Origin of the sequence: Microbacterium sp. ZKA21, from assembly GCF_050434165.1 — a bacterium.
GTDB lineage: Bacteria > Actinomycetota > Actinomycetes > Actinomycetales > Microbacteriaceae > Microbacterium.
On sequence record NZ_JBNPVV010000001.1, the window covers coordinates 110,868 to 166,903 of the forward strand.

Genomic DNA, 56,036 nt, shown 5'->3' on the forward strand with positions numbered 1-56,036 from the left:
CCGATGCTCCAGGCTGGCGTATCCCTTGTTGCGATCCCACTGATAGGCCGGATGCTCGTCGTGCAGCTGTGCCATCAGGGCATCGCGCGCGACCTTCGCGATCACCGAGGCCACGGAGACCGACGCGCAGTCCCGATCGGCCTTGATCACCGGCTGAACCCGAAGACGGGATGGGTGCACGGCCGAGACGTAGTCGTGGTTGCCGTCGAGGATCACGAGCGCACGGTCTGTCCGAACGCCCTGCTCCGAGATCGCCGACACCGCGCGTGAGGCGGCGAGACCGAGCGCACGCATGATGCCGACCTCATCGACTTCCGCCGCGCTCGCCCAGCCCAGCGCGGATGCCGGCACCCAGGCCGCTGCGCGCTGAGCGACGTCGGGGCGTCGTCGCTCGGTGATGAGCTTCGAGTCCCGCAGTCCGTCGGGGATCCGGCGACGTGCACCCGCGGCATCCATCACCGCGGCCCCGACCGTGACGGGACCGGCAAGCGCACCGCGCCCGACCTCGTCGAGGGCGATGACGAGCTCGTGCTCCTTGAGCAGTGCGCGCTCCAACCGCAGCGAGGGGGCGACGACGGTCATCATTGCGGGTCCGGTACCCCGTTGAAGACGTCGTAGTGACCGTCGATCAGGCCGATCCGGTCCAACGGCCACGTCGTCAGGAACGCCTTGCCGACGACGTTGTCGAGCGGGACGAACCCGCCGCTGGGCAGATCCTGGTGGGCTCTCGCGTCCTGCGACCGATCGCGGTTGTCGCCGAGCAGCCACAGCTGGCCCTCGGGCACGGTGACATCGAACGGCTCCTCCGACGCCAGCGTGTCCCCCTCCGGGAGATTCAGGTACGAGAGCTCGTCGATCGGCGCGCCGTTCACCGAGACCTGACCGAGTGCGTTGCAGCAGACGACATGGTCGCCCGGCAGGCCGATGAGGCGCTTCACCAGGTGATCCTGCGAGTCCGATGCCGAGACGCCCACGAACGTCAGGATGCCGTCGACGAACGCGATCAGGGGCGGCTGCGCGGGCTCTTGGGCGGCCGGCGGGAGCCACCCGCCCGGGTCCTTGAAGACGACGACGTCGCCGCGCTCGTACCCGGTCCAGCGCGGCGTGAGTTCGTCGACCAGGATGCGGTCGTTCACGAGCAGCGTCCGCTCCATGGACCCGGAGGGGATGTAGAACGAACGGACGACGAAGGTCTTCACAAGGAAGGACACGAGCGCCGCGATCACCACGATGATGAGGACGTCGCGCAGGAAGATCAGGAAGCCACGCCGCCGCTTCGGTTCCGGGGCCGGGGTGGACTCAGTCGTCATCGCATTCCTTCACGAGCTTCACGCCGGACATCGGTACGGCCTAACAAGCGTCGCACACCCTGGCCGAAAGAAAGCACCCCGGGACACGAGTGTCCCGGGGTGCTTCTCGAGGAGCGTGCGACTCAGTTGTCGCGCTTCTCCTTGATCTTCGCCTTCTTGCCGCGCAGGTTGCGCAGGTAGTAGAGCTTCGCGCGACGCACGTCACCGCGGGTGACGACCTCGATGTGGTCGATCACCGGCGAGTGCACCGGGAAGGTGCGCTCGACGCCCACCTGGAAGCTGATCTTGCGGACCGTGAAGGTCTCGCGGACGCCGTCGCCCTGGCGGCCGATGACGACGCCCTTGAAGACCTGGACGCGGGAGCGGGTGCCCTCGGTGATGTTCACGTGCACGTTGATCGTGTCACCGGGGAAGAACTCGGGGATGTCCGAGCGAAGCGAAGCCGCATCGACGGCGTCGAGGATCTGCATGATCGTCTACTCTCTGCATCCGCCACAGGTCGGGTGCAAGCTGGAAGGAATACGTTAGGTGTGTGCTGAACGGAACGCAGTGCGTCCGCGGGCTCCCCTGAGGCAGAGCCGATCACGGCACAAGGAACCATTCTGCCACGAATGTCCTGCGCCGCCAAAACGCGCTTCAGCGCTCGGAGTCCGGCTTCTCCCGGATGATGAACACCTCGGGGTCCGCAGGTTGCACGTCGGCGGCGTCCTCGGCGACGGGAGTGCGCCAGGATGTCGTGACCACCCGGATCCCGCCCGAGTCGCGGGCCTCGCGCCAGAGCTGCCACAGCGTCAGCCAGATCAGGCCGATACCGACGATGATCGCCAGTGTGAGCGCTGGTGCGAACCAGGACGGATAGAAGCCGACCGCGATCGTCAGCGCGTGCCACAGGGTGAAGCCGGCGACATCCCACCAGGACACCGCGCGGCTGAGGCGCACCGAGGGCCGTGATCGCACGAGCAGCGTCAGGATCAGCTGGCCGACGAAGACGGAGGGGATGCCGATGAAGAGGAACAGGAACGCCCAGCCCCCGCCGGAGAACATGCCCCAACCGATCAGCAGCCACAGCGGCAGCACGAACGCAGCAGGGATCAACCACCGGAAGAACGCCTCGCGCAACCACATGATGCGATCGTACGTCCGCCCGTGCCCGCCAGGCATGGTGTTCGCTGAGAGCGGGTGGAGCCCGGGCCCTCCCCGATCCGGGAGAATGGAGAGGACGAGAGGAACACCATGATCGAATTGCGCACTCCGGCCGAGATCGACGAGATGCGGGCCGCTGGGCGATTCGTCGCCGAGACCCTCGCCACGCTGCGTGACGACACGAAGATCGGCACGAACCTGCTGGACATCGACCGGCGCGCGCACGACATGATCCGCAAGGTCGGGGCCGAATCCTGCTACATCGACTACGCGCCCTCGTTCGGTCGCGGTCCGTTCGGCAAGGTCATCTGCACCTCCGTCAACGACGCCGTCCTGCACGGACTCCCCCACGACTACGTCCTGCGCGACGGCGACCTGGTGACGCTCGACTTCGCCGTCGCCGTCGACGGCTGGGTCGCGGATTCGGCGGTGTCCTTCGTGGTCGGGACCGCGCGCGAAGAGGATCTCCGCCTGATCGACACCACCGAGCGAGCGCTGGACGCCGCCATCGCCGCTTCGACCGTCGGCCATCGCATCGGCGACATCTCGGCATCGATCGCCGAGATCGCCTACGCCGAGGGCTACAGCATCAACACCGACTTCGGCGGCCACGGCGTCGGGCGCACGATGCACGGCGACCCGCACGTCGCCAACGACGGCCGTGCCGGGCGCGGCTTCCCGCTGCGCGCCGGCCTCGTGCTCGCGATCGAGCCGTGGTTCCTCGCCACGACCGACGAGCTCATCACCGATGCCGACGGCTGGACGCTGCGCAGCGCCGACGGCTCCCGCGGCGCGCACTCCGAGCACACGATCGCCATCACGGACGACGGACCGATCATCCTGACGGATCGTTCGTTCCTCGGCGTCGACTGAGCGGATCGCTCAGGCGTCCGGCAGCACGGCGCGCTCCCAGTCGGCGACGGGACCGGCGACGACCGTGAACAGCGGATGCGGCTCAGGCACGACCACGTCGACCCATTGAGCGCGGATCTCGGGGCTGCGGATGGCGAGCTTGGCCATCAGGTGCGACCATTCCCGCGCGAGTTGTCCATCGGTGACCTCGAGCGGCTGCGTGACCGCGCCGACGCGGACGATGCGCGTGCGATCGAATCGATAACCCCGGTCATCCGCCTCAGAAGCCACATCCTGCAGATAGCGCCCGATGTACGCGAGGGGGTCGGCGCTCGCACGGAACCTCGACAGCTGCGGATGCCGTGTGTAGCCGCGGGTCGTCCCGTTCAGCACCGCCTGCGCGAGCAGCGCCTCGCGCCAGCAGGCGGTCAGCCCCTGACGATCGAGATACCTCGGATGCAGAGACCAGATCCTCACGCGCCGATGCTATCGGAGAGTCTCCCGCGGTTCGGGAACGATGTGCCATTCTGGGCACATGATTCCGCGTGATCGTCATGTGCCGCAGCGGGCATATCTTGCCCGTCACGGCCAGACGACCTGGAATCTCGAGGGCCGACTGCAGGGCCAGCTCGACTCGCCGCTCACCTCCGACGGCATCGCTCAGGCGAAGGCCGCGGCCGAGAAGCTGGCCGGGTCGGGAATACGAACCGTGTGCACCAGCCCGCTGGGGCGGGCCGTCGCCACGTCGGTGATCATCGCGGAGCGTCTGGGTGCCTCGGTCGTGGAGATCGCGGATCTTGCGGAGGTCGATCACGGCGAGATGGCCGGCATGACCTGGGCCGAGATCGAGGCGGTCTTCCCCGGCGCACGCGCCGAGCGCGCCGAGAACCGCTACGGCTGGGCGTTCCCCGGAGGCGAGAGCTACGCACAGGCACGGCTGCGCGCGCGCCGTGCACTGAGCGAATGCGGCTGGTCTGCGGACGGGACGCCGTTGCTCGTCTCGCACGAGATGATCGGCCGGATGCTGCGGGCCGAGCTGCGCGGGCTCGACGCCGCTCAGGCGCTGTCGCTGCGGCATCCGCACGGTCTCGTGTTCGAGATCGACGGCCGGACCGAGCGCGTGGTCTGATTCCGCTCAGGCGGAGGCGTCGCCGAGGAGATCCGGACGACGCGTGCGCGTCCGCTCGAGCTGCTGCTCGCGCCGCCACGCCGCGATGGCGCCGTGGTTTCCGCTGAGCAGGATCGGGGGAACGTCGCGATCGCGCCAGGACGCCGGCTTCGTGTACGACGGATACTCCAGCAGTCCGTCCTCGTGCGATTCCTCGACGAGGCTCTCGGGGTTTCCGACCACGCCGGGGATCAGCCGGCCGATCGCCTCGATCATCGCCATCACGGCGACTTCTCCCCCGTTCAGCACGTAGTCGCCGAGGCTGACCAGACGGACCTCGCCGAGGTCAGCCGCGTACTCGAAGACGCGCTCGTCGATGCCCTCGTAACGCCCGCAGCCGAAGACGAGGTGCTCGCGAGTCGCGAGATCGCGCGCCGTGGCCTGCGTGAAGACCTCGCCGGCCGGCGAGGGGAAGATGATGGTCGGCCGGGCGTCGGATGCCGAGGCGCCGGTCAGTTCGTCGAGCGCGAGCCCCCACGGCTCCGGCTTCATGACCATGCCCGCGCCGCCCCCGTACGGGGTGTCGTCGACGGTGCGGTGCCGATCGCCGGTCCAGTCGCGGAGGTCCCGGATGCGGAGATCGATGATCCCGGCATCCTGCGCCTTGCCGAGCAGCGACAGCGTCAGCCCGTCGAAGTACGACGGGAAGATCGAGACGACGTCGAAGCGGTGTGCTGAGCCTGTCGAAGTGCGCACGTGATCAGGATAGGCGGGTCAGGATGCTTCGGTGGGCGGCTGCTCGTCGGCATCCGCCTCGGGAAGCTCTTCGAAGAGCCCGGCAGGAGGCGTGACGATCACGCGACCGGCCTCGATGTCGACGGTCGGGACGATCGCCGAGACGAACGGGACCATGATCTCGGTGTCGGCGTCCGCGCCGGTGGGACGCACGATGAGGAGGTCCTGGGCCGGGAGGTGCTCGATGCGCACGACGCGGCCGACGACCTGGTCATCGCGCACGACGTCCAGACCGGTGAGCTGGTGATCGTACCAGGCGTCGTCCTCGGGTTCCGCGTCGTCCTGGTCGATCCACAGGATGGCGCGCACGAGACCTTCAGCCGCCGTGCGGTCCTCGATGTCGTCGAAGAAGACGACCGAGTTGCCGTTCATCACCCGATACTCGCGGACGGTGATGGTCTTGCCGTGCCACGGAGATGCCTCGGGCACCTGCAACGTGAACTCTGCCCCCGTGACGAAGCGCGCCTCGGGATTGTCGGTGTACAGCTCGAGCTTGAGGGCGCCCTTGAGCCCGTGCGCCTTGACCAGACGGCCGACACGCAGCTGATTGCGTCCCTGGGCCTTGTCGTTCGTCGCCACGTCAGTCGTCCGCGACGTCGACGCGAACGCGACGCCCGTCGGCGAGGGCGGAGATCAGGGTGCGCAGTGCCTTGGCGGTGCGACCGCCGCGCCCGATCACGCGTCCACGGTCATCGGGATGCACACGCACCTCGAGCAGATCGCCTCGCGGCGACGTGGATTCGGTGATGCGGACGTCGTCCGGGTGATCGACGATCCCCTTGACGACGTGTTCGAGCGCGGCGGCCAGCACGGCGGATTATTCGGCGTCGGCGGCGGGGGCCTCAGCGGCCTCCGCGTCGGCAGCGGCGGGAGCCTCCTCAGCGGGGGCCTCCTTCTTCTCCGCCTTCGGCTTGACGACCGACTTCTTGGACGCGTCGACCTCGAACGCGGCCTTGGGCTCGGCGACCTTGAGGGTGGACTTCGCGTCCTTGTCGCCCTTGAAGGTTCCCCAGTCACCCGTGATCTTCAGCAGCGCGGTGACCTGCTCGGTCGGCTGCGCGCCGACGGAGAGCCAGTACTGCGCACGCTCGGAGTCGATCTCGATGAACGAGGGCTCCTCGGTGGGGTGGTACTTGCCGATCTCCTCGATGACACGACCATCGCGCTTGGTGCGCGAGTCGGCGACGACGATGCGGTAGTACGGCGCGCGGATCTTGCCCAGGCGCTTGAGACGAATCTTGACAGCCACGATTCTCCTGAATTGTGTGAAGGAAGTTTGAACCGATCGCCTGGAGAGTGGGGTGCACACCCGGCGGAAGCTCTGCGGGAGGACGTTCTCGCTGGATAGAGGGTCGAGCGAGCCGTCCGACCTTCTATTCTGCCAGATCCGCCCGCCAGGCGCGAAACGTGATGTGACTCCGCGCGTCGATCGGCCGGGGCGGCCGTGTCAGACTGTGCTCGTGACCGTCGCTTTCGCCGAATCCGCTCGCTCCACGGTGGGGCTGGAGTGGGAGATCATGCTCGCCGATCCGGACTCCGGCGACCTCGTCGGGCGTGCGCCCGAACTGCTCTCCGCGCTCGAGGAGGAGAGCGAGAGCGAACGGCACACGGTCACGGGCGAGCTGCTGACCAACACGATCGAGGTGACCAGCGGCATCGGCACCTCGGTGGCGCACGCGGTCGACGACATCGCGGCCGCGATCGCCGCAGTGCGCGCCGCCACGGACCCTGCGGGGGTCGAGCTGCTCTCGGCGGGCAGTCACCCGTTCGCGCAGTGGTACGACCAGCAGGTCACCGACAAGACCCGGTACCACACGCTCATCGAGCGCACCCAGTGGTGGGGGCGCAACATGATGATCTGGGGCATCCACGTGCACATCGGGGTCGAGGACCGCGACAAGGTGTTCCCGATCATCGGCGCGCTGACCGGGTATCTCCCCCATCTGCAGGCGCTGGCCGCGTCGAGTCCGTTCTGGGCGGGAGAGCGCACCGGGTACGCGTCGAACAGGGCCCTGGTGTTCCAGCAGCTGCCGACAGCCGGACTCCCCTGGGCGCTGCACAGCTGGACGGAGTTCGAGAGCTATCTGGACGACATGGTGCGCACCGGTGTCATGGCGGATGCGACCGAGGTGCGCTGGGACATCCGGCCGGCACCGCGCTGGGGCACGATCGAGGTGCGCGCCTGCGACGGCCTGTCGACGCTCGCCGAACTCGCATCGGTGGCGGCTGTCGTCCAGGTGCTCGTGGAGCACTTCTCCCGGCTGCTGGATGCCGGCGAGCGACTGCCGATCATGCCGGCGTGGTTCCACCGCGAGAACAAGTGGCGCGCAGCCCGTTACGGCCTCGACACCGAGTTGATCGTCGACGCGGACGGCACGCAGGTTCCGGTGCGCGAGCACGTCTCGGCTCTCCTCGCGGATCTCGCTCCGGTCGCCGTCGATCTCGGGTGCGCTGCAGAGTTCGCTCGAGCGGGATCGATCCTCACCGGTGGTGCGAGCTACGAACGTCAGATCGCGGTCGCCGAGGCATCCGATGGTGATCTGCGCGACGTCGTCCGCCACCTGATCCGCGAGTTCCGTTCCGGCCCGGAGTCGTCGATCGCCTGACGCCTGCCGGATCTCAGGCGTCGACCCAGTCGAACGTGCGGGTGACGGCCTTGCGCCAGTGCGCGAGACGGTCCGCGCGATCGACCTCGTCGATGCCCGGCTCGAAGCGGGCATCCTCATGCCACATCGCACGCAGCTCGTCGAGGTCTTTCCAGACGCCGACGGCGAGCCCGGCCGCGTAGGCCGCGCCGAGCGCGGTGGTCTCGATGATCGCCGGACGGACGACGGGGATGCCGAGCACATCCGCCTGGAACTGCAGCAGCGTGGCGTTAGCCGCCATGCCGCCGTCCACGCGCATCTCCGACAGCGCCATGCCGGTATCGGCCGCCACGGCATCCACGACCTCGCGCGTCTGGAACGCGACCGCCTCCAGCGCCGCCCGTGCGATATGCCCCTTGTTCGCGAAGCGGGTGAGGCCGAGGATCGCCCCGCGGGCATCCGGGCGCCAGTACGGGGCGAACAGCCCGGAGAAGGCCGGGACGATGTAGACGCCGCCGTTGTCCTCGACGGTGAGCGCGAGCTCTTCGACCTCGGGCGATCGCGAGATGATCCCGAGATTGTCCCGCAGCCACTGCACGAGCGAACCGGTGACCGCGATCGAGCCCTCGAGCGCGTATCGCGGTGCCGCATCGCCGAGACGGTAGGCGACCGTGGTGATCAGTCCGTTGTCGCTGGCGATGATCTCCTCGCCCGTGCCGACGATGAGGAAGTTCCCGGTGCCGTAGGTGTTCTTCGACTCCCCTGCCTCGAACGCGACCTGCCCGAACGTCGCCGCCTGCTGGTCGCCGAGGATCGCCGCGATCGGCACGCCGTCGAGGGCTGTGCCCACCGCAGTTCCGTACACCTCCGATGACGATCGGATCTCCGGCAGCATCGCTCGTGGCACATCGAACGCGCTCAGCAGCTCGTCATCCCAGTCGAGCGTGCGCAGATCCATCAGGAGGGTGCGGCTCGCGTTCGTCGCATCGGTGGCGTGCACGCCGCCGTCGACGCCGCCCGTGAGATTCCACAGCAGCCAGGTGTCCGGGGTGCCGAACAGCAGGTCGCCCGCCTCGGCGCGCTCGCGCGCGCCCTCGACGTTGTCGAGGATCCAGCTGATCTTGGATGCCGAGAAGTAGGTCGCCAGCGGCAGACCGGTCTTCTCGGCGAATCGGCGCACCCCGCCGTCCGCGGCGAGATCATCGATGAAGCGCTGCGTGCGGGTGTCCTGCCACACGATGGCGTTGCACACCGGCTCGCCCGTGCGGCGGTCCCATACGACCACCGTCTCGCGCTGGTTGGTGATGCCGATCCCGGCGACGTCCTCGGCCGACAGCTTCGCGCGCTGAAGAGCGGTCTCGATCACGGCCTGTGCGTTGCGCCAGATCTCGGTCGGGTCGTGCTCGACCCGGCCGGCCTCCGGCAGGATCTGCTCGTGCTCGAGCTGGCCGCTGGAGACGATCTCGCCTCGGGCGTCGAAGACGATGGCCCGCGTACTGGTTGTGCCCTGATCGATGGCGACGATGTGCATGTCGGTCGTGTTCCCCCGCGTCGTGACGGCGATGTCCGTATCGACGACAGCCTAGGAGATGCCTGCGCGTCCCGACGCCCGCCGTGCACGAACGTGCATCAGCGATCGATGAGGTGCTCCGCCAGATGCTCGTCCAGCACCAGATCGGTCACGAGGCCCGTGGCGATCGCTCCGCGCAGACTCGCGAGCTTCTGCGCACCGGAGACGACGCAGATCCGTCGCGCGACGCGACCCAGTACGCCGAACGCTGGCCCTGTCGCGCGAGCGTTGAGCTCGATGTCCTCCCACGTGCCGTCCTGCCGGTAGAAGACGGTCGCGATATCCCCGACCACGTTCTCCTCGCGAAGGCTTCGATAGTCGTCCCGGCTGAGGTATCCGCCGATGTACACGCGGCTGGGCACCTCCGCGAACGGCGAGCCCAGCCCGAACAGCGCCACGTCGGCACGGGCCTGCAGGTCGAGCACCCGTCGCATGCTCCGCTCGCGCCACATCGCCTCCTTCGTCAGCGGGTCGTCGAAGAACGCGGGAACCGGGAACTGCTGGATGCCGGAGCCGAACGCCTGCCCGAAGCGCTGCAGGATCTCACTGGCGTAGTCGACGCCGGTCGTGAACGTGTTGCCGGCGCCGTTGAGCTGCACGACGGTGGTGTTGTGCGTCTCCTTGCGCGGAAGGCGGCGGCTGATCGCGTCCAGCGTCGACCCCCACCCGATGCCGAGCGTCATGTTCGAGTCGAAGTAGAGCGGCAGCAGTCGGGCAGCGCTCATGGCGACGCGTTCGAACCGCTCCACGTCGGAGAGGTTCCTCGGGGTCGGAACGACATGCGCGGCGATGCCGAATCGCGCACGGATCTCCTCTTCGAGCAGCAGCTCCTGCCCCTGCGGCTGATGAATCTGGATCTCGACCAGCCCGGTCTCCCTCGCGTGGCTGAGCAGTCGAGAGATCGAGGACCGGGAAGTGCCGAGTTCGCGGGCGATGGCATCCATCGTCATGTCCTGCAGGTAGTACATCTGCGCGGCCCGCAGGGCGGAAGCGGCACGTGGATCCCCGATACCCGTCGCGTTCATATCGTCCTCCTGCACGTATGTGCACTCCGCTTGCGCAGGCGTGCCGATGCGCCAAGGATATAGCGTGAAGGTCTGGGAGGGCACACGATGAGCGAGACGGTTCGAGAGCGCGACGAGGTCGCGGCGGCACGGGAGAACGGCCGCACGAGCGTGCTCATCATCGGCGCCGGAATCAATGGCATCTCCACGTTCCGGGATCTCGCGATGCAGGGCGTCGACGTGCTGCTCGTCGAGCGCGACGACTTCGCGGGTGGCGCCACCGCAGCGTCCAGTCACATGATCCATGGCGGCATCCGCTATCTCGAGAACGGCGAGTTCCGACTCGTCAAGGAATCCGTGCAGGAGCGCAACGGACTTCTGAAGACCGCTCCGCACTACGTCAAGCCGCTCGAGACCACGATTCCGATCTACTCCACGTTCTCCGGCATCCTCGCCGCTCCCCTCCGCTTCCTGACGCACAAGCAGGGCAGGCCCACCGAGCGGGGCGCCTTCCTCATCAAGGCGGGGCTCACCCTCTACGACACGTTCTCCCGCGACGGCGGATCCGTGCCGCGGCACCGCTTCCACGGGCGGCGCAAGTCGCTCGCCGCGCTGCCGCAGCTCGACCCGGACATCAAGTACACCGCCACGTACTACGACGCCTCGGTGCACGACCCCGAGCGCCTCGCGCTGGACGTCCTCCGCGACGGCGAGGCCGCGCACGCCGGTGCGCGTGCGCTGAACTACGTGGAGGCGGTCGGCCTCGATGTCGACGGTGTCCTGCTGCGCGACCGCGAGACCGGGAGCGAATTCCGGATCGCCGCCGATGTCGTCGTGAACGCATCGGGTCCGTGGACCGATCTGACCAATCAGGCGCTCGGCACCGCGACGACGTTCATGGGCGGCACGAAGGGATCGCATATCGTTCTCGACCACCCGGAGCTGCTGGCCGCGACAGGCGGACGTGAGATCTTCTTCGAGCACGAGGACGGACGCATCGTCCTCATCTATCCCCTGAAGGATCGCGTCCTCGTCGGCACCACCGACATCGAAGCCAACCCGCGTGAGCCCGCGCGCTGCACGGAGGAAGAGGTCGACTACTTCTTCGCCCTGATCGCCCATGTGTTTCCCACGATCGCGGTCGATCGTTCGCAGATCGTGTACCGGTACTCCGGCATCCGCCCGCTTCCGCACCACGACGACGAAGCACCAGGGTTCGTCTCCCGCGACTACCGGATCGAGCGGCGACAGGATGCCGGGATGCCGGCGGTGCTCAGTCTCGTCGGCGGCAAGTGGACGACGTTCCGGGCCCTCGGCGAGACCCTGGCCGATCGCGTGCTGGCCGAGCTCGGTCGCGATCGGGTGATCGGCACGAGAGGGGTGCGGATCGGCGGCGGCAACGGCTACCCCCGGACGCCGCGGCGCCGGATCGAATGGCTGCGGCAGAACGTCGGCGACAGTGCCAGGGGCCGGGTCCTGTTCGCGCGCTACGGGACCCGCGCCGCCGAGGTCGCCGACTTCCTCGCGGTCGAGAACGATGAGCCGCTGCTGGGCGACGCGCTGTCGACGCGGGAGCTGGCCTGGATGGTCGGGCACGAGAAGGTGCGCCACGTCGGCGACGTCGTCTTCCGTCGCACGAGCCTCGCGTTCACCGGCGACGCGGATGCCGAGGCGATCCGCGTGATCGCCGACGCTCTCGCACCGCTGCTGGAGTGGGACTCGGTGCGCACGGATGCCGAGGTCGATGAGACGCTCGCGACGCTGCGCGAGGCGCACGGCGTCGACGCGGAGACCGCGTCGGCCCTGTGACCTCGAGGGCTCAGCTCTTGCCGAACAGCTTCTGGATCTCGGCGAGATCGGCTTCGCTCGGAGCGGCCTGACCGCCGCCGAGCCCGAAGCCGGAACCGGTGGGCTGACCGATCGGAGCGCCGGCGTTCTCGGCCGCGCGCTTCGCCGGGTTCCCTGACCGCGACGGCCCCTTGGACTTGCCGCCCTTCTTGCCGCGCTTCGCCGATGCGCCGGTGCGGCCCATGCCCGGCATCGGTCCCATGCCCGGGATCTGCGGCGTGCCGCCGCGGGCGACCGTCTTCATCATCTTCGCTGCCTGCTCGAAGCGCTGCACGAGCTGGTTGACGTCGGTGACGGTCATGCCCGAACCGCGCGCGATGCGCAGGCGGCGCGAACCGTTGAGGACCTTCGGATTGCGACGCTCCCCCGGTGTCATCGAACGGATGATGGCCTCGGTGCGGTCGATCTCGCGCTCGTCGAAGTCGTCCAGCTGCTGCTTCATCTGACCCATGCCCGGGAGCATCCCGAGCATCTTCTTCATCGAGCCCATCTTCTTCATCTGCTGAAGCTGCTCGAGGAAGTCCTCGAGCGTGAAGGCCTCGTTCGCGAGCTTCTCGGCGACCTTCATCGCCTCTTCCTCGTCGAACGCCTGCTGCGCCTGCTCGATGAGGGTCAGGACGTCGCCGAGGTCGAGGATGCGGCTCGCCATGCGGTCGGGGTGGAAGGCCTCGAGATCGTCGAGTCCTTCTCCGGTCGACGCGAAGATGATCGGGCGCCCGGTGACCGAGGCCACAGACAGAGCGGCACCGCCACGGGCATCGCCGTCGAGCTTGGACAGCACGACGCCGGTGAAATCGACGCCCTCCTGGAACGCCTTGGCCGTGTTCACGGCATCCTGACCGATCATCGCGTCGATGACGAACAGGACCTCGTCGGGGTTCGTGGCCTTGCGGATGTCCGCCGCCTGCTTCATCAGTTCGGCGTCGACGCCGAGGCGTCCGGCGGTGTCGATGATGACCACGTCGTGCAGCTGACGCCGGGCGTACTCGACGCCGTCGCGCGAGACCTTCACCGGGTCGCCGACGCCGTTGCCCGGCTCGGGGGCGTAGATCGTGGCGCCGGCCTGCTCTGCGACGACCTGCAGCTGGTTCACGGCGTTCGGTCGCTGGAGGTCGGCTGCGACGAGGAGCGGGGTGTGCCCGTCCTTCTCGAGCATCTTCGCGAGCTTGCCCGCGAAGGTGGTCTTGCCCGAACCCTGGAGCCCCGCCAGCATGATCACGGTGGGCGGCGTCTTGGCGAACTCGAGTCGTCGCTGCTCGCCGCCGAGGATGCCGACGAGCTCCTCGTTGACGATCTGCACGACCTGCTGCGCCGGGTTCAGGGCCTTGTTGACCTCGTCGCCGAGCGCGCGCTCACGGACCTTCGCGGTGAATTCCTTGACGACGACGAGGGCGACGTCGGCATCCAGCAGGGCGCGACGGATCTCGCGGACTGTGCCGTCGACATCGGCGGCTGTCAGCTTTCCCTTCGTGCGCAGGTTGCGGAAGGTCTCGGTGAGCCGATCGGAGAGCGTGCCAAAGGTAGCCATGGTGCTCTCGATTCTACGCGAGCGGAGCGTCCACGCTCAGCGCGGCCCGCAGGTGCTCCTTCGCTCGCTGGTAACGGCCTCGGGCAGTGGATGTCGGGATGCCGAGCAGCTCTGCGGCATCCGTCAGACTCAGCCGGTCCCAGTGCACGAGTCGGACGAGTTCGGCGAGGTCCGGTTCGAGGCGATCGATCGCGTCGCGGACTTCGGATCCGGCGTCCGCGGCCGGTGCGGCGAGGTCCCGGCCCGCGTGACCTCGGATGCGGTCGGCCAGCGCCCAACGGCGACGCTCGCCGCGGGCATGGTTCTGCAGCGTGCCGCGGGCGATCCCGAACAGCCACATCCTCGCGCGTTCTGCGTCGTCCGGCAGCTTCCGCACGTGGCGCCAGGCGGCGACCATCGTCTCGCCGAGCAGATCAGGGGCGTCGTCGGCGTTCGTTCGGCGTGCGAGGTAGGTGAGCAGATCGGTTGCGGACGCCTCGAACGCGGCGATCAACGCGGCGTCGGCGGTCACTGCGTCGCGCATTTGACACCGCCATCCGAGCTGAACACCCAGTCGCCTTCGGGGTAGCCGGCCTGCGCGAGATGCGCCGCCATGGCGGCGCGCACCGCACGGTCGACGGCGAAGGCCTCGACATCGTCGGCATCCGGTGCGCGGTCGGCGAGGGCGGCGTCGGCGAGCCAGCCATCGGCACCGATCACGATCGTCATGCCCACCTCGTGCTGCTCGGTGAGGATCCGCTCCGCCTGGTTGCGCGCCGTCTCGAGGTCGATGCTCGCCTGCAGATCGACGGAGCGCAGCCACTGCGTCGCTTCGGCCTGGACGGCTGCAGCCGCATCCCGATCCGGGCTCGGGTCATCCGGCTGCTGCGCGACGGGCTCGACTACGAGGCGGACCTCGCAAGCACGTCCGCTGGGGACCTCGAAGGCGAACGACGTATCGGGGTTCTGCAGGTTGTCCGGCCAGGTGATGATGCCTGCCGCGACGGCCACTCCCCCGCCGCCGAGAACGAGTGCGAGGGCAGAGACGGCTGCGAGCCCCGCCTTCGTCCTCCGTCGCGGTCGGCTCGGCGGGGCCTGCGTCCGCGCTTCGAGCACCATTGCTCTGACGTCGCTCGGCGCGATCGTTTGCGCTGTCGGCGCCGAAGCATCCAGCAGGTCATCCATCTGATCCCTGGTCATGAGTTCCTCCTCGAAGCGGGTTCACTCATGACATGTCCGGCAGCGGACGTTTCGTCCGCGCGGAGGTCAGATCGCCCAGGGCAGGTCGTGGATCGTGCCGAGCGCATCCAGCAGCACGGACTCCACGGACAGCTGTCCTGCGCCCTGCTCCGCCCACACCCGCAACGACGACAGCACGGCGGCCGCGTGCGCGGCGCCGAGGATGTCGGCCCTGATCACGTCGATGCCCGATGCCCGCGCGGACTCCGAGACCGCCGAAGCCAGCTGTGCGAGCCGCAGGCCGGTCTCGCCGACGAGCTCGTCATCGAGCCCCATGGCCGCCGAATTGCGCAGTGCGAGCGCAAGCGGATCCGGGGCGAAGCCGTGCACGACCAGGAGCAGGATGCCGCGCACGGCGTCGCCGTCGGCATCCGGTCCGAGCGCACGGAGTGAGGCGACCGCCTGATCGATGCGCTCATCGATGCCCGACCAGAGCACGTCGCTCTTCGACGAGAAGTAGTTGAAGAAGCTGGAGCGGCTGACCCCGGCGCGACGAGTGATGTCGGCGATCGACGTCGCCTCATAGCCCTGCTCGAGGAACAGCTCGCACGCTGCCTCGGCGAGGGTCTCCCGAGACGAGGCGCGCGGGCGCCCTGCACGGCTGTCGGTGGTCATCTCTTCACCGTACCGCGTGCCGGCCCGCACCTCTGCGCGAGAAGAGGCGTATTGTTGGACCGCATCCAACAACAGATGAAGGACGAGCATGCTCGATATCCAGATCGCCGGACTCGACCCCGAGTACGTTCCCTATCTCGACGGCTGGGACCTGCAGCGGCGCATCCACGCCGATGTCGTGTCCGGTGCCCGCCCCGACACGCTCATCCTGCTCGAGCACGAGGCCGTGTACACAGCAGGCAAGCGCACCGAAGCCCAGGAACGGCCGCAGGACGGCACGCCGGTCGTCGACGTCGACCGCGGCGGCAAGATCACCTGGCACGGCCCCGGTCAGCTGGTCGGCTATCCGATCGTGCGCCTGCCAGAGCCGATGGATGTCGTCGCCCACGTGCGGCGACTCGAGCGCCTCCTCATCGATGTGCTGCGCCCGCTGGGCGTCGACGGCTACCAGGTCGAGGGCCGCAGCGGCGTCTGGGTGCGTCGACCGCTCAGCGAGGACAAGGTCGCCGCGATCGGCGTGCGCGTCCAGCAGGGCGTCACGATGCACGGCTTCGCGATCAACTGCGACAACACCCTCGCCGGATTCCGGGGCATCATCCCGTGCGGGATCACGGATGCCGGAGTCACGACCGTCAGCGAGGTGACCGGTGCGGACGTCTCCCCCGTCGACATCGCCGACCGGGTCACCGCAGCGTTCACGGCCGAGTACGCGGGGGTGACGGCATGAGCGCCGCAGCACCCGACGGGCGCAAGCTCCTGCGCCTTGAGATCCGCAACGCCGAGACGCCGATCGAGCGCAAGCCGGAGTGGATCAAGACCAAGGCGAAGCTGGGGCCCGAGTACCAGGCGCTGCACGCTCTCGTGAAGGACGAGGGCCTGCACACCGTCTGCCAGGAAGCCGGCTGCCCCAACATCTTCGAATGCTGGGAGGACAAGGAGGCCACGTTCCTCATCGGCGGATCGCAGTGCACGCGGCGCTGCGACTTCTGCCAGATCGACACCGGCAAGCCGGACGCCTACGACACCGATGAGCCGCGTCGCGTCGCCGAGAGCGTCCACCAGATGGGTCTGCGCTACGCGACCGTCACGAGCGTCGCACGTGACGACCTCCCCGACACCGGGGCGTGGTTGAACGCCGAGACCGTCCGGAAGATCCACGAGCTGAACCCGAACACGGGAGTCGAGCTGCTCGCGAACGAGCACAACGCCGACCCAGCCTTCCTCGGCCAGATCTTCGACGCGCGCCCAGAGGTGTTCGCGCACAACGTCGAGACCGTTCCGCGCATCTTCAAGCGGATCCGCCCCGCGTTCAAGTACGAGCGCTCCCTGAATGTCCTCACGCAGGGTCGGGATGCCGGACTCATCACGAAGTCCAACCTGATCCTCGGCATGGGCGAGGAGCCGGAGGAGGTCGTCCAGGCGCTGCAGGACCTGCACGACGCCGGGTGCGACATCATCACGATCACGCAGTACCTGCGTCCGACGCCTCGGCACCTGCCGGTGGCGCGCTGGGTGAAGCCGGCGGAGTTCGTCGAGTTCAAGGAGGAGGCCGAGCGCATCGGATTCCTCGGGGTGCTCGCGGGCCCCCTGGTGCGTTCGTCGTACCGCGCCGGACGCCTGTGGGCGCAGTCGATGGTGTCCAAGGGCCGAGAGATCCCGCCGCACCTCGCGCACATCGCGGAGAGCGCCGACCTGGGCTTCGCTCAGGCCGTGTGATCTGCTCAGCGGACGGGTGGGCGCGCTAGTCCGCGCTCATCACCGACTGGACCGTGCCGTCCGAGGCCAGGTTCACCAGCAGCACGTCATCGGTGTCGTCGGCATCCAGTGCGTACTCGAGCACCGCGAACGGCTCCGAACCGCCATGCTCGTCCGCGAGGATCGTCATGCTCATCAGCCGCAGCGAACGGATGATGTCGACCGCTGCATCGCCGGAGACGTCCACCAGGACGTCCGTCAGCTCCTCGCCGTAGGCCTCCTGCTGCTGCAGGATGTACTCGGTCACCTCGCTGGTGCGGTCATCCACTTCGGCGAGCATGCCGCGGCGCGCCGTGGCGTCGACATCCTCCAGGCCAGAGATGAGGGCGGCTGCGATGTCGAGCGCGTCAGGCGAGACATCATCCTGGTCGGGCGCGGTGAGGTCGACGGTGACCGACTGGTCGCCCAAGTCGACGGTTTCCGACCAGAAGATCGATCCGTCGGGGCCCGAGGACAGGAGCCCGAAGTAGTCGTGTTCGATCGCCATACCGCTATGAAACCAGTCCCCGCGCGCCGGCGGTAGTCCCGATCATTGTCCGACCAGCGCCTGGACGAAGGCATGCGGTGTGAAGCCGGTGAGATCGTCGATCCCCTCGCCCTGCCCGAGCAGTTTCACCGGGATCCCGGTGCGCTCCTGCACGGCGAGGACGAACCCGGCTTTGGCCGATCCGTCGAGCTTCGTGATGACCAATCCGGTGACCCCGGCGTGCTGCAGGAACGACTCGGCCTGCATGACGCCGTTCTGTCCGGTGGTCGCGTCGAGCACGAGCAGCACCTCGCTGATCGGCGCCTGCTTCTCGACGACCCGACGGATCTTGCCGAGCTCGTCCATGAGCCCGCCCTTGGTGTGCAGCCGCCCTGCGGTGTCGATGATCGCGATCTCGATCCCCTGGCTCTTCGCGTACTCGACCGTCTGGAACGCGACGGATGCCGGGTCCTGGCCCTCCTGCTGCGGCCGGACGATCGCCGCACCTGCGCGCTGCGCCCAGGTCGCGAGCTGATCGACGGCGGCGGCGCGGAACGTATCGGCCGCTCCGACGACGACACTGCGCTCGTAACGGCGCAGGAACTTGGTGAACTTGCCGATCGTGGTCGTCTTGCCGACGCCGTTCACTCCGACGACGAGGACGACAGCGGGGCGCTCGGTGAGCTTGAGGGTCGTGTCGAACTTCGCGAAGTGCTCCTCGAGCGTTTCGCGAAGCATCCGCTGCAGATCCTTCGGGTCGGTCGTGCGGTACTTCTCGACCTTGTCCTGCAGCTCCTCGACGACGCGCTCGGTGATGTCGGGGCCGAAGTCGGCGGTGATCAGCGCGGTCTCGAGGTCCTCCCACGTCGTCTCGTCGATCGTGGGCTTGACGAACATGCCACGCAGTGCGCGACCGAGGGACCAGGACTTCTCCGCCATGCGTCCAGCCTACGGCCACGCTACGATCACCGGATGCAGACAGCGCTCAGCCGGCTCCACATCCACGGAGGAGGTCGACAGGGCGCATCGGCCTGGCCATCACAGGCGGATGCCGGCGGCGAGTTCCTGACCTTCGGGACGGCGTCAGTCGTCGAACAGGCCAGCCTTCTCAGGGAGCGGCCCACGGGCGAACTCGTCTTCGCGCATTCGATCGGAGCCGTCCCCGCAGTGCTCGCCGCCGGTGCGATGCAGCCCACCGGCCTCGTCCTCGTCGAACCCGCGCTGTACGACATCGCCCGGGCGCAGCCGGTGATCGAACGTCACATCGGCATCGTCACGGAGGCACGCGCGCAGGCGGATGCCGGGAATCTGCGCGGGTTCTGGGCGATCCTGCGTCCCCTCATGTTCGGCGGACCGTTCGACGAGGGGCGGTGGGACGACGAGCGCCCGCTCGCGCAGCGCTGGGCCGTGACGAACCTGCCCTGGGGACACGGAGTGCGCGACCACATGCTCGACGGCATCCCGACGCTGGTGGTGACCGGCGGATGGAACGACGAGTACGAGGTGATCGCCGGCATCCTCGCCGGGCGGGGCGCGCGACACGTCGTGCTGCCGGGGGCTCAGCATCGACCCCAGGACCTGGAGGAGTTCGCGGGCGTCGTCGCGGACTTCGAGGCGGAGCTGCGGTGACCGCGTACCGAATCCCGGAGGCTGCTCCGGACCCGCGGCGTGTCGCAGCGCTTCACCACGGCGACACGCCAATGAACGGCCGAGTCGCCTGGGAATCGGCACGAACGAACGGACGCGCGGGTGCTCAGCTCGCGGCGGCCGCGCGGTCGCCGACGCGCTGCCCGACGACGGCCGAGACGCCGTCCTGGCGCATCGAGACGCCGTAGAGGGCGTCAGCGATCTCCATGGTGCGCTTCTGGTGCGTGATGACCAGCAGCTGCGAGCTCTCGCGCAGCTGCTCGAACACCGTCAGCAGTCGCCCGAGATTCGCATCGTCGAGCGCCGCCTCCACCTCGTCGAGGATGTAGAAGGGGCTCGGGCGGGCCTTGAAGATCGCGACGAGCAGCGCGACCGCGGCGAGCGACCGCTCGCCACCGGACAGCAACGACAACCGCTCGATCTTCTTGCCGACCGGACGCACGGCGACCTCGATGCCAGTGGTCAGCATGTTCTCCGGGTCGGTGAGCGAGATGCTCCCCGCCCCGCCGGGGAACAGCAGCGGGAAGACTTCGGTGAACGCCTGACGGGTGTCCTCGAAGGCGCTCGCGAAGATCGTCTGCATCCGCTCGTCGAGGTCGGCGATGATCGTCAGCAGATCCTGCCGGGTCTTCGTGAGATCGGCGAGCTGCTCGGTGAGGAAGGCATGCCGCTGTTCGAGCGCGGCGAACTCCTCCAACGCCAGCGGGTTGACGCGGCCGAGCTGACCGAGCTTGCGCTCGGCTTCGCGCAGCCTGCGCTCCTGCACGCGTCGATCGTAGGGGATGCCGGTGACCTCCGCCGGCATGTCGTCGGCGTCCGCTGCGTCGGCCTCCCCCGCATCGCGCGGCACCAGCTGATCCGGCCCATATTCCGCAACGAGAATATCTTCATCGAGGGCCAGTTCGCTGGTCACCCGCTCGAGCAGGCTGGACAGGTGCAGCTTCTTCTCGTGAATCTGCAGCTCGAGCCCGTGGACGCTCTCGGTGAGGCCCGCGAGCCGGTCACGCAGACCGTTCTCCTGCGAACGCAGGGCCGTGAGCTCCTCGTTCTGCGCCGACCGCGCGGCTTCGGCCTCGGCCAGCGCCAGCCGCGCCTCGGCCACCGAGCGATCCAGTGAATCGAGTATCCGCGGCAGCTCGGCGGCGACACCGGATGCGGCCTCGCGCTGCGCGCGTCGGATCACGGCGCGACGGGCCGCCTCGGCCGCGGCATCCCTTTCCTGCTCGCGCTGGCGCTCCAGCGAGGCGACCCGCGCCTGGGCCGCGCGAACGCGCTCGCGGAGCGTCTCGATCTCGAGCCGAGCCGTGACCTCGCCTTCGCGGGCTGCTTCGAGCGCCTCCAGCAGCCCGTCCCGCGCGGAGGCATCCAGCACGGGGCGCGGAGCGGACTCGGCGGCTTCGACCTCGGCCTTGGCGGACGCGGCATTCGCCTCGGCATCCGCGACAGCGGCCTGCGCCTGGGCGAGCCCGGCCTCGAGGCGCTCGCACTCGGCGACCGCCGATTCGTGCTGCACGGTCACGCGGTTGACCTGTTCCGCGTAGGTCGCCAGCGCCGCGTCGTGCTCGCGCAGCGCGCGCAGGGCCTCCTTGGCGTGCCTGCGTGAGTTCTCGACGCGCTCGGTCGCCTCCTCACGCGCGTCGCGCAGCGAGTCCACGATCACCCGCACCTCGTCCAGGCGCTCGGCGGCCGAATCGCGCTCCGCCGCCAGCTCCAGTCGCGAGCGCTCGGACCCCGAGCCGGCGCGCAGCGTGTGCGCGGTGAGCACCTCGCCCGCCGCCGTCACGATCGTCGTCGTCGTGTCGGACAACGCATCCAGCGACGCACGGGCCGTGCGCGCGGCAGCGAGATCGTCGGCGATCAGCACGTGCGCGAGGACGCCGAGCACGCCGTCCGGAGCGGTGACGACGTCGACCGCCGGGGTGACGCCGTCGAGCCGGACATCGCTCGTCGGCCGAGCGGCCTCGGCGATCACGAAGTCGACGACGCCGCGGCCGGCATCCTCGATCAGCGCGATCGCGTCATCGATCCTGCCGACGAGCACGCCTTCTGCAAGCGGTCCGAGCACGGCGGCGACCGCGGCCTCGAAACCCGCGCGCACCTGCACGGCGTCTCCGACCAGGCCCCGGACGCCGTGTCCGCCGTGCTTGACGATCTCCGCCGCGCCACCCGACAGCGAGAGGGCGCTCGTCAGCGCCGCCGTCTTGGCGGTGAGCGAATCGACCTCGCGCTCGGCCGTGTGCAGTCGCTCGCGCAGGCCGTCGCGCTCCGTCTCGGCCGCGGTCGCCGCGGCCTGCGCCGCTTCGTAGGCCGCGGCATGCTCCGCTGCGGTGCCCTCCGGCGCCTCGGCTTCCTCGATCGCATCCAGGGCCTCGGCCGCTTCGCGGCGGCGCGCGTCGGCGGCCTCCCGCGCATTCTCCTGACGCAGCACCGCACCGCGGACGGCGGCGAGAGCGGATGCCGCGGCCTCGGCGTTTCCGCGCAGTGCCGTCACCCGCATGTCGTACTCGGACACGAGGGCGCTCTGCTCGGCGATGTCGACGTCCAGAGTGTCGAGCTCGGCCCGCGCCTGCATCACCTCACGGCTCGCGGCGACCGCGGCATCCTGGGCGTCTCCGAGGCCCTCCGAGATCCGCGTGATCTCGTCCTTCGCCTCGTCGATCGTCGCCTGTGTGACCGTGACCGCCGTCACCGCGGCGTCGTCCTCCTCGGATCCGAGCAGCGCGAGACGCTGATTCGCGAGCGTGTACAGGCCACGCATCCGCTCCTGCACCTGCTCGAGGCCGAAGGCCACGCCGCGCGCGGCATCCACCGCCGCGGAGTTCTGGTCGGCTTCGAGGCGTGCGATCTCGGCCCTGACCTGGTCGGCCTGATCGGTCAGCACGAGCCGCTCGGTGTGTCGCTCCTGCTCAGTCCTGGTGTGGTCGGCCAGTGCGGTGCGCAGCGCGACGACGTCGTCCGCGAAGATGCGCGCCTTCGCGTCTCTGACCACAGCAGCGATCGTCTGCGCTTCGCGCGCGATCTCGGCCTGGCGCCCCAGGGGCTTCAGCTGCCGGCGGATCTCACCGGCCAGATCGCTCAGGCGCGTGAGATTGGTCTCCATCGCGTCGAGCTTGCGGAGCGTCTTCTCCTTGCGTCGACGGTGCTTGAGAATGCCGGCGGCCTCCTCGATGAATCCGCGGCGATCCTCCGGGGAGGCCTGCAGCACCGTGTCCAGGCGCCCCTGCCCGACGATCACGTGCATCTCGCGGCCGAGGCCCGAATCACTCAGCAGCTCCTGCACGTCCAGCAGGCGGCAGCTGGAGCCGTTGATCGCGTACTCGCTCGATCCGTTGCGGAACAGCGTGCGACTGATCGTCACTTCGGCGTACTCGATCGGCAGAGCGCCGTCGCCGTTGTCGATCGTGAGCTGCACCTCGGCACGCCCCAGCGGGCCGCGCGTCGACGTGCCGGCGAAGATGACGTCCTCCATCTTGCCGCCGCGCAATGTCTTCGCCCCCTGCTCCCCCATCACCCAGGCGAGCGCGTCGACGACGTTCGATTTGCCCGATCCGTTCGGACCGACGATGCAGGTGACGCCCGGTTCGAACACGAAGGTGGTCGGTTGCGCGAACGACTTGAAGCCCTTGAGCGTCAGGCTCTTCAGATGCATGCGCGCACCGCTCGTCCGGGGAGAATCACGGCGGCTACGCTACCGGAATTCCGCGGTAGAACCGGCATCCCACACGGCAGGACGACGGATCCGACGAACCGCGACACGCCGTGTTCCTGGGAGAATGCTTGACGAGTTCCGGCCCGTTCGCTACCGTTGCAGACCGGAACGCCACTCGGAAGGAGGTTACCGATCATGATTCAGCTCATCGCACAGGCCACCGGCCTCGATACGCGCGCCGCCACGGCGCCGCGTCCAGCGCATTCGGTAATCGCATCCTTCGGCTTCCGCAGCGCGCTGTCGTAGAACCGCAGCCTGAGATCGCGGACCCGAACCGGGTCCTTCTCCGCCGCATTCTGCGCGCCACGTCCCTCTGACCTTCGCGTCACGGCCGTCTCCCCTCCCCCGCCGCCACCGGTCGACTGTCTTCGCAGCCGTCCGCCGTCGGCTTCCTCGCCCACCGTGCTCCGCCGGATCGTTCCGGCGACCCGGCGCAGCGCTCGGGCCTCTTCCATCACCATCACCATCACCATCACTGGAGTTCACTGTGACCATCGCGCAGCTGCACGGCAGCACCGCACACCCGCCCTGTCCCGAGGACCGCGAGATCCTCGAGATTCCCATCCCGGTCGACCGCACGGAGCTCGCTCTGGCCGACCGCCTGTCCCTGCGGATCGGCCTCTGGCTGCTTCTGCGGACCCAGCGCCGCCGGCCCGTGCCGGCCGACGTGGACGTGCCGTCGTTCTTCCCCGGCGCTCCGAACCTGACCCAGCGCGAGGCGCTCACGCTGCTCGCATTCGATCTGCAGCACCAGCTGCGCTGACCGAGGAGACGACATGAGCGCTCCGCTCGCCGACACCGCCACCCTGCACCCGCTCGTGCTTCCGGCACGGGCGGGTGCAGCCCCCACCGCGCTGGTGCGCGAGTACGCGGACGTCCGCAACGCGACGATCCTGGAGAGCACCGGCCGAGATGACGACGTCCTGCCGGCCGAGGCGCTGCTCCCGACGCTCTACAGCACGCCGGACCGCACGCGCAGTCAGTGGTACGTCGCCGCCGACGGTCGGATGCTGGGGTGCGCCGCCCTCGACATCTCGCAGGATGACGCGGGCGAAACCGCTCTGGTCGTCGTGGCGATGCGCCGTGACGCGCAAGGCCACGGCATCGGGCGGGCCCTGTACGAGCATGTCGAGTCCATCGCACGCGACGCCGGCGTGCGCAGGCTTCTGCACTGGGAGGCGCATCACGAAGACGGATCGGACGCCGCGCCTCTCGCGTCGCCGACCGGTTTCGGGTCGGTGCCCGCCGACCGCTCCGCCCGGTTCCTCAGCCGCAACGGCTTCCGTCTCGAACAGGTCGAGCGCGCCAGCGAGTTCCTCTGGTCCGACGATTCGGTCGACCGTCTGACGTCGCTCCGCGACGCCGCCGCCGCACATGCATCCGACTACCGCATCGTCCGCTGGATGCTCCCCACACCCACCGAGCACATCGATGGATACGCCTGGATGAAGTCCCGCATGTCCACCGATGCACCCGATGCCGAACTCGGGCAGCCTGAAGAGACCTGGGACGCCGCGCGCGTCGCACGTCAGGACCAGCGCATCGCCCAGAAAGGCTGGTCGATGCAGGTGACCGCTGCGCAGCACGTCGGCACCGGCGAGCTCTGCGCCTTCAACGAGCTGGCGATCGGACCGGATGCCGCCTCCGCCACGCACCAGTACGACACCCTCGTGCTGGCCGCGCATCGCGGGCATCGTCTGGGCATGCTCGTGAAGACCGCCGGCCTCCTCGCCTGGCGCGAACAGTACCCGGCATCCGCACGGGTCGTCACCTACAACGCGGAAGAGAATCGACCGATGCTCTCGATCAACGAGGAGATCGGCTTCACCGCCTTCACGTACGAAGGCGCCTGGAAGAAGGACCTGACATGAACGGCACGCTCCTGCTCGAAGAACTCGTCCTCCCAGCGATCCCGGATGGCGAAGACGCCGGAGACTTCCTCGCGGTGGTCGAGCTGAACAACGCCGTCTGCGCGAACGATGCCGGCACTGACGACCTCGCGCAGGCCCCGGCGGAGCTGCTGGCCGGTCTGCGCGACACGGCCGATGAGATCCAGCGCATCTTCGTCATGCGCGAGCGCGGCGCCATCGTCGGCTGCGTCATCGTCGGTCATGCGACGGCCGAGCCCACAAGCACGCAGTTCGATCTGATGGTGCTGCCGGAGAACTGGGGGCGCGGGATCGAAGACGCACTGCTCGCACGCGCCGAGGAGGAGACCAGGGCACTCGGGCGGAAGGTCATGCAGACCTGGACCCTTCATCCGGGGCGCACCGACGGGCCGACCGTGACACCCGCGACCGGATGGGGCGTCGTCGCAGACACGCCCCTGGCCGCTCTGCTCCGCAACGCCGGCTGTACGCTCGAGCAGGTCGAGCGCAACAGCGCTTTCGACCTGACGGGCCCGATGGACGAGGTGCGCAGACGTCTCGACGAATCCATCGCCGCGGCCGGCGCCGACTACCGACTCGTCGAGTGGACGGTTCCGACACCGGATGCTCTCCTCGACGGATATGCCTGGGCACTGTCCCGGATGTCCACCGATGTCCCGTCCGGGGCGCTCGCGGTCGATGAGGAGACGTGGGACGCCGACCGGGTGCGACGGCGCGAGGAGCGGCTGATCGAGGGCGGTCAGACCATGTCGGTCACCGCAGTCCAGCACGTGCCGACCGGTCGCCTCGCCGCCTTCAACGAGCTGGTGATCGGCGCCGAACGTACCGAGGTGACGCACCAGTTCTGCACGCTCGTGCTGCGCGAGCACCGCGGGCATCGTCTCGGCATGCTCGTGAAGTGCGCGAACCTGCTGCGCTGGCCCGACATCGCCCCGTACTCGCCCCGCGTGTCGACGTTCAACGCCGAGGAGAACCGTCCGATGCTCGACATCAACGAGCAGATCGGCTTCACCCCGGTGTCGTACGCGGGTGCATGGCAGAAGAAGCTGAGCTGATCGTCGTCAGCAGAGCGGGTCATCCGGAGGGATGACCCGCTCTGCCGGATCTGCATCTCTGGGCCGATGCAGATGCTGCGCCCTCCGACGAGGCTGGAATCATGAACGATCCCGTCCTCACCGCCACTGCCCTGCAGAAGTCCTTCGGTCCCACTCGCGCCCTCGCTGGCGTCGATCTCGCCATCGCCCGCGGCGAGTCGGTGGCGATCATGGGGGCGTCTGGTTCGGGGAAGACGACGCTGCTGCATGTGCTCGCCGGCATCACGACGCCGGATGCCGGGCATGTCGCGTTCGCTCCGGCATCCGGAGCGTCCGTCGAGGTCACCGCTCTCGGAGAAGCCGATCGTTCGCGCCTGCGGCGGGAGTCGTTCGGATTCGTGTTCCAGCAGGGCCTGCTCCTCCTCGAGCTCACCGCGATCGAGAACGTCGCGCTCGCACTGATGATCAACGGCACGCCGCGGCGTGCGGCCGAGGAGCACGCCGCCGGCTGGCTCGCCGCCCTGGGTCTGGCCGGGATGGAGCAGCGCCGCATCGGCGAGCTCTCCGGTGGTCAGGCGCAGCGCGTGGCCATCGCACGCGCCCAGGTGACGGGCGCGCAGATCGTGTTCGCCGACGAGCCGACCGGGGCATTGGACTCGCACACCTCATCCGAGGTGATGGACGCCCTGCTGTGGTCGACCACGGGACAGGGGCGAACGCTCGTGGTCGTCACCCACGACGCGAATGTCGCCCAGCGCTGCTCGCGGATCGTGCACGTACGCGACGGCCGCATCATCCCGACGGAGGTGGCGGCATGAACCTCCGCGTTCTCGCTCTGCTGCTGCGGCCGACGCGCGGCGGAGGCTCTGTGATGATTCTGCCCGTCGTCGCCTTCGGGATCGTGTCAGCGCTCGTGCTCACCGTCGTCGGCGGTGCGCAGACGTTCTGGACCTGGACCGACATCGATGCGACGGTCTATCAGGGTCTTGCCGCGATCGCGCTCGTTCTGCTCGTCGTCCCGCTGGCCGGGCTGGGCGGCGCGGCGGCGCGTCTGTCGGCCCGGCGGAGGGACGAACGTCTTTCGACGCTCCGTCTGCTCGGCGTCTCGCCGACCGGCGTCGTCGTGGCGACCGTCCTGGAGTCGGTCGTCGTCGCCGCCATCGGCGCTGTCGCCGGTGTACTCGCGTACCTGGCGCTCTCTCCGGCGATCGGGCTGATCCCGTTCCGCGGAGAAGCTCTCGGGTGGACCGGCGTCCTGCTGCCCGTGTGGATCATCGGCCTCGTCGTGCTCGGCATCCTGATGCTCGCGGCGATCAGCGCCGTCATCGGCCTCCGCCGCGTCGTCATCTCGCCGCTCGGTGTGCGCACGCGCACCGACGTGCCGAAGATGCACTGGATGCGCGCCGTCATCGCATTGCTCGTCGTGGCCGCCGCGTTCGTCGCGATGCAGGTCTTCCCCGGAATCGGCGGCGCCGTGGTGACGATTCTCGTCGTCGCCGGGCTCTTCGCCGCCGGACTCGCCGTGCTGAACCTCATCGGACCGTGGGCGGTCGCTGTCCAGGCGCGCGGGCAGCTGCGACGCGCCGCCCGCCCGCATCAGCTGCTGGCAGCACGACTCGTGCTGGAGTCCCCGAAGGCGGCGTGGCGCCAGATCAGCGGTATCACCATGGCGAGCTTCGTGGCCGTGTTCGCCGGTACGGGAGTCGCGGTGATGGACACGATGAGCGCGTCGACGGACCCGGCTGGGCTCGCGCTGATGGTCGACATCCGGACGGGCCTGATCATCACGCTGATCGGATCGTTCCTCATGGTCGCCGCAGCCGTCGGCGTCAACCAGGCCGCCGAGATCCTCGATCAGCGCGACCTGCATCGGAGCCTGCACCGGCTCGGGATGCCGCTGCAGACCCTCGACAGCGCACGGATCCGCTCGGTGATGTCGCCGCTGCTGCTGACCACGATCGGCGCCGCGCTGTGCGCAGCCGTGCTGATCTTCCCGCTGCTCGGAATCGCGCTGATCGTCGCGCCGATCTCGGTGGCCACGATCCTGCTCGTGATCGCCGTCGGCATCGCACTGGTGTGGGCGTCGACGCGCGTGACGCGTCCGATCCTCGCCCGGAGCTTCGTCGAGGCGTGAGCCGCGGCGCCCGTGGTGTCAGGCAGCAGTTCTCGGGCGCGGGCAGTAGTGACTGGAGCGGTTCATGAACCCTTCGCGCCGGATCTCTCCACCGCAGCGCGGACAGGGCTGGCCGCCCCGCCCGTAGGCGTTCAGCGAGTGCGCGAAGTACCCATTCTCCCCAATCGGATGCATTGATGTTCCAAATGCGTCCATTCGCGTCCATCCATTCGGGATTGCTTGTCTCGACTAGTGAATGGCGTCAAATCGGGGATGCAGGGACTCTATCACGGGAGCTGAGCGCGCGACTATGAGCCTCGAATCGCCGAATTTCGGGGTGGACGAACTTGGACGCCTTGGGACATCACCAAGTATCGTTCACCTCACTGGTTGGACCGAATCACGCGTAGGAGAAGCTCCCGCTGCTCTTCGGTGAACTGGGGCGCGGCCGCCGTGACCTCTCTGACCAACTGTTCTTTTGCAGCTGGCCCGATCGGGATCGGCGCGAAGGACGCTTCCAGCTCGTCCACGTTCACGAAGACCTTGTAGACCGGTCGGCCGTGACGTCCGATCACTCGTTCTTTCACCGCAGGCAAGCTGCCTTTGTTGATGCGGCGGCGGATCGCCTTTTCGCTGCAGCGCATGCGCTCGGCTGCTGCGATGATGTCGAGTCGTTCGGGGGCGGAGGGCACGGCGTTACTGCTCTTGCTTTCGTCTATGGGAAGGAAACCAGCGCTCCCCCACCAGCATCGACCGACGAAGCAAGATGTGACTCATAGTCAGTCGACTCATCGTCAGCGTAGTCGAAATCGTTGAAGCATGACGATTCCGGCGCACCGCATCGCCTTCGGCGAGCACCTTCGCGAGTTGCGCCGCGCCCGTGGTTGGACTTCTCAGGAGGCATTCGCCCACCATGTCGGGCTTGATCGTACCTACATCAGCGGGATCGAGCGGTCGCGGCGGAACCCGACCTTGGACATCATCGTGAAGCTTGCGCGCGGGCTGGAAGTATCGCCGTCGGAACTGCTGGCGACGATCGAGTCCTGATCACGCTCCCCAGCCGTCGGCGAGGGCCCGGACCTTGGGGATCACCTGCTCCACGCGGGCCGGGGCGCGGACCGCCCACTCGTCCGTCTGGAAAACCGGGGCTAGCCGATCGGCGAGAGCGTCGAAACTCGCCCTCAGGGCGCAGCCCGGCACCCTCGCCGATCGGCTAGTTCGTGGACTTGTTCGGGACGAGATAGTGCGGCCCGACGAGTCCGGCGTGCACTTTCTTGGTCGGGCCGCTCGTGTCGTCGTAGAAGTAGACCCGGGGCGCGAGGTTGCCGCCGCCCTCGGAGATCTTCAGGTGGGCGAGCATGGTGATTTCGCCGGAGGCGTGCACCGTGGTGTCCACCTCGAAGACGCGAGTCCCCTTGAACTTCCCGCCGGTCTGCACCCCCTCACTCTCGGTCATGGAGAGCTTCTTGCTCGTGGCGGGCCACCCGAGCGCAGGGCCCGACGCGCACCACTCCCAGAACCCACCCTTGTCCCAGCCCCCAGCGCGGTCCTGGGCGTACGCCGCGAGTGCGCGGAGACCGCGCCACGTCTTGTTGCCCCAGTTGTAGGCCTCGGGCGCAGTGTCGATGTCGTCGAGCTCGCGGATCGCGGAGTCCGGCAGCGCGAGCCAGTCGGAGAGATACAGCTGTGCGGCCAAGACGGCCTCCGACGCGTCCTGCACCGAGTCCGGGACCGAAGCCGCCTCCTCGTGCTGGGTCCCCCACAGCAGAGCCGCCAGACCGCGGCCGATCAGTTCGTCCTTGAGCCGCGCCAGGTGCCCGTTTGCGCTGGCGAGCTCCTTCTCCAGCGAGCTCTGCTCGTTTCGGGCGACGTCGAGGTCCTGCTCCCATCGTTCGCGCGCATCCGCAAGGTCCTTCGCCGGGACCATGCCATCCAGCGCATCCGCGGGCAGCCCGCTCTGCTCGCCGAAGACACGGAAGGCGGCGGGGATACGACGCCTCGTCGACAACTGCGCGACCGAGTAGACGATGCGGTCGATCGTCGCGCGCGGCGACTCCTCGAACCGTGCGCGGAGGTAGTAGCGGTGTCGCCAGCCGTCTGCGTCCGGCGTGACGATGCCGGGCGCGTACACGCGGACGCCACCGTCCCAGATAGCGAGCGCGTCGAACTCGCGCCTGAATGCGGCCACGGCAGCTCGGTCGAGGGTGACGACCGCGGCGATGCCTTCTGCGCGCGCCGCGATCGTCCCCGCAGTGCGGAGCCACGAGTCGTCGTGCTCGGGGTATGGCTCGGCGCAGACGATGATCGGAAGCGTCCGCGCCGGCTTCGCCAGCATCTCGACCAGAATGGCGATGCCGGCGGCGGGCACGGCAAGCGGCTCGATCGGCACCCCGCTTCCGCCGAGATGCGGCTTCTCGACGGCACCGAGCAGGTCGTGCACGATCCTCGGGCGACCGACGGAGACACGGCGGGCGAGGTCGTCGGACGACATGCTCAGCTCCACGAGCGTGTGGACGCCCTCGTCGTCGGCGACGACACGGATCACGGTCGCCCATTCCGTCGGGTCCTCGGGGACCTGATCCGTCGAGATCACCTCGAACGACTCCGAGCCCATCGACCGAACGCTCACCTCGCGGTGCCGCCCCTGGGAGACGTCGAACTCGCTGACCCCATCGACCAGGGGTTTGGCGTCCGACGACTCGTACGTCCATCCAGCGACGCACGTCTTGAGCCGCTCGACGACCGTCGTACGGTCCCGCGTGGACGTGTCCGACCACACTGCCCTGTATAGAACGCTCATGCTGATGCCCCCTAGGTCCGCGAAAGGGGCCGCTCCACTGGCGCTCTTTCATCCATGAGATGACCCTATCGACGGCATAGGACACGCTGCATTCGAAATGCTTGAACGCCGACGGCTCCAACGACGTTGACGTAGCCCGAGAAAACGCCGGGGAGCTCGAGAACCAGCGCAGCACGCGGAGCGCCTACGACCTGACGCAGACACGCATCACTTCCGCGGTGCTCGACACCAGGTACCGGTCGGCGGAAGCAGGCACCCGTGTTAGGTCAGCGACCAGGCCAATGTTCGGGCATAATCTCAGTGAAGGCTGCGTTAGACTGTAACGAGATCGGTGACACTGATTGCGCGTAGAGTACAAAGACAAGAAGCTCGCGAAGCTGTGCACCGACGAGCGCGAGATGCAGAAGAAGCGACCTGATCTGAAGAAAAAGCTCCGGCTGCGGATCAAAGCCCTGGAGAACTCGGATACGCTCGGCGACCTGCCGAACGACGACCCCGGAGGCGCATGGCATGACCTCAAGGGCAAGCGAGCCGGAACATGGGCCGGCGAGCTCAGCGGCAACTGGCGGCTCGTCGTCGAGCCCACGCCTAACGCCCTGAACGCTGTCGACGTGACAGTCGTCGACATCGAGGACTACCACTGAGGAAGGAGAGACCATGACCGCCACCAACTACGCCGTCGCTCCCGGGGAGTACCTGGAGGAGTGGATCGACGACCATGGCCTGTCCCAGCAGCGGGTGGCCGAGCTCCTCGGAAGCAGCCGCAAGCAGGTCAACGAGATCGTCAACGGGCGCGCGCCCATCACCAGCGACACCGCGATGCGCCTCGAGCGCGTCGTGGGCATCCCCGCCAAGACCTGGCTGAAGTACGAGGCGCTGTACCGGGCCGACCTAGCCCGCATCGCCGACGAGGAGAACCTCGCGGGGCACATCGACGAAATCGCACCGTCAGCGGTTACGTACCTGCGCAGCATCGGCGCGACGGCGGCTACCAAGCGTGCTCCCGGCAAGCTCGTGTCCGACTTCCTCGCGTTCCACCGCTGCGGGACGTGGGAAGCCTACGTTCACCTGCACGAGGAGGCCTCGCAGGGCGACTACGCACTGGCGGCGCTGAAGGACTCGGGCACGACGCTCGATCGGAGCCTGCTCACGACCTGGCTGCGTGCCGCCGAACTGGCGGAGCCCTTCGAGCGCGGGCGCGGGTACGACTACGACGCCGGGCAGCTCCGGACAGCCCTGCCCGATCTTCGTGCCCGTGCAGCAACGCCCGACTCCACCATGCTCCGCGACATCGCGAATATGCTCGCGGACCTCGGTGTCGTCTTCATGGTCGTGGAGCCACCCAAGAAGCTCCCGTTGTTGGGTATGACGCGATGGATCGACAAGCGCGTGCCGGTGATCCAGCAGACCGGGCGCTGGGGCAAGGACGGCTTCGTCATTTGGACGCTCTTCCATGAGCTCGGCCACGTCCTCAACGACCCCCGCGGTGAGATGCACGTGGAGTACAGCACCGAGAAGAAGCGCAACTCCGCGGCGGAGAAGGGGGCCAACGCGTTCGCGATGGAGCTCTTGTTCGGCGAGGCCGGCATATCGCAGTTCAGGGGCCTCTCCTACGATCGGGAGATCGCCGACAAGGCTCGGGAGATCGGCATCGCGCCGGGCGTCGCCGTTCACCAGATGCACCGCCGCAGGCTGCTTGACTACAGGTTCGGCAATCGACTGTGCGTTGATCTCGCAGGCAGCTTCACGGAGTGATGGAGCGTGTTCCTTGAACACTCAAACCTGCTTCTCCTTGACACCAACATGCTGTCTCCGGGAAAGCTAGTGGAGCACGGCCTGTTGGGCGAGTCGACGTTGGTCGCGGCATCGACCTCTGCGCAGGAGGTCCTGGGGATGCAGCGACCAGACCGTGAGGGAGGCTACCGCTACGCCCTGCCCATGATGAACGATCGCCTTCTCCTCCGCGCCAACCTTGCGCCGGACCAGTTCTTCCGCTGGGCGTCCGATCACGCAAAACACCGCCCGGTCTCCCGGCACACAGACAGCCTCGTCGTGCCGGGCTCACGACTGCGCCAAGAGTCACGGGAGCTGGGACACGCAGCTGTCGCGATCGCGCACGAAACTGGAGACGATCGGCTCTTCCGGGCGTACGCCGCCCGAGGTCTGCGAACCAAGCAGCTGCGCCGAGTGCTGAGCAAGTGGGAGTTCCTGCGCGCGGAGCTAGAAGCAATAATCCCCCTCGACGACGCAATTGCCCTGCAGGCGGTGGCCTTGGCAAATGCGTTCGTCGACAGCGGCCAACATGTGAAGGGCACGGCACGCAACTCGATGAACGATATGTACGTCGCCGCCACGTCCCTCATCACCGGAATCCCCCTAGTCACCGCTGATGCTCAGCTCAACGACTTCTACCGCGAGCACGGTTGGACCGTGCCGAGCAACGATGGCCTGTACATCGCCTTGCCCTCTGCTCCATCAGATGCAGGATCGTCGGACCCCGCCTCAACGCAGCGAGGAGACCGCTACATTAACCGCCCTCTGAGTCTGCGCTCGCACGTTGATCAGGTTCCGCCGCCTGGTCGATGACCGCGTAGACCCCTTGGAATCAGGCGACGTCGACCGCCGGGCCGCCTCCCGTCACGCTCAGTTCCGGCTGAGCCCGTGTCTGCGTGTGTCCAGCGCGAGCTTGAGATGACTTTCGGCGGCGTCGATCTCGCGCGTCGGGGCGGCCGGATCGAACACGCGCAGCAACGAGAACGGAACGTCAACGCGTCCAGACCTCGCAGCTCGACATTGCCGCCATGGCCGTTCGTCGCGTAGGCGTTCCAGCGCTGGCGGATGTTCTCGGCACCGTCGGCCTTGCCGACGTAGTGACGACCGCCGCGGGTGTCAGTAATGAGGTAGATGCCGACGACGGACGAGAGCGCTGTCCGCAACGCCGCGTAACGGTGCTCGCGCCTGACCCGCCTGAAGCTGCGTACCGCCCGCGGCTGATCTTCAATGGCCGGACGCCAACTTGACGGTTGACGGCGCTGTCAGAGGCTCGGCGCTTCCGGGCACGCGGGCCTCTCAACCGTGCCAGAGTGGCTGCGCCCGAAGCACGTTTGAGCCCAATAGAATCGCGTGGCGATGGAGCGAACGCGCCGGCGCAGAATCAGATTAGGAGTGCAATGCCTAATGGGAGCACTGGCGGCTCAAGTAATGAACGGGGCAGCAGGCACCGGAGTGGAGCCGCTGCGTTCCTAGCGGTTCACGGGATGGTCGGCCAGGCAGTTGAGGGCCGCCCCGGAGCCATCCCGTCACGTGTCTACTTGGAAGCATCAGAACATGTAGACGACATTGTCGTCCAAATGACGGATGACACGAAGTGGTATCTGCAATGCAAGCGCACAGCCGGAGTCGACGCACCTCTTCGAAAGACGCTGGCGCAGTGGTGCAAGCAGCCGTATATGCCCGGCGACCGACTCGGGCTCGTCTCCAGGGAGCTCCGGGGCGCACTGAGAGAAATCCAACCGGCCATCGACCAGCTGAACGACGAGCATGCCCCTCCCCTGAATAAGAGGCAAGTTCGAAACCTAGACCTCGTCGAGTCCGAGCTCCGGACTGCAGGATGCGCGGATCCGGACGCGCTGATTCGTAGCGCGCTGTTTCTGCAACTGGCAACCGAGTTCGCACCGGATGCGCATCGACGGATCGCCTGTGCATTGCTCAGCACGATCGTCCCTCCAGACAAAGCAGACTCGGCGTTTCGAGCGCTCGAGAGCCTGATGCAGGAGTCAGCAGCCGCGAAGCGATGGACTGACATGGCCGATTGGCTGGCCGCACTCGAAGGCGCACACATCGAAGTCAGATCTGACATCTCCGGGGTACCGGCGGCTGCGGCGGAAGCGAAGCGCCAGGCAATTGATGCCTACCGCGAAATAGTCGCGCGACCTCTCGATCTTCTTACGCTCTCGACCCTCGCTCCTCGCCTCGGTGAGGTACGCGTAGACGGGCTGCTCGAAAACTGGAAAGTTCGATGGGGCGACCGTAAGTCGGCTGATCTCCCGAGGCTCGCGCGACGCAACGCCAGGTTCATCCTGAGTGGTCTGCCAGGCATCGGGAAGAGCGAGGCGATGCGGCAGTTGGCCGCACACATCGCGTCGGAGGATAAAGCTCCTGTCCCGGTGCTCTTCAATTTGAAGGAATCGCTGGCAACGATTCAGTCCGGTGGTTCGCTCACGCTTGAGACGATTCTTCGGCACGTTTCGGAGCGAATCGCCGGGGTGGACCCGGCCGTCGCGACGGCAGCTCTGAGGGAGGCGCTGTTCTCGGGAAATGCAGTCCTCATGGTGGATGGTCTCGACGAGGCTCGAAGTCATCTCGGTACAGTCGCCACCAATCTCGCGCAGATCGTCACCGCCCTGCCCGTAGCGACGGGATTCATCCTCTCAACACGTCCAAGCGCCGAAGAGGCCACGCGTCAACTGAGTCTGCCCACAGTCAGCCTTGACTCGCCGCCGAGCCTGAAACGATCCCTCCCGCAGATCATTCGAGCGTTGCTCCCCAAAGATGTTCCTCACCCAGAAGCGTGGATCGAAGAACGCGTGCAGCGTGTGCGCAGCGCATCCGAGCGCACGGACGACATCTGGAAAGTTCCCCTCCTCGCCACGTTCGCCACACTCCGTATCGCCGCCGACAAAGACGAAGCAACGAATGCGGTCGAACTCCTCAGCAACGTGATCGACGACAGCATCACCGCATGGGAACGCCTAAAGACGAGCCACTCTGACGGCCTCGACCCGGAGATGCGACCGTCGATGTTGACAGAAGGCTTCATCACCATCGGATGCCTGATCAACACGAGCACCGCAACGGTTGATGAGGCTGAGGCTAGAGTCGCTCGCCAGCTCGAACCATGGGAGTTGGCTATACCGCTCCGAAGAGAGCTGGCACGGCAGGTGGTCCACTTCTGGGACGAACGAGTCGGCGTCTTCGTTGTGGATGGGGACCACCTAGTGGCGCGCAGTCGTCAGTTTGCCGAGCTTGCGGATGCGCGCCGTGCCAGCCAACTACCGCTTCCGGACAAACAGGATTGGATCACGGCTGCCCTCACGAACCCTGATCTCAAACAGACCGTGCAGCTCGCCGTGCAGACAGACGAGGAGCTCCGAACACTCCTGCTTGAGATGGCGGACCGCGGCGAGGACGCCGGCAACCGCAATCGGGCAGCTGAGTGGGTGGCAAGCTTCGCCCCGAATTGGAAAGGCACGTCATTCGAAGTCGAGCAGTGGGTGATCGATGTCATCGCGAACGCGGCCGAAGACTTACTGCCCGTGCCCGAACCCAGCACTTCCTTCATAGAACGAATTGAGGCTCGCAGGAGCGACGGCGACGGGTGGCACTTCGCCGTCCAGCTCGCTCGCTACCAGGCGGCCCAGACACTCCGCGACCATCAGCGAGGGCGTCTTCAACAGCTTTCCCTTGCGCCGCAGCGACGTGCACTGATTGACCTCTTTGTCGGGCTCACAGCAGCCAAGCTTGAGCAGCGCCCGTTGAATGAACGAGAGATCACGCTGCTCATTGGCCTTCTGGACTCACCCCGGCCCGAGAAGAGCTCAAGCGGCTATCGAAAAGGGGTATTCGTCATCGATGCAGCAGAACGCTACATCGAGGGCACGAGCGACGTGATTGAATTGGGGGTCGAACACGTAGACCAGTTGCCGGCAGGAGCGAACGAGAAGTTCTTCGCCATAGCGAAGCGGCACTCTCATAAGACGTTTGAGAAAGTAGCATCGGTGCTCTCGGAGCGAGGCTACAAAGTCGACTACTCCGGGCTACTTTCCGGCCTCGATCCGTTGCGAGAATTCAGTGAGTTGTTCGCTGACAAGCACGGCCTTGGATGGCTGCTCTCGCTCCTCTCAGACTGGCCGGTTGAAAGCAGCAACGGAGTGCCACCCGAACCATGGCGATGGGGCGAAATCTCTGACCTTGTCTCGACTATCGGTTGGGCAGAAGGAACCATAAGCGATCTCAAAACAGTCGCTGAAACCTCAGCCGATCTTCGGGCCACTTGGATTGGCAAGATCGTCGTTGCATACGGCTTCGACCGTGGCAGGCTGGCCGCGGAAGCGCGCGCGATCCTGCGTCAGCACGAAGAGGAGATGGAGGAGACACTACGGCAGATCTGCACCAACCAGTTGATCGAGCGCCAACCACTCGGACAGCTCGATTGTGAAGACGCCACCGAACTGGCACCCTGCTTCGCGTCCCACGCCGAAGCGATCGTATCTCTGACCGCTCAGTTGACCGTGAACACGGGATGCCCCGGCGTCAGCGCCGTCATCGAAACTCTCGATACCCCCATGACATGGCGTAACCGATTCCTAGCGACTACCGTTTCGCTCGCGACCTCCACGGGAGATCCCGCGCTGGTCGAACGCTATCGCAAAGGCAGCAGTGCGAGCCGCGCGGGCCTCGCTCTGTTCGCTAAGACTGTTTCCGACAAGACTGACCTCCCGCTTGCTGCGCTCCGAGAGGACCGTGACGCCGCCGTACGCCGTTACTGCGACGGCAACCTCGACACAGCGGACGTCTGGACTTGCGAACACTGTTTGACGGAGAATCCGATCACCGAGGACTCATGCGAGGAATGCCACCTGCACCCTGGCTGGCTCGTTCGCGGAAAGAATAGCTAGCGCCACAGGACGACGTGTCGTGGCTCGACGAGAGTGATTCATAGCCCAAGCGGGAGGAAACGACTCATCCTTCAGGCTTTGGGTCCAGACGCGAAACTCAATGCCTTCGTGCAACCGGGAGTGCCATTTCGATCGGTCATCGAAGCCCATTGCAAGTCTCTGGAAAGCGAAACCTTAGAGTCCAAGCAAACTCCTAGATGCGTGAGCGTTCCAGATCCATCAGAGACGTCGGGACACGCGCGCTATGCTCAGATTATGGGCCACAAGCGCATCGGGGAGCTGGACTGTCTCGTGATCCGTGCCCCGCGCGAAGACGGCTACCGTACCTGCGCCGTCTGCGGTGGCGACCCCGAGCCGAAGCCCATCATTACGGGCAGCACGGCGTGAGGGTGGCATTCACCTGTCCCGAGCATGGACCGCATGCCCTCGTGGACCCCTTCGACGATGTCCAGTAAGGAGCATCTGATGGCGATGAGTCTGGACGAGTTCCTCGTCGAGCATCCGGTCGACCGGGCGGCTGTCGACGCGCATAAGCAGCACATGCTCGAGGCGATTGCGGAGGCGCTGCGCGAGGAGGGCGAGGAAGGGCCGGAGTGACTGGCACGCCTGCTCCCTTGTCTCTCCTCACTGTTCGCGTATATCCAACGCCGCCCCAGGGTGCCGATCGTGTCCGCCGTGAGCGGTAATGGAAGTCAGGCAGTATCGAATCATGACAGACATTGCCCAGGAGTTCCCACCAGGCAAGTGGATGGAGGCAGTGGCGGATGTGCTTCCCCTGCCGCATCGGGCGGCGATGCCCTTCACGCTTGGGGAAGCCGTTGAAGAGCTGGGCCTCTGGGCGAGACTCGCACGCTCCGAGTCCTGGGCGTCATCGCAGAATCGACGTTCCCTCCAGACGGACATCGAGGAAATGGCTGCCCAAACTGGCCCTCGACTGCGCGACCACTTGAAGTCCGTTCTCGCCGAAACGCTCAAAGCCACGGAGCGCACGGAGATCTCCGCCGTCGCAGGCAGATTCCTTGATTGCTGGCGCTCACCGGAAAGCATCTCCGCTGCGTTCCGCGACCTCTGCAGCGTTGCAGTTCAGTCCACCGTGACTACGTTTCAGCTCGGTCCGTACGCGAACGTCCTCGCATCGCAACTCGGTGAGGCCGCGCAGTCGGCCTGGGGACCGCTCCGGACGGCGGTGGACTCCTTGATGGGCTACGCAGCGCCGGGAACCAGCGGCGACGTTCCTCCCGAGCAGTGCCTACGGTTGGCGGAAGAGATCCTGTGCGCCGAGCCTCCGTTTGGAGAGGTGACGGTCTGGGCGTTGTACGAGAGAGCAGTAAGCCCGTTCCGGCTGCAATTCGGCGACATCACATTCCTTCGCGCCGACTGGGTAGTCCCAAACGCGATGCGCGACGACGGTCAGTCGTTCCCAGAACGGGACGAGCTCCGGTCAATACTTGACGGTCCGTGGTGGCCGACCGACCTTCTTGACGAGGCTCTCAGGCAACCCTCCAACCGCCTGGTCCTGGCGCGGGTGCACTTCGGCGTGCGAGAACTCGCCGGTGCAGCGGCTGACGCCATCCGGCAGATCGACGCGATCCTCAGCATCGCGATCGGTTCCGGTGGCGTCTCGTGGAAGAACACCGGAACCAAGGCCACGCTGCTGAACGGAGAACTCGTCGGCGGGTCTTTCGGCAGGATCGGATCACCCCCGCGGCAGTTCGAGGACACGTACGGCATGTCCGCGACTTCGGAGATCCTTGACTCCGTCGCGAGCGAACTGCATGACGCGATGCGCGAGCGTCCACTGCCCGACTATCTTGTCGAGGCTCTGCTCGCGCTGCGCGAGGCGGGGATGGTCGATCACCGCGACGTCCTCTTCTACGATGCGCGAGCGGTGACGCCGCGTATCGCGATCGCTCTCGAAGACCACGCGATGGAGCACATTGCTTCGTTCGGTGACGTCAAGCCGACTGTCCTCGCGACCGCCGTGCAGCACCGAGAGGTCGATTGGCAATTCGAGCAGCACATCCTCGCAGGCTTGCTAGGCCCGCTCAACCACGCCGAGCATACTCATGCGGCTCCCGATTACCGCGATCTCGAGTTCTCGATCTTCCACTACGACGAATCTGGCACGCGAATCGTCTCCATCCCGAAGGCCATCGAGCTCCGGGATGAACTCCTGGCGCTCGAGGCACCTTTATGGGTGAGGAATGAGTTTCTGGGTGCCGTGGCCGCAGTAACGAAGCCGGAGATCGAACTTCAGCTCCGTCTTCTGAAGAAGCGCGAGGTGGAGGTGATTCGTTCTCGGCACCGCCGCGTGCGCAACGCGGTGAGCCACGGCAACCCCCTGCCGCCATCCACGCCTGCAAGTGTTCAAGGGTTCTCCACACGCGCCGCCCGCTCGGCGCTCGGACTCGCCCTTCACTCGTTCGCCACTAACCAGACGATCACGGATCTCCTTGCCAAGGAGCAGTCTGATCGGAGCGAACAGGAAAAGCTGCTCGCCTCGGGAAGCAACTACTTGAACCGCCTCGATCGAGCATCCACCGGACGGTCCGGAGAACGCGAGGCGTCGTGAGAAGCGGCGGCCTCGCCCGCCCTCAGCCAGGGGACCGGAAAAGTCCGACTAAATCGCGCTCCGTCCTTCTACTACTCCGGTCGCCGCAAGACTGGTGTGATTCCGCTGCTGGCGGGCCGTCGACGAGGTTGCGGAGCTGGGACAGACGGTTCTGCGAAAGCAGACCACGATCGCCGGTAACGCTCGCGATGTTCTGGCAGATGGCGCTGTCCGCGCTCCGGACCCGCTCCGCGACGGTCGCCGCGTCTTAGACCTCGTCGCCCACCAGGCGGAGCACCGGGCGCTGATCGGGCTCGCCGAGCAGGTTGCGGATCTGTGCCGGAGCCAGCCGCAGGATCTCAGCGAGTGCGGGCACCGTCGCGCCCTGCTCTGCTGCGAGCTCCGCGGCCTTGCGCAGCAGCGTCGGCGTCTCCCCCGGGTATGCGCTCGTCGGGTCCGCGGACGGATCGTCGACCATGGCGAGGCGCTGGTAGGCGCGTCGTGCCGAGGAGTCGGTGGTCCGGCCGCGTTCCACCATCCGCCGAATGAGCGAGTGTGGCGACACGCCCCAGGTCCGCCCGAGCCGATCGAGCGCAGCGAGGTCGAGACGCTGCGGCAGGACAGCGTCCATCGACGCCGCAGGGGTGAGGAATGCCGCCGCGAACTCGTCGGCTTCCCGCTCGATGGCGGTGCTCTGCTCCGCTGACTCGGCGTGGAGCAGCAGGTGGCCGATCTCGTGGGCGATCGAGAACCGGTGCCGGAACACGTTCTCGCTGCGGCGGGGCGTGGTGACCACGATCGGTCGGTCCACGATCACAGAAGAGAACGCGTCCACCGCATCGATCTCCCCCAGCGGACGCACGACGACCACGATCCCCCGCGACTCCGCGGTGGCGACCAGGTGTCGCACCGGCCCGTCCGGGAGATCCCAGTGCCGGCGCAGCGCCGCCGCCGCTTCGCCCGGGCTCGTCCCCTGCGGCAGCTTCGGAAGATCCGCCTGGGGGAGCTTGACGTACCGCTCGAGCGCGAAGGTCAACTCCCACACCAGCGTTGCAGTCGACAGCGCTCGCTGGCGGTCGCCGACCCGCGCCGAGCGCAGGCTGCGGAAGTGCGCGTGCACGGTGTCGATGCGCGCGAGCGGCCTGCCCACGCTGAAGAACCCGGGACGAACCTTCAACGTCGCCGCCATCCGCTCGACCACATCGGCACGAGGAGAGTTCACCCCCGCCTCATACTGGCCGATCGCCGCAGCCGAGACCCCGACCGCGGACGCCAGCTCCGTCTTGCTCAGGCTCTGGCGCACGCGAGCCTGGGTCAGCCGTGCCGGCTCGAACCTCCCTTGCCCATCCGACGAGCCTGGAAGATCGAACAGTCCGGGGTGCTTGTCACGCATCTGGCGTCCGGTCCTGCGTCTGCGGCTCGAGCGAGGGCGCGACCGGGCTGCCGCTGTCGAACGACTCGACATCGTCAGCTGCGGATGCGGCCACGAACTCGGACTTCCAGATCGTCTCCTCGCCATGCAGATGGACGGTGCCGCCCGTGTACTCCGCAACAGCCCAGTCGATCGCATTCAGCGAACGAGGCGTCGAATGGACCATGACGAGAACGACAGGCATGAACTCGCCCGCAGCCAGAATCATGCGCTCGAGCTCATCCTGTTCGCTGGCGTTCCGGGTCTCCTCGCCGCCCTCGATGAAGCTCTGGCCGAACATCTCGACCGGCCGCCGCGCGAAGAACCCACTCATCCGGGTCTTGCTCGTCGCGAAGCCGCTCTCCACATCTGCTGCCCCCGGCACCCGCCACACGAACACCAGCCCGCCGTTGACGATCGGAAGCCGATAGCCGGCCGGAACAAGCCTGTGCGCCTGAAATCCGCGATCCTTGAACGCTTCGTACGTGTCTTCCAGCAGATCCCGCCACTGCCCGCCGAAACCGAACGTGTAACGAGTCCCAGCTGCCTCGTGGGCGTCTGCCGCCAGAGCGTGGCGCGCCTGGACGACCTCGATGACGAGATCGCGTGCGTCGGCGGCATAAGCGCCAAGCGCTTCGAAGGGAGAACTCGGGACCATCGCGACCTCCAGAAGTCAGAGCCCGGTGAGCAGAGTCACCCGCCGAGGTGACTTTAGTCTGACACGAAATACGCGCACGCACGCTTCAGCTGCTCGGCGTGTCGGATCACCTGCCTGAACTGCGGCCCCAGGCCAGCAACACGACCCGACTCAGGGCATGCACAACTTCAAGGTGCACAAGACCACCTCCATACCGCAGAGCCATTGGCCTCTATGAATGGATCGACGCACCAGTCGGAATCGAACGCAATCCAGCACGCCCAGCACCCCGACGCTTGGACAGTAAATGTGCCGAACTCGACGAATCTGTCACCCTTCTACACAGCTTCTCACGTTGATGTGGCAAAACGCGTCCAACCGTGTCCCACCGTTCGCCCCCAAGAAGATGCGTGTTTTGGAGGGGATGGCACTAAGTCTGCGACAGTCAACTCCGCCAATAACAGCCGGTCAGAGGCTGTATTTGCGACGGCGCTGGCACCGTGGGCAGAAGTGCGACGAGCGGTTCATGAAGGCAACGCGCCTGATTGGCGTCTCGCAGCGAGGACAGGGTTGTCCGGCCCGACCATAGACACATAAACGTCTGGCAAAATAACCCGCCTGACCATTGACGTTCACGTACTGCGCGTCGAAGCTCGTGCCGCCCTCGGCGAGAGCCTTCTCGAGCACCAGGCGCACCTCGCCGAGCAGGCGGCGCACGGCCTGCGCCGAGAGGACGCGTCCCTCGGTCTCCGGGTGGATGCGCGCGGCCCACAGGGATTCGTCGGCATAGATGTTGCCGATACCGCTGACCACGGTCTGATCCAGCAGGATTCGCTTGATCGCACTCGACCGCCGCCGCACGGCGGTGACGAACGCCGCGTCGTCGAACATCGCATCCAATGGGTCGCGTGCGATGTGGCGGACCTGGCTCGGGACGAGATCGTCGCGATCCGCGACGAGCGCATCGACGGCGAGCGAGCCGAACGTGCGCTGGTCGGCGAACACGACGGCGAGGTCGCCGTGCTGCGGGTGCTGAATGCCGAGGCGGATCCGCTCGTGGCGCTCCGCCACGGCGTCCGGAGCGCGCAGCAGCATCTGCCCGCTCATTCCGAGGTGCGCGGTCAGAGCGCGATCCCCACCGGCCAGCGGCATCCAGAGGAACTTTCCGCGACGTGACGCCCCGACGATCGCCGCCCCTTCGAGGAGGCCGGCGAAATCGGCAGCGCCGGCCGGATGCCGCGTGAGCGCGCGCTCATCGAGCACCGCGACCGAGGTGATCGTCGCGCCGATGACGGCGGGTGCGAGGCCGGCGCGCACCACTTCGACCTCTGGGAGCTCAGGCACGGTCGCTGAGCACCCGCCACGCGGTGAGCGCGGCGGCCATCTCTGCGGTCTTCTTGCTGGTGCCGTCGCCCGTCGCCGTCACGTCGCCGACGACCACGGTCGCCGTAAAGCGACGGTCGTGATCGGGACCGTCCGATTGCACGGAGTACACCGGCGGGAGCGAGCCGACGCGTGCGGCGAGCTCCTGCAGACTCGTCTTGGGATCCATCGCGGCGCCGTAGCGCTCGGGGTCGGCCAGGAGCGGCTCGACGAGGCGGAGCACGAGCGCGGTCGCGGCATCGGGTCCGGCCGACAGGTACGTCGCGCCGATCACGGCTTCCGTCGTGTCCGCGAGGATCGAATCCTTGTCGCGTCCGCCGGTCTGCTCTTCGCCGCGGCCGAGCAGGATGAACTCCCCGAGGCCCATGCCGCGGGCGACCTCGGCCAGGGCGACGGTCGAGACGACGCTCGCGCGGCGCTTGGCGAGCTGCCCCTCGTCCAGGTCGGGATGCGTGGTGAAGAGCATCACCGTCACGGCCTGACCGAGCACCGAGTCGCCCAGGAACTCCAGGCGCTCGTTGTGCGGGATGCCGCCGTGCTCGTACGCGTAGGAACGGTGGGTCAGCGCCAACGCCAGAAGCTCAGGGTCGATATCGACCCTGAGCTTGGCGATGAGGGGCGCTGTCCCACCAGGGACATCCGTCACGATCGTGAGACCGTGATTCAGACGTCGGCGACCTTGCGGCCCTTGTACTCGAGGAACAGCTCGGTGCCCTGCGAGTCGGTGACGACCTTCGCCTGGTGCGGGCGGCTGTAGACGGTCTGGCCGTTCTCAACGGTCTTGACGAGCGCGATGGGCGCCGCCTTCCACTGCGCGCGACGCGAGCGGGTGTTGGAACGGGAAACCTTGCGCTTCGGGGGGTTACCGGCCATGGCTAACTCTCTTCTGTGTTCTCGGGCGCGCGGTTGTCTTCCGCGCTCCCCTGGTCTGCGATCTGTTGGAGCGCACTCCATCGAGGATCGATGGGAGCGGCAGTCTCTGCCCCGGTGCTCTCGGCCAGTCGTTCACCCGTGATCGGGTCAAGACCCGGGCAATCCGGCTGACACACCGGCTGAAATGGAAGCGACAGAACCGCCGCATCCCTGACCAGAGTTTCAAGATCCACGTGGTCGTCTTGAACCTCGAAGTCAGCTTCTTCCTCACCAGGATACGCGAAAAGCTCCTGGAACTCGACTTCGACAGGCGCAGAGATGTCTGTGAGGCATCGTCCGCACACTCCGACGTACGTTCCGTCCGCCGTTCCGGACACGAGGATGCCCTCGTGAACGGACTCCAGACGCACGTCCAATTCGAGTTCGGAGCCCGCGGGCAGCGAGACGATCCCCTCGCCCCACTGCTCGCGCAGCGTCACGGCGAAGGCATGCTCGCGCATCTCGCCCGGGTGCCGGACGATGTCACGGGCGGGCAGCACGAAGGGGCCGTTCAGTCGGGATCTCACCCTTCGAGTCTACCGGCTCAGATGTCGCGCGCTCCGGTGTCGAGGAACTCGGCGACCGCCGGAGGCACGAAGGGCGAGACGTCGCCGCCGAGCCCTGCCACCTGGCGCACCAGAGAGCTCGACACGAGCGCGTGCGACGGGTCAGGGAGCAGGAACACCGTCTCGATGTCGGCGAGGTGCCGGTTCACGATCGCCATCGGCGTCTCGTAGGCGACATCGATCTGCGACCGGATTCCCTTGACGAGCACCCCTGCTCCGACGTCGCGCGCGTAGTCGACGAGCAGACCCATGCTCCACGCACCGATGATGATGTTCCCCGGCATGCCGTCATCCGCGATCGAACGCTCCAGCAGGCTCAGCCGCTGCGCGATCGGAAGCATCGCCTCCTTGCCCGGGTTGTGCACCACGAGCACGTGCAGTTCGTCGTACAGCTTCGCCGCACGACGGATGACATCCAGATGACCATGGGTCGGCGGGTCGAACGACCCCGGCACGACAGCGATCCGGCTGCTCACATCGGCTCCTTCGATCGCTCAGTACGGCGCATGCCCCCAGCCTATGGCACGGTCGAGGGGTCAGTTCTTCGCGAGCGCCGCGCGATCCTCTGCGCTGACCCGACGTGCGATCGCCGCCTGCAGCCCGGGATGCCCGTCCAGCAGCGGATCCGCGTCCAGAATGTCCTCGGCCAGGCTGCGCGCTCTCGCGATCAGCGCAGTGTCCTTCACCACGCGCAGCAGCTTGAGCGAGGATCGGATGCCGGACTGCGTCGATCCCAGCACGTCGCCCTCGCCGCGCAGCTCGAGATCGACCTCGGCAAGGGCGAAGCCGTCCAGCGTCGCGGCGACCGCCTCGACCCTGTCGCGCGCGAGCGTGCCCTCCTCTGCCTCGGTCACGAGCAGGCAGAGCCCTGGCACGCCGCCGCGGCCGACGCGCCCGCGCAGCTGATGCAACTGGGAGACTCCGAACCGATCGGCGTCGAGGATGATCATGGTCGACGCGTTCGGCACATCGACGCCGACCTCGATCACCGTCGTCGCGACGAGCACGTCGATCTCACCGCGAGCGAACGCCTGCATCACGGCATCCTTCTCGTCCGCCGGCATCCGCCCGTGCAGGACGGCGCGACGGAGCCCGGCGATCCGCGGATGCGTCGCGAGCGCCTCATCGAGCTGCACGACACCCCAGCGGGGACCCGACGACCCCTCCGGCGACGGCGGCTGGTCGCCGACCTCGGCCGTCTTCGCTGCGGTGTCGATCGCCGCGCAGACCACGAAGACCTGACGCCCCTGCGCAACCTCTTCCGCTGCGCGTTCGAAGACCCGGGCGAACCAGCCCGGGTGCTCCGCGAGCGGTGCCACGAAGGTCTCGATACCCGCTCGTCCCGCCGGCATCGTCCGGATGATCGAGGTGTCGAGATCGCCGAAGACGGTCATCGCGACCGTGCGCGGAATCGGAGTCGCTGTCAGCACGAGCGCGTGCGGGCTCGACCCCTTGGCGCGCAGCGCCTCGCGCTGCTCGACGCCGAAACGGTGCTGCTCGTCGACCACGACGAGGCCCAGGTCGGCGAACGTCGTCTTCTCCCCCAGCAGTGCGTGCGTGCCGACGACGATCAGCGCCTGGCCGCTCGCGACACGCAGTGCGGCCCTGCGTCGGTCCGGCGCGGACATCTGGCCGGTCAGCAGCGTCGGCATGACGAGCGGGGCGAGCTCAGGACCCAGCATCTTGGTGATCGACCGCAGATGCTGGCCCGCCAGCACCTCGGTCGGCGCGATCAGGGCCGATTGGCCGCCGGATTCGGCGACCTGCAGCATGGCCCGCAGCGCCACGAGCGTCTTGCCGGATCCGACCTCGCCCTGCACGAGCCGGTTCATCGGCCAATCGCCCACGAGATCGGTCGCCACCTGCGCACCGACCGTCTGCTGATCCGCCGTCAACGCGTACGGCAGCGCCGAGTCGAAACGCTCCAGAAGCCCCCCGGACGCGGCCGGTCGACGAGTCGCGCTCAGCATCCGCACGAAGGCGCGCTGCTGCAGCAGCGCCGTCTGCAGAACGATCGCCTCGTGCATCCGCAACGTGCGCACGGCCGGGTCGATGTCGTTCTTCGTCTCGGGACGATGGATGTGCAGCAGCGCGGTCCGCGCGTCGAGCAGTCCCTCCGCCGCACGGACGTCGGCGGGCACCGGATCGGGGATGTCGGTGAGCTCGGGGAGCACGCGCTCCATGTGCTTCTGCAGAGTCATACTCGCGACGGTCGCCGTCGCCGGGTAGATGGGGATCGGCCGGGTCGAACGGATGTCGGCGCGCTTGCGCGCCTCTAGCTCGTCGTCGAACAGCTCGTAGTCGGGATGCGCGAGCTGCATGGTTTCGCGGTAGAGGCCGACCTTGCCGGAGAAGATGCCACGACGCCCCGGCTCGAGCTGCCCCTTGCGCCAGTCCGCCTGCTGCTTGTTCTTCGCGAAGAACGTCAGATTCACCTGACCGACACCGTCGCTGATGGTCACCTCGACCATCGCACCGGAGCGGTTGCGCATGACGCGGACGCTGGACGAGACGATCTGCGCCACGATCGTCACCATCTCGCCGGGCGGGAGCTCGAGAATCGGGGTGAGCTCTCCCGGGTCGGCGTACCGGCGCGGGTAGTGCGAGACGAGATCGCCTACCGTCACCATGCCGAACGCGCGCTCCAGGGGCTTCGCCGCCTTGTCGCCGAGCGCGAGCGTCAGGGGCGCATCGAGACTCAAGGACATGGCAACGAGTCTAGAAGGGGCCGCGGACGCCGCGTGTCATAGGGTGAACGAGTGACGAGGATCATCGCGGGAGACGCAGGCGGAATGCGCCTCGCAGTCCCCGCCGCGGGGACCAGGCCCACGAGCGATCGCGTGCGCGAATCACTGTTCGGCGCACTGGAGGCCGCCGATGCGATCGACGGCGCCCGTGTGCTCGATCTGTATGCCGGATCCGGCGCCCTCGGTCTCGAAGCGCTCAGTCGCGGCGCCGCATCCGCCGACCTCGTCGAGCTCTCCAAGGCGGCAGCCGGCGTCGTGCGGCGCAACGCCCTGGCGGTGTCGCGCGCGACCGGTCGCGCAGCGCGGGTGCACCATCTCGGGGTCCACGCGTATCTGCTGCGATCGGCAGGTCCGTTCGACCTCGTGTTCTCCGACCCGCCCTACGACCTCGATGACACGGCCATGACCGCGGATCTCGTTGCGCTCGCCCCGCTGCTCTCCGACGACGCGCTCGTCGTCATCGAACGCGCCAAACGCTCCACGCCGCCCGCGCTCCACGCCGCAGGCCTCGAAGAAGTGCGCACCAAGGTTTACGGCGACACCGCCCTGTGGTGGGCTCAGCCGGCCGCGGAATCCCAGTCCCGGTAGGGGTCCCAGCCGGCCGCATCGACCGGTGCGCCATCGCACAGCAGACCTCGGTCGCCGCGCTCGCGGACGGTACCGATCACCCGGAATCCAGGGGCGAGCCGATCCGCAGGGAACGTCGCCAGCAGAGCGTGATCCTCGCCACCGGCGAGTGCGCGCATCGGGTCTGCGCCGAGCGTCTCGCGCCGAAGATCGAGCGTGACCGTCGACGCATCCGCCAGGCGCCCGGCATCCAGAGCGAGCCCGTCCGAGATGTCCATCATCGCGGTCGCGCCCGCGACCGCGGCCACCGGCCCCAGCCCGATCGGCGGTCGGGGGCGCAGCTGTGCGACGACGGCATCCGACTCGCCTTCGGCGAGCAGTGCCCGGTCGGCGGGAATCGGGATGCCGCCGTCCCGGAAGCGCCCGAACAGCACGGCCAGGCCGTGCGCCGCGTGCCCGAGCTCACCGGCCACGGCGACCACGTCGCCCGGCCGAGCGCCCGCCCGCGTCACTGCTGCCCGCCCTTCCAGGTCGCCGAGCGCCGTCACGGCGATCGTGAGCACATCCGAGGTGGTGAGGTCTCCCCCGACGACGGCGCAGCCCGGTGCGAGCGCCTCGCAGGCCTCGCGGAGGCCATCGGCGAGGCGTTCGACGAACGACAGGCGCAGGTCGCGCGGCACGGCCAGCGCGACCAGCAGCGCGGTCGGACGAGCCCCCATCGCCGCGACATCCGCGAGGTTCACGGCCGCGGCCTTCCAGCCCAGGTCGTAGCCGCTCGACCACGCGAGCCGGAAGTCGGGTCCGTGCACGAGCGTGTCGGTCGTGGCGACGACGGATCCGCTCGGCGCCGCGATCACGGCCGCGTCATCGCCCGGGCCGAGCAGCGTGTGGCCGGCCGGGGGTGTCCGCGTCAGGATCGCCCGCAGAATCTGTCCTTCGGACAGCTCGGACAGGCGCGGGTCATCGTCGGCTGATCGGGAGGGCATGCTGACAAAGGTAGCCTGGAAGCATGCGTTCCCGTCTCGCCGTCGCCGCTGTTCTGCTCCTCGGAACCGCACTCCTCGGCGGGTGCGCGCCGACGGTCCATCTGGAACCCGCGGCGGACGCGAACAACCCGCTGTGCGCCGATGTCATCGTCAGTCTGCAGAACACTCAGAACCTCGCCGGGCAGGACCGGCGCTGGACGGATGCGCAGGCTACTGCCGCATGGGGCGAGGAGAGCTCGGCGATCCTGCTGACCTGCGGCCTCGACAAGCCCGCACCGACCGCCGAACTGCAGTGCGTGACGCTGGAGGGCGTCGACTGGCTCGTCGACGCGTCGGAGACGCCGTACGTGCGGCTGACGACCTATGGCCGCGAGCCGGCCGTGCAGATGTACATCGACACCACCGCCGTGAGTTCGAACGACGTGATCAGCAACCGCGGGATCGTGGGTGCGATCACCTCGATCCCGGCGGACGGCCAATGCACTTCCCCTGACCAGCTCCCGGATGACTACGAAGCGGATGCCGGGAGCTGACGCTCCTCAGCCGCGCAGGCCCGCTTCGACCAGTTCCGTGATCAGGTCGCCGTAGCTCAGTCCCGACGCGATCCAGCACTTGGGGAACATCGAGATCGGCGTGAAGCCCGGCATGGTGTTCAGCTCGTTCACGACGAGGTCGCCCTCCGGCGTGAGGAAGAAGTCCACACGCGCCAGGCCCTTTCCGTCGACGGCTTCGAAGGCCCGGATCGCGGTGTCCTGCAGCTGTGCCATCACCGCATCGTCGACGTGCGCCGGACAGACGATCTCGACGCCATCGCCGCCGAGGTACTTCCCCTCGAAGTCGTAGAAGCTGCGCGAGGTGAGCACGACCTCGCCGGGGAGCGATGCCCGTGCACGAGCGCCGTCGCGCCCCGCGAGAACGCCCACCTCGATCTCACGGCCTTCGACCCTCGACTCCACCAAGACCTTGTCGTCCTCGACGAAGGCGAGCTCCAGGGCGGCGTCCAGCCCTTCGCCGTCGTCGACGCGCGACACGCCGACGCTCGACCCAGCACTGGCGGGCTTCACGAACACCACAGGGCCCAGCGCACCGATCTGCGCGCGGACCGCCCCGGGGTCCGCCGCCCACTGGGCGCTGCGGACCGTGATCCCCGGCGACACCGCGATTCCGGCGGCCGTGAGGGCGAGCTTGGTGAAGTGCTTGTCCAGGCACACCGCGGAGTCCAGGATGCCGCACCCGGCGTACGGCACGTCCAGGACGTCGAAGAAGCCCTGGATCGCGCCGTCCTCACCGTGCAGACCGTGCAGCAGCGGCAGCACGACGTCGATCTCACCGAGCGCGGCGACCTCGCCGTCCGCGTGCACGACCCGCAACGTGCGGTCGCCGTTCGGCTCCGGCCAGCGCACGCGGGTGCCGTTGTCGACGACCTCCGGCAGCTTCTCGGCATCCAGAGCGAACTTGGCCGGGTCGTCCTCCTCGAGCACGAATGCGCCCTCGCGCGTGATCCCGACCGGGATCACGTCGAAGCGGTCACGGTCGATCGCGGTCAGCACTCCGCCCGCCGTCGCGGAGCTGATCGAGTGCTCGCTGGAACGCCCGCCGAAGAGCACCGCCACCGTCTGCTTTGCCATGATTGGTCCTCTCCCCCTGGGGGGTGTCGTCGTCGGTCGTCAGGTGCGGCGCGATGTCGCGCGGATTCATGGTGCCGTCGAGCACCATCTTCACCTGCTGAACGATGGGCATGTCCACGTCCGCCTCGTGCGCGAGCTGCAGGATGGGCGCCACGGACGCGAGCCCCTCGGCGGTCTGCTGCATCTGCGCGACCACGTCCTGGAAGCCATAGCCCTGCCCGAGCAGGCGGCCGGCGGTGTTGTTGCGGCTCAGCGGCGACTGGCAGGTGGCGATCAGGTCGCCGAGACCGGCGAGCCCCTGCAGCGTCTCGGGCTGTGCACCGTAGGCCACCGCGAAGTCCGTCATCTCGACGAGGCCGCGGGTGATGATCGATGCTTTGGTGTTCTCCCCGTACCCCACGCCGTCGACGATGCCGATCGCCACCGCGATGAGGTTCTTCAGCACCCCGCCGAACTCGGTGCCGATGACGTCCGTGTTGACGAACGTGCGGAAATACGCGTTGCGCGCCGCACGCGCGACGATCTCGGCGGTCTCCTGGCTGTTCGACGAGATCACCGCTGCGGTGGGCTGCTCACGGGCGATCTCGAGCGCGAGGTTCGGTCCGGATGCCACGGCGATGCGCGCGGTGTCGCATTCCAGCTCGTGCTCGATGACCTGGCTCATCCGCTGGCCCGTGCCGCGCTCGACCCCCTTCATCAGGCTGACGATCGGCGCCGAACTGCCCTCGATGAGCGGCCGCAGCGTCTTCAGGTTTTCGCGCAGCGTCTGGCTGGGCACCGAGAGATAGATCTGATCCGCTCCGTCGAGCGCCTTCGCCAAGTCGTGCGTGGCGTTGATCGTCCTCGGCAGGTTGATGCCGGGGAGGTAGCGCGAGTTGCGCTTGGCCTCGGCGATCTCGAGCGCGAGTTCGGGCCGGCGAGCCCACATGGTGACCGAGGCACCGCCGTCGGCGAGGATCTTCCCGAACGTCGTGCCCCAGCTTCCGGCGCCGACGACGACGACCCGGGGTCCGGCGGCTGCCGGTGTGCGTCTAGGAGTCAAGGCGACCGGTCTCCTTCTGGCCGTGGTCGGTCGGATTCCAGCGCTGCGCCGGAGCCTTCTCATGCCTGACCTGCTCGAGCAGCGCAGTGATCGCGTCCATGAGCCGGCCGGTCGCCTCGTTCAGCGCGGCCTGATCACCGGCCCGCCCCGTCAGATCCGACAGATCGATCGGGTCGCCGATGATCAGCTGCACCGGCTTGCGCGGCGGCCACAGCTTCAAGCCCTTCTGGTAGCGGCCCATGATCTCCTGGGTGCCCCACTGCGCCATCGGGATCAGCGGGATGTCGCCGGCCAGCGCCAGGCGCACGGCCCCGGATTTGCCACGCATCGGCCACAGATCCGGGTCGCGCGTCAGAGTGCCTTCCGGGTAGACGATGACGCCCCGCCCGTGCTCGACGAGATCCTTCGCCTGAGCCATGGTCTGCTTCGCGGCGGCGCCGGACGCGGTGCGAGCCACCGGGATCATGCCGGTCGCTCGCAGCGCAGCGCCCACCACGGGTATGCGGAACAGGCTCTCCTTCGCCATGAAGCGCGGCGCTCGACCGATTCGCCACACGGCCACGGCCACGATCAGCGGATCGAACTCCGAATAGTGATTCGGTGCGAGCACGAAGGCCCCATCCCGCGGCAGCTTCTCCTTGCCGATGAACGTCATCTTCGACAGGTAGGAGACGAACGGGAGGACGATGGCCGCGAGCAGCCACCACAGGCTCGGGCGGGACTTCTCGGGTGACCGGGAGCCCATGTCGCTCACCGGACGACGTCGAAGTCGGCGCCGAGGGCGTCGAGCTTGTCCAGGAACTTCTCGTAGCCGCGGCTGAGGATGTCGACACCCGACACCTGCGACTGCCCCTGGGCGGTGAGCGCGGCGATCACGTGGCTGTAGCCGCCGCGGAGGTCCGGTACGACGATGTCCGCGCCGTGCAACGGCGTGGGCCCCGTGATGACGGCGGCCTGCTCGAGCTCGCGACGGGGGACGCGACGCGGCCCGTTCTGCAGGCCGTGCGGGTGCACGACGATGTCGGCGCCCATCTTCACGAGGGCCTGGGTGAAGCCGAACCGGTTCTCGTAGACGGTCTCGTGCACGATCGAGCGGCCCTCGGCCTGCGTCAGCGCCACGATGAGGGGCTGCTGCCAGTCGGTCATGAAGCCGGGATGCACGTCGGTCTCGACGATGACCGGCTGAAGGTCTCCGCCACGACGGAACAGGATGCCGTCCTCCTGGATGTCGAACCATCCGCCTGCCTTGCGGAAGACGTTGAGGAAAGTCAGCATCTCCTGCTGCTTCGCGCCGCCGACGAAGATCTCGCCGTCGGTCGCGAGGGCTGCGGATGCCCAGGAGGCTGCCTCATTGCGGTCGAAGATCGAGCGGTGGTCGTAGCCGCGCAGCGTCTCGACGCCCTCGATGAGGATGACGCGGTTCGGCTCATAGGAGATGATCGCGCCCATCTTCTGCAGCACGGCGATCAGATCCATGATCTCCGGCTCGATGGCCGCGTTGCGCAGCTCGGTCGTTCCCTCGGCGCGCACCGCGGTGAGCAGCACCTGCTCGGTCGCGCCGACGCTCGGGTACGGCAGGTGGATGCTCGCCCCGTGCAGGCGCTGCGGTGCCGACAGGCGGATGCCGCTGGGAAGCTTCTCGACCACGGCGCCGAACTTGCGCAGTGCGTCGAGGTGGAAGTCGATCGGACGGTCGCCGATGCGGCATCCGCCGAGGTCGGGGATGAACGCCTGACCGAGCCGGTGCAGCAGTGGCCCGCAGAACAGGATCGGGATCCGCGACGCGCCGGCGTGCGCGTCGATCTCCTCCATGTGGGCGGATTCGACACCGCTGGGGTCGAAGATGAGCGAGCCGGGCTCGTCGCCCTCCTCGACACGGACGCCGTGGACCTCAAGCAGCGAACGCACCACGGCGACGTCGCTGAGGTCGGGGACGTCGCGCAGCGTGCTGGCCGTCTCGCCGAGCAACGTGGCGACCATCGCCTTCGTGGCGAGGTTCTTCGCGCCCTTCACATCGACGCGTCCCCGGAGCGGTTGTCCTCCGCGGATGGCGATGACATCTCCGCTCAGCGCGGGAAGGCCGTCCTGGAGTACGTCGCGCAGGGGTGTCGTCATTCGGGGCCTCACTTCATTTCCACGGATCACGGCACGCGCCGCTGGGGCGGACGCCCCGAGCTCACGGTCCCCGTTCAGAGAGCGGGGATGGTCCGTGGCCGCCACGATTCGCGACGGGCCTCGAACTGCGCGATCTTGTCTTCGTTGCGCAGCGTGAGCCCGATGTCATCGAGCCCTTCGAGGAGCCGCCATCTAGTGTAATCGTCCACACCGATGCTGGCCTGGAAGTCACCGATCGTGGCGGTGCGCGCCTCGAGGTCGACCGTGATGGCGCGTCCGGGCTCCTCTTCGATCAGCGCCCAGATCCTCTCGAGGTCCTCCTCCGAGATGGTGGCGGCGAGCAGGCCCTGCTTGCCCGAATTGCCGCGGAAGATGTCCGCGAAACGCGGGCTCAGCACGACGCTGAAGCCGAAGTCCCGCAGCGCCCAGACGGCGTGTTCACGACTGGATCCGGTACCGAAATCAGACCCGGCGACCAGCACGGATGCCCCCTGGAACGCCTCCTGGTTGAGCACGAACGCCGGGTCCTGGCGCCAGGCGTGGAACAGCGCGTCATCGAAACCTGTTTTCGTGACACGCTTCAGGAACACCGCAGGGATGATCTGGTCCGTGTCGACGTTCGAGCGCTTCAGAGGAGCGGCGATGCCGGTGTGGGTGGTGAACTTCTCCATGGCTCAGACTCCTGCCATCTCTTCGATCGGCGCCAGATCGCTCGGGCTGGACAGCGTGCCGCGGACAGCCGTGGCCGCCGCGACGAGCGGGGACACGAGATGGGTCCGTCCGCCCTTTCCCTGCCGCCCTTCGAAATTGCGGTTCGATGTCGAGGCGCAGCGCTCCCCCGGTGCCAGCTGGTCGGGGTTCATGCCCAGGCACATCGAGCAGCCGGCGAAGCGCCACTCGGCACCGAAGTCGATGAAGACCTTGTCCAGGCCCTCGGCCTCGGCCTCGAGCCGCACGCGCGCGGAACCGGGGACGACCATGACGCGCACGCCGTCGGCCTTCGTGCGCCCCTTCACGATCGAAGCGAAGGCGCGCAGGTCCTCGATGCGGCTGTTGGTGCAGGACCCCATGAAGACGGCATCCACCGGCACGTCCTTGAGAGGCGTACCTGGGGTGAGCGCCATGTACTCCAGCGCCCGCTCGGCCGCGGCGCGCTCGTTCGGGTCGGCGATGTCGGTCGGGTCCGGAACGGATGCCGAGAGCGAACTGCCCTGGCCGGGATTCGTGCCCCAGGTGACGAACGGCTCGAGCTCGTTCGCGTCGACGAACACCTCGGCGTCGTAGACGGCGCCCTCATCGGTGGGCAGGGTCCGCCAATAGGAGACGGCATCCTCCCAGTCCTGGCCCTGCGGGGCGTGCGGCTTGTCCTTGACGTAGGCGAAGGTGGTGTCATCCGGCGCAACCATGCCGGCGCGCGCTCCCGCCTCGATCGACATGTTGCAGATCGTCATGCGCCCCTCCATGGAGAGGGCGCGGATCGCGCTGCCGCGGAACTCCAGGACGTAGCCCTGACCGCCGCCGGTGCCGATCTTCGCGATCACCGCGAGGATGATGTCCTTGGCGCTCACGCCCGGTTTCAGCTCTCCTTCGACCGTGATGGCCATGGTCTTGAACGGCTTGAGCGGCAGGGTCTGCGTCGCCATGACGTGCTCTACCTCGCTGGTGCCGATGCCGAAGGCCATCGCGCCGAACGCGCCGTGCGTCGAGGTGTGCGAATCGCCGCACACGACGGTGATGCCCGGCATCGTGAGGCCCAGCTGCGGTCCGACGACGTGCACGATGCCCTGCTCGGCGTCGCCGAGCGAGTGCAGGCGCACGCCGAACT

Annotated in this window: 58 protein-coding genes (2 of these 58 cut by a window edge); 21 read left to right on the top strand and 37 right to left on the bottom strand. The window is 67.6% G+C overall.

The features are described 5' to 3' along the window. From M2317_RS00620 to M2317_RS00635, 4 genes are all read right to left on the bottom strand, one after another. A protein-coding gene (locus tag M2317_RS00620; RefSeq protein ID WP_429457623.1) for a ribonuclease HII crosses the window boundary here: on the bottom strand, nt 1–582 show its 5' portion. 78 nt of this gene lie to the left of the window's left edge; the window shows 582 of its 660 coding nt (coding positions 1–582); the start codon lies at nt 580–582; the stop codon falls past the left edge of the window. Then, on the bottom strand, nt 582–1,310 hold the full coding sequence (gene lepB / locus M2317_RS00625) for a signal peptidase I (protein WP_429456347.1): 729 nt from the start codon (nt 1,308–1,310) through the stop codon (nt 582–584). Before lepB ends, M2317_RS00620 begins: the two co-directional genes overlap by 1 nt. Nucleotides 1,311–1,432: 122 nt before the next feature. Then, on the bottom strand, nt 1,433–1,780 hold the full coding sequence (gene rplS / locus M2317_RS00630) for a 50S ribosomal protein L19 (protein ID WP_429456348.1): 348 nt from the start codon (nt 1,778–1,780) through the stop codon (nt 1,433–1,435). Between the two features lie 166 nt (nt 1,781–1,946). Continuing rightward, nucleotides 1,947–2,435: an MFS transporter permease gene (locus M2317_RS00635; RefSeq protein WP_429456350.1), complete on the bottom strand. Its 489-nt coding sequence runs from the start codon at nt 2,433–2,435 to the stop codon at nt 1,947–1,949. Nucleotides 2,436–2,543: 108 nt separating this feature from the next. Between M2317_RS00635 and map the strand changes: the two genes are divergently transcribed. Then, on the top strand, nt 2,544–3,326 hold the full coding sequence (gene map, locus M2317_RS00640; RefSeq protein ID WP_429456351.1) for a type I methionyl aminopeptidase: 783 nt from the start codon (nt 2,544–2,546) through the stop codon (nt 3,324–3,326). Between the two features lie 9 nt (nt 3,327–3,335). Here map and M2317_RS00645 read toward each other — a convergent pair whose 3' ends face one another. Then, entirely contained in the window at nt 3,336–3,782 is a 447-nt protein-coding gene (locus M2317_RS00645) for a pyrimidine dimer DNA glycosylase/endonuclease V (protein WP_429456353.1), read from the bottom strand. A 58-nt stretch (nt 3,783–3,840) separates the two neighbouring features. On the opposite strand from M2317_RS00645, the gene M2317_RS00650 reads away from it, so the two are divergent. After that, nucleotides 3,841–4,434, top strand: a complete 594-nt coding sequence (locus tag M2317_RS00650) for a histidine phosphatase family protein (protein WP_429456355.1) — start codon at nt 3,841–3,843, stop codon at nt 4,432–4,434. Nucleotides 4,435–4,440: 6 nt separating this feature from the next. Here M2317_RS00650 and trmD read toward each other — a convergent pair whose 3' ends face one another. Genes trmD through rpsP form a run of 4 tightly spaced genes read right to left on the bottom strand, consistent with a single transcriptional unit; the run spans nt 4,441 to nt 6,457 of the window. After that, nucleotides 4,441–5,169: a tRNA (guanosine(37)-N1)-methyltransferase TrmD gene (gene trmD / locus M2317_RS00655; protein WP_429456357.1), complete on the bottom strand. Its 729-nt coding sequence runs from the start codon at nt 5,167–5,169 to the stop codon at nt 4,441–4,443. 18 nt (nt 5,170–5,187) lie between these two features. Next, the gene (gene rimM / locus M2317_RS00660; protein WP_429456359.1) at nt 5,188–5,787 is read right to left on the bottom strand and encodes a ribosome maturation factor RimM; all 600 of its coding nucleotides are present in this window, start codon (nt 5,785–5,787) and stop codon (nt 5,188–5,190) included. A 1-nt stretch (nt 5,788) separates the two neighbouring features. Continuing rightward, nucleotides 5,789–6,019, bottom strand: a complete 231-nt coding sequence (locus M2317_RS00665) for an RNA-binding protein (RefSeq protein ID WP_264157661.1) — start codon at nt 6,017–6,019, stop codon at nt 5,789–5,791. A gap of 6 nt (nt 6,020–6,025) precedes the next feature. Further along, the gene (gene rpsP, locus M2317_RS00670) at nt 6,026–6,457 is read right to left on the bottom strand and encodes a 30S ribosomal protein S16 (RefSeq protein ID WP_429456361.1); all 432 of its coding nucleotides are present in this window, start codon (nt 6,455–6,457) and stop codon (nt 6,026–6,028) included. Between the two features lie 211 nt (nt 6,458–6,668). Between rpsP and M2317_RS00675 the strand changes: the two genes are divergently transcribed. Continuing rightward, nucleotides 6,669–7,814, top strand: a complete 1,146-nt coding sequence (locus tag M2317_RS00675) for a glutamate--cysteine ligase (RefSeq protein ID WP_429456363.1) — start codon at nt 6,669–6,671, stop codon at nt 7,812–7,814. 13 nt (nt 7,815–7,827) lie between these two features. Here the strand turns inward: M2317_RS00675 and glpK are convergent, their stop codons facing one another. Together glpK and M2317_RS00685 are read right to left on the bottom strand one after the other, a co-directional pair. Continuing rightward, nucleotides 7,828–9,324 (bottom strand): glycerol kinase GlpK, encoded by a 1,497-nt coding sequence (gene glpK, locus M2317_RS00680; protein WP_429456364.1) that lies wholly within the window; start codon nt 9,322–9,324, stop codon nt 7,828–7,830. A gap of 98 nt (nt 9,325–9,422) precedes the next feature. Next, entirely contained in the window at nt 9,423–10,388 is a 966-nt protein-coding gene (locus M2317_RS00685; protein WP_429456366.1) for a sugar-binding transcriptional regulator, read from the bottom strand. Nucleotides 10,389–10,475: 87 nt separating this feature from the next. Between M2317_RS00685 and M2317_RS00690 the strand changes: the two genes are divergently transcribed. Further along, a complete protein-coding gene (locus M2317_RS00690) occupies nt 10,476–12,176 on the top strand; it encodes an FAD-dependent oxidoreductase (RefSeq protein WP_429456368.1) in 1,701 nt (566 codons plus the stop codon). Nucleotides 12,177–12,186: 10 nt separating this feature from the next. Here the strand turns inward: M2317_RS00690 and ffh are convergent, their stop codons facing one another. The 4 genes from ffh to M2317_RS00710 all read right to left on the bottom strand — a co-directional run bounded on the left by ffh (nt 12,187) and on the right by M2317_RS00710 (nt 15,576). Next, the gene (ffh, locus tag M2317_RS00695) at nt 12,187–13,743 is read right to left on the bottom strand and encodes a signal recognition particle protein (protein ID WP_429456370.1); all 1,557 of its coding nucleotides are present in this window, start codon (nt 13,741–13,743) and stop codon (nt 12,187–12,189) included. A gap of 13 nt (nt 13,744–13,756) precedes the next feature. Then, nucleotides 13,757–14,266 carry an RNA polymerase sigma factor gene (locus M2317_RS00700; protein WP_429456372.1) on the bottom strand — a complete coding sequence of 170 codons (510 nt, stop codon included), beginning with the start codon at nt 14,264–14,266 and terminating at the stop codon, nt 13,757–13,759. Next, nucleotides 14,251–14,922: a hypothetical protein gene (locus M2317_RS00705; protein WP_429456374.1), complete on the bottom strand. Its 672-nt coding sequence runs from the start codon at nt 14,920–14,922 to the stop codon at nt 14,251–14,253. Before M2317_RS00705 ends, M2317_RS00700 begins: the two co-directional genes overlap by 16 nt. 66 nt (nt 14,923–14,988) lie before the next feature. Then, entirely contained in the window at nt 14,989–15,576 is a 588-nt protein-coding gene (locus tag M2317_RS00710; RefSeq protein ID WP_429456376.1) for a TetR/AcrR family transcriptional regulator, read from the bottom strand. 88 nt (nt 15,577–15,664) lie between these two features. On the opposite strand from M2317_RS00710, the gene lipB reads away from it, so the two are divergent. Both lipB and lipA read left to right on the top strand, forming a co-directional pair. After that, nucleotides 15,665–16,303, top strand: a complete 639-nt coding sequence (gene lipB, locus M2317_RS00715) for a lipoyl(octanoyl) transferase LipB (protein WP_429456378.1) — start codon at nt 15,665–15,667, stop codon at nt 16,301–16,303. Further along, nucleotides 16,300–17,292: a lipoyl synthase gene (gene lipA, locus M2317_RS00720; protein WP_429456380.1), complete on the top strand. Its 993-nt coding sequence runs from the start codon at nt 16,300–16,302 to the stop codon at nt 17,290–17,292. The genes lipB and lipA overlap by 4 nt, the downstream gene beginning before the upstream one ends. Nucleotides 17,293–17,317: 25 nt before the next feature. On the opposite strand, the gene M2317_RS00725 is transcribed toward lipA, so the two are convergent. Both M2317_RS00725 and ftsY read right to left on the bottom strand, forming a co-directional pair. After that, on the bottom strand, nt 17,318–17,818 hold the full coding sequence (locus tag M2317_RS00725) for a DUF2004 domain-containing protein (protein ID WP_429456381.1): 501 nt from the start codon (nt 17,816–17,818) through the stop codon (nt 17,318–17,320). A gap of 42 nt (nt 17,819–17,860) precedes the next feature. Continuing rightward, a complete protein-coding gene (gene ftsY, locus M2317_RS00730; protein WP_429456383.1) occupies nt 17,861–18,736 on the bottom strand; it encodes a signal recognition particle-docking protein FtsY in 876 nt (291 codons plus the stop codon). 33 nt (nt 18,737–18,769) lie between these two features. On the opposite strand from ftsY, the gene M2317_RS00735 reads away from it, so the two are divergent. Beyond that, a complete protein-coding gene (locus tag M2317_RS00735; RefSeq protein ID WP_429456385.1) occupies nt 18,770–19,426 on the top strand; it encodes a hypothetical protein in 657 nt (218 codons plus the stop codon). Nucleotides 19,427–19,550: 124 nt separating this feature from the next. Here M2317_RS00735 and smc read toward each other — a convergent pair whose 3' ends face one another. Both smc and M2317_RS00745 read right to left on the bottom strand, forming a co-directional pair. Continuing rightward, complete coding sequence (gene smc, locus M2317_RS00740; RefSeq protein WP_429456387.1) at nt 19,551–23,093, bottom strand: chromosome segregation protein SMC; 3,543 nt, start codon at nt 23,091–23,093, stop codon at nt 19,551–19,553. 200 nt (nt 23,094–23,293) lie between these two features. Continuing rightward, nucleotides 23,294–23,626, bottom strand: coding sequence for a hypothetical protein (locus M2317_RS00745; protein ID WP_429456388.1), 333 nt, complete (start codon nt 23,624–23,626; stop codon nt 23,294–23,296). 14 nt (nt 23,627–23,640) lie between these two features. Between M2317_RS00745 and M2317_RS00750 the strand changes: the two genes are divergently transcribed. The 5 genes from M2317_RS00750 (at nt 23,641) to M2317_RS00770 (ending at nt 28,210) form a co-directional block, all read left to right on the top strand. Further along, nucleotides 23,641–23,916, top strand: a complete 276-nt coding sequence (locus M2317_RS00750) for a hypothetical protein (RefSeq protein WP_429456390.1) — start codon at nt 23,641–23,643, stop codon at nt 23,914–23,916. A gap of 13 nt (nt 23,917–23,929) precedes the next feature. After that, on the top strand, nt 23,930–25,024 hold the full coding sequence (locus M2317_RS00755; RefSeq protein WP_429456392.1) for a GNAT family N-acetyltransferase: 1,095 nt from the start codon (nt 23,930–23,932) through the stop codon (nt 25,022–25,024). Further along, nucleotides 25,021–26,097, top strand: coding sequence for an N-acetyltransferase family protein (locus tag M2317_RS00760; protein ID WP_429456394.1), 1,077 nt, complete (start codon nt 25,021–25,023; stop codon nt 26,095–26,097). The genes M2317_RS00755 and M2317_RS00760 overlap by 4 nt, the downstream gene beginning before the upstream one ends. Before the next feature lie 101 nt (nt 26,098–26,198). Beyond that, on the top strand, nt 26,199–26,894 hold the full coding sequence (locus M2317_RS00765) for an ABC transporter ATP-binding protein (protein ID WP_429456396.1): 696 nt from the start codon (nt 26,199–26,201) through the stop codon (nt 26,892–26,894). Beyond that, entirely contained in the window at nt 26,891–28,210 is a 1,320-nt protein-coding gene (locus tag M2317_RS00770) for a permease (protein ID WP_429456397.1), read from the top strand. Before M2317_RS00765 ends, M2317_RS00770 begins: the two co-directional genes overlap by 4 nt. 18 nt (nt 28,211–28,228) lie before the next feature. On the opposite strand, the gene M2317_RS00775 is transcribed toward M2317_RS00770, so the two are convergent. Both M2317_RS00775 and M2317_RS00780 read right to left on the bottom strand, forming a co-directional pair. Beyond that, nucleotides 28,229–28,405 (bottom strand): zinc finger domain-containing protein, encoded by a 177-nt coding sequence (locus tag M2317_RS00775; protein WP_429456398.1) that lies wholly within the window; start codon nt 28,403–28,405, stop codon nt 28,229–28,231. 167 nt (nt 28,406–28,572) lie between these two features. Then, a complete protein-coding gene (locus M2317_RS00780; protein ID WP_429456400.1) occupies nt 28,573–28,881 on the bottom strand; it encodes a hypothetical protein in 309 nt (102 codons plus the stop codon). Nucleotides 28,882–29,008: 127 nt separating this feature from the next. On the opposite strand from M2317_RS00780, the gene M2317_RS00785 reads away from it, so the two are divergent. After that, nucleotides 29,009–29,236, top strand: a complete 228-nt coding sequence (locus M2317_RS00785; protein ID WP_429456402.1) for a helix-turn-helix domain-containing protein — start codon at nt 29,009–29,011, stop codon at nt 29,234–29,236. Between the two features lie 166 nt (nt 29,237–29,402). Here M2317_RS00785 and M2317_RS00790 read toward each other — a convergent pair whose 3' ends face one another. Further along, entirely contained in the window at nt 29,403–30,989 is a 1,587-nt protein-coding gene (locus M2317_RS00790; protein WP_429456404.1) for a hypothetical protein, read from the bottom strand. A gap of 341 nt (nt 30,990–31,330) precedes the next feature. On the opposite strand from M2317_RS00790, the gene M2317_RS00795 reads away from it, so the two are divergent. From M2317_RS00795 to M2317_RS00820, 6 genes are all read left to right on the top strand, one after another. Further along, nucleotides 31,331–31,633 (top strand): type II toxin-antitoxin system RelE/ParE family toxin, encoded by a 303-nt coding sequence (locus M2317_RS00795; protein WP_429456406.1) that lies wholly within the window; start codon nt 31,331–31,333, stop codon nt 31,631–31,633. 13 nt (nt 31,634–31,646) lie between these two features. Next, complete coding sequence (locus M2317_RS00800) at nt 31,647–32,744, top strand: HigA family addiction module antitoxin (RefSeq protein WP_429456407.1); 1,098 nt, start codon at nt 31,647–31,649, stop codon at nt 32,742–32,744. A gap of 6 nt (nt 32,745–32,750) precedes the next feature. After that, on the top strand, nt 32,751–33,575 hold the full coding sequence (locus tag M2317_RS00805; protein ID WP_429456409.1) for a type II toxin-antitoxin system VapC family toxin: 825 nt from the start codon (nt 32,751–32,753) through the stop codon (nt 33,573–33,575). Nucleotides 33,576–34,339: 764 nt separating this feature from the next. Then, nucleotides 34,340–37,666, top strand: coding sequence for an NACHT domain-containing protein (locus M2317_RS00810; RefSeq protein ID WP_429456410.1), 3,327 nt, complete (start codon nt 34,340–34,342; stop codon nt 37,664–37,666). Between the two features lie 465 nt (nt 37,667–38,131). Then, nucleotides 38,132–38,263, top strand: coding sequence for a hypothetical protein (locus tag M2317_RS00815; RefSeq protein WP_429456411.1), 132 nt, complete (start codon nt 38,132–38,134; stop codon nt 38,261–38,263). A 112-nt stretch (nt 38,264–38,375) separates the two neighbouring features. Next, nucleotides 38,376–40,238 carry a hypothetical protein gene (locus M2317_RS00820; RefSeq protein ID WP_429456413.1) on the top strand — a complete coding sequence of 621 codons (1,863 nt, stop codon included), beginning with the start codon at nt 38,376–38,378 and terminating at the stop codon, nt 40,236–40,238. Nucleotides 40,239–40,485: 247 nt separating this feature from the next. On the opposite strand, the gene M2317_RS00825 is transcribed toward M2317_RS00820, so the two are convergent. From M2317_RS00825 to M2317_RS00860, 8 genes are all read right to left on the bottom strand, one after another. Continuing rightward, nucleotides 40,486–41,610, bottom strand: coding sequence for an XRE family transcriptional regulator (locus M2317_RS00825; protein ID WP_429456414.1), 1,125 nt, complete (start codon nt 41,608–41,610; stop codon nt 40,486–40,488). Then, entirely contained in the window at nt 41,603–42,286 is a 684-nt protein-coding gene (locus tag M2317_RS00830; protein WP_429456415.1) for a hypothetical protein, read from the bottom strand. Before M2317_RS00830 ends, M2317_RS00825 begins: the two co-directional genes overlap by 8 nt. A 447-nt stretch (nt 42,287–42,733) precedes the next feature. Continuing rightward, nucleotides 42,734–43,609: a bifunctional DNA-formamidopyrimidine glycosylase/DNA-(apurinic or apyrimidinic site) lyase gene (gene mutM / locus M2317_RS00835; protein WP_429456417.1), complete on the bottom strand. Its 876-nt coding sequence runs from the start codon at nt 43,607–43,609 to the stop codon at nt 42,734–42,736. Then, nucleotides 43,602–44,294: a ribonuclease III gene (rnc, locus tag M2317_RS00840; RefSeq protein WP_429456419.1), complete on the bottom strand. Its 693-nt coding sequence runs from the start codon at nt 44,292–44,294 to the stop codon at nt 43,602–43,604. Before rnc ends, mutM begins: the two co-directional genes overlap by 8 nt. A gap of 17 nt (nt 44,295–44,311) precedes the next feature. Continuing rightward, on the bottom strand, nt 44,312–44,521 hold the full coding sequence (gene rpmF / locus M2317_RS00845) for a 50S ribosomal protein L32 (protein WP_429456420.1): 210 nt from the start codon (nt 44,519–44,521) through the stop codon (nt 44,312–44,314). A gap of 2 nt (nt 44,522–44,523) precedes the next feature. Continuing rightward, nucleotides 44,524–45,021 (bottom strand): YceD family protein, encoded by a 498-nt coding sequence (locus M2317_RS00850; RefSeq protein WP_429457625.1) that lies wholly within the window; start codon nt 45,019–45,021, stop codon nt 44,524–44,526. 83 nt (nt 45,022–45,104) lie between these two features. After that, on the bottom strand, nt 45,105–45,602 hold the full coding sequence (gene coaD / locus M2317_RS00855; protein ID WP_429456422.1) for a pantetheine-phosphate adenylyltransferase: 498 nt from the start codon (nt 45,600–45,602) through the stop codon (nt 45,105–45,107). Between the two features lie 60 nt (nt 45,603–45,662). Continuing rightward, nucleotides 45,663–47,834, bottom strand: coding sequence for an ATP-dependent DNA helicase RecG (locus M2317_RS00860; RefSeq protein ID WP_429456424.1), 2,172 nt, complete (start codon nt 47,832–47,834; stop codon nt 45,663–45,665). Between the two features lie 51 nt (nt 47,835–47,885). On the opposite strand from M2317_RS00860, the gene rsmD reads away from it, so the two are divergent. Then, nucleotides 47,886–48,461: a 16S rRNA (guanine(966)-N(2))-methyltransferase RsmD gene (rsmD, locus tag M2317_RS00865; protein WP_429456425.1), complete on the top strand. Its 576-nt coding sequence runs from the start codon at nt 47,886–47,888 to the stop codon at nt 48,459–48,461. On the opposite strand, the gene thiL is transcribed toward rsmD, so the two are convergent. Next, nucleotides 48,431–49,426, bottom strand: coding sequence for a thiamine-phosphate kinase (gene thiL, locus M2317_RS00870; protein WP_429456427.1), 996 nt, complete (start codon nt 49,424–49,426; stop codon nt 48,431–48,433). The genes rsmD and thiL overlap by 31 nt on opposite strands. A gap of 23 nt (nt 49,427–49,449) precedes the next feature. Here thiL and M2317_RS00875 point away from each other — a divergent pair, with 23 nt between their 5' ends. Beyond that, nucleotides 49,450–49,959 carry a DUF3515 family protein gene (locus M2317_RS00875; protein WP_429456429.1) on the top strand — a complete coding sequence of 170 codons (510 nt, stop codon included), beginning with the start codon at nt 49,450–49,452 and terminating at the stop codon, nt 49,957–49,959. A gap of 6 nt (nt 49,960–49,965) precedes the next feature. On the opposite strand, the gene M2317_RS00880 is transcribed toward M2317_RS00875, so the two are convergent. From M2317_RS00880 to leuC, 6 genes are all read right to left on the bottom strand, one after another. After that, the gene (locus M2317_RS00880; RefSeq protein ID WP_429456430.1) at nt 49,966–51,054 is read right to left on the bottom strand and encodes a D-alanine--D-alanine ligase family protein; all 1,089 of its coding nucleotides are present in this window, start codon (nt 51,052–51,054) and stop codon (nt 49,966–49,968) included. Continuing rightward, nucleotides 50,954–52,096 (bottom strand): NAD(P)H-dependent glycerol-3-phosphate dehydrogenase, encoded by a 1,143-nt coding sequence (locus M2317_RS00885; RefSeq protein WP_429456432.1) that lies wholly within the window; start codon nt 52,094–52,096, stop codon nt 50,954–50,956. The genes M2317_RS00880 and M2317_RS00885 overlap by 101 nt, the downstream gene beginning before the upstream one ends. Further along, nucleotides 52,086–52,841: a lysophospholipid acyltransferase family protein gene (locus M2317_RS00890; RefSeq protein WP_429456433.1), complete on the bottom strand. Its 756-nt coding sequence runs from the start codon at nt 52,839–52,841 to the stop codon at nt 52,086–52,088. The genes M2317_RS00885 and M2317_RS00890 overlap by 11 nt, the downstream gene beginning before the upstream one ends. 5 nt (nt 52,842–52,846) lie before the next feature. Continuing rightward, entirely contained in the window at nt 52,847–54,211 is a 1,365-nt protein-coding gene (gene murA, locus M2317_RS00895) for a UDP-N-acetylglucosamine 1-carboxyvinyltransferase (protein WP_429456435.1), read from the bottom strand. A gap of 74 nt (nt 54,212–54,285) precedes the next feature. Continuing rightward, nucleotides 54,286–54,882 (bottom strand): 3-isopropylmalate dehydratase small subunit, encoded by a 597-nt coding sequence (leuD, locus tag M2317_RS00900; RefSeq protein WP_429456437.1) that lies wholly within the window; start codon nt 54,880–54,882, stop codon nt 54,286–54,288. A gap of 3 nt (nt 54,883–54,885) precedes the next feature. Next, nucleotides 54,886–56,036, bottom strand: partial view of a 3-isopropylmalate dehydratase large subunit gene (gene leuC / locus M2317_RS00905; protein ID WP_429456438.1) — the 3' portion only. It continues 307 nt past the right edge of the window; the window shows 1,151 of its 1,458 coding nt (coding positions 308–1,458); its start codon lies beyond the right edge, outside the window — the gene reads right to left on this strand; the stop codon is at nt 54,886–54,888.

Coding starts and splice junctions, on each gene's coding strand:
- smc (WP_429456387.1), bottom strand. CDS start 23,093: ATGCATCTGAAGAGCCTGACGCTCAAGGGCTTCAAGTCGTTCGCGCAA.
- M2317_RS00830 (WP_429456415.1), bottom strand. CDS start 42,286: ATGGTCCCGAGTTCTCCCTTCGAAGCGCTTGGCGCTTATGCCGCCGAC.
- M2317_RS00800 (WP_429456407.1), top strand. CDS start 31,647: ATGACCGCCACCAACTACGCCGTCGCTCCCGGGGAGTACCTGGAGGAG.
- M2317_RS00810 (WP_429456410.1), top strand. CDS start 34,340: ATGACGGATGACACGAAGTGGTATCTGCAATGCAAGCGCACAGCCGGA.
- M2317_RS00775 (WP_429456398.1), bottom strand. CDS start 28,405: ATGGACGCATTTGGAACATCAATGCATCCGATTGGGGAGAATGGGTAC.
- M2317_RS00700 (WP_429456372.1), bottom strand. CDS start 14,266: ATGCGCGACGCAGTGACCGCCGACGCCGCGTTGATCGCCGCGTTCGAG.
- M2317_RS00825 (WP_429456414.1), bottom strand. CDS start 41,610: ATGCGTGACAAGCACCCCGGACTGTTCGATCTTCCAGGCTCGTCGGAT.
- M2317_RS00850 (WP_429457625.1), bottom strand. CDS start 45,021: ATGCGCGAGCATGCCTTCGCCGTGACGCTGCGCGAGCAGTGGGGCGAG.
- M2317_RS00760 (WP_429456394.1), top strand. CDS start 25,021: ATGAACGGCACGCTCCTGCTCGAAGAACTCGTCCTCCCAGCGATCCCG.
- M2317_RS00815 (WP_429456411.1), top strand. CDS start 38,132: ATGGCGATGAGTCTGGACGAGTTCCTCGTCGAGCATCCGGTCGACCGG.
- map (WP_429456351.1), top strand. CDS start 2,544: ATGATCGAATTGCGCACTCCGGCCGAGATCGACGAGATGCGGGCCGCT.
- murA (WP_429456435.1), bottom strand. CDS start 54,211: ATGACGACACCCCTGCGCGACGTACTCCAGGACGGCCTTCCCGCGCTG.
- M2317_RS00770 (WP_429456397.1), top strand. CDS start 26,891: ATGAACCTCCGCGTTCTCGCTCTGCTGCTGCGGCCGACGCGCGGCGGA.
- M2317_RS00710 (WP_429456376.1), bottom strand. CDS start 15,576: ATGACCACCGACAGCCGTGCAGGGCGCCCGCGCGCCTCGTCTCGGGAG.
- ffh (WP_429456370.1), bottom strand. CDS start 13,743: ATGGCTACCTTTGGCACGCTCTCCGATCGGCTCACCGAGACCTTCCGC.
- M2317_RS00875 (WP_429456429.1), top strand. CDS start 49,450: ATGCGTTCCCGTCTCGCCGTCGCCGCTGTTCTGCTCCTCGGAACCGCA.
- M2317_RS00785 (WP_429456402.1), top strand. CDS start 29,009: ATGACGATTCCGGCGCACCGCATCGCCTTCGGCGAGCACCTTCGCGAG.
- M2317_RS00755 (WP_429456392.1), top strand. CDS start 23,930: ATGAGCGCTCCGCTCGCCGACACCGCCACCCTGCACCCGCTCGTGCTT.
- thiL (WP_429456427.1), bottom strand. CDS start 49,426: ATGCCCTCCCGATCAGCCGACGATGACCCGCGCCTGTCCGAGCTGTCC.
- lipA (WP_429456380.1), top strand. CDS start 16,300: ATGAGCGCCGCAGCACCCGACGGGCGCAAGCTCCTGCGCCTTGAGATC.
- M2317_RS00745 (WP_429456388.1), bottom strand. CDS start 23,626: ATGGTGATGGTGATGGTGATGGAAGAGGCCCGAGCGCTGCGCCGGGTC.
- glpK (WP_429456364.1), bottom strand. CDS start 9,324: ATGCACATCGTCGCCATCGATCAGGGCACAACCAGTACGCGGGCCATC.
- ftsY (WP_429456383.1), bottom strand. CDS start 18,736: ATGGCGGAGAAGTCCTGGTCCCTCGGTCGCGCACTGCGTGGCATGTTC.
- leuD (WP_429456437.1), bottom strand. CDS start 54,882: ATGGAGAAGTTCACCACCCACACCGGCATCGCCGCTCCTCTGAAGCGC.
- M2317_RS00880 (WP_429456430.1), bottom strand. CDS start 51,054: ATGGCAAAGCAGACGGTGGCGGTGCTCTTCGGCGGGCGTTCCAGCGAG.
- M2317_RS00650 (WP_429456355.1), top strand. CDS start 3,841: ATGATTCCGCGTGATCGTCATGTGCCGCAGCGGGCATATCTTGCCCGT.
- M2317_RS00820 (WP_429456413.1), top strand. CDS start 38,376: ATGACAGACATTGCCCAGGAGTTCCCACCAGGCAAGTGGATGGAGGCA.
- M2317_RS00790 (WP_429456404.1), bottom strand. CDS start 30,989: ATGAGCGTTCTATACAGGGCAGTGTGGTCGGACACGTCCACGCGGGAC.
- M2317_RS00725 (WP_429456381.1), bottom strand. CDS start 17,818: ATGGCGATCGAACACGACTACTTCGGGCTCCTGTCCTCGGGCCCCGAC.
- M2317_RS00735 (WP_429456385.1), top strand. CDS start 18,770: ATGCAGACAGCGCTCAGCCGGCTCCACATCCACGGAGGAGGTCGACAG.
- rplS (WP_429456348.1), bottom strand. CDS start 1,780: ATGCAGATCCTCGACGCCGTCGATGCGGCTTCGCTTCGCTCGGACATC.
- lipB (WP_429456378.1), top strand. CDS start 15,665: ATGCTCGATATCCAGATCGCCGGACTCGACCCCGAGTACGTTCCCTAT.
- M2317_RS00635 (WP_429456350.1), bottom strand. CDS start 2,435: ATGTGGTTGCGCGAGGCGTTCTTCCGGTGGTTGATCCCTGCTGCGTTC.
- M2317_RS00890 (WP_429456433.1), bottom strand. CDS start 52,841: ATGGGCTCCCGGTCACCCGAGAAGTCCCGCCCGAGCCTGTGGTGGCTG.
- M2317_RS00860 (WP_429456424.1), bottom strand. CDS start 47,834: ATGTCCTTGAGTCTCGATGCGCCCCTGACGCTCGCGCTCGGCGACAAG.
- M2317_RS00765 (WP_429456396.1), top strand. CDS start 26,199: ATGAACGATCCCGTCCTCACCGCCACTGCCCTGCAGAAGTCCTTCGGT.
- lepB (WP_429456347.1), bottom strand. CDS start 1,310: ATGACGACTGAGTCCACCCCGGCCCCGGAACCGAAGCGGCGGCGTGGC.
- rpmF (WP_429456420.1), bottom strand. CDS start 44,521: ATGGCCGGTAACCCCCCGAAGCGCAAGGTTTCCCGTTCCAACACCCGC.
- M2317_RS00705 (WP_429456374.1), bottom strand. CDS start 14,922: ATGACCAGGGATCAGATGGATGACCTGCTGGATGCTTCGGCGCCGACA.
- M2317_RS00690 (WP_429456368.1), top strand. CDS start 10,476: ATGAGCGAGACGGTTCGAGAGCGCGACGAGGTCGCGGCGGCACGGGAG.
- M2317_RS00685 (WP_429456366.1), bottom strand. CDS start 10,388: ATGAACGCGACGGGTATCGGGGATCCACGTGCCGCTTCCGCCCTGCGG.